Raw genomic sequence first — 49,227 nt, 5'->3', positions numbered from 1 at the left:
CTCAAATTGATTGACGCGCTCTACTCCGGTGCGACAACCCCCGGCGAGCGATTCGCGGCCGAGAATGCACGACAACGAATCAAGGAAAAATTAGAGCAATACCAGGAGACAGATCCCCCGATCGAGTACCAATTTACCCTGCAAAATATGTGGTCTCGAAAATTGTTTGTCGCCTTGCTGCGGCGCTACGATATCAAGCCCTACCGGTATTACCGCCAACGATACACGACCGTAATGGCCAAAGTCTCCAAAACGTTTGTGGACAAGACCTTGTGGCCCGAATTTGTTGAACTCGACAAGGAACTCACCACCCACCTCAATGATACCGCCGAGAGAATAATCAGGGAAGCCGTCTTCGGTGACAGCTCGGAGGCCGAGGAGGTCAAGGCAATTGCCCACTCGGGGTAGCCCAAGCCGAATCGAACCTGCACGACCATCTCCAATTTTTGATTTCCGGTTGGAACAAGCGGAATCGAAGGGGTGAACGATCCCTTGATGCCCGAAAATCCTCTCGATCACCATACTCATTCGAAAAAATTGAAAGCTTTGCAATGAATGGCGATATGCCGCTGCCGATCATCAGGTTGCCTGGACAAAAAACTGGTTTCGATATCGGTGTTGAAGTGACCCGTCGCTCCGGGGTCGATTTCAATTCCTGCCTCCACTGCCGGTGCTGCGCCAGCGGCTGCCCGTTTGTCGAGGCGATGGATTATCACCCGCACGGTGTCATTCGCCTGTTGCAATTCAAACAGACGGAGCAGGCGCTGAGCTGCGCCACCATCTGGTTGTGTGTGGGGTGCCACACCTGCTCGATGGCCTGCCCCATGGCCATCGACATCGCGGCCATCATGGACGCCCTGCGGCAGATCGCGCTGGAGAGGCAGGTGCCGGTGGCGGAACCCGGCATCCTGGGGTTTCACCGGGAGGTTTTAAACACGGTGGCGCGCTACGGGCGGACGCACAAACTGGAAATCATGCTGCGCTACAAGGTCAGAACCCGCGATTGGTTTTCCGACATGGATGTGGGGCTTAAGATGCTCGCCAAACGAAAACTGGATTTGATGCCCTCCAGGGTGAAAAACATCGCCAAAATCAAGCATCTCTTCAATGGCCTATGGGAAGGGCGAAGCCATGCCGACTGATGCCACGCCTTCGGGTGTAAAACAAACCGATATCTGTTATTTCCCGGGATGCTCTCTGGCCACCTCGGCCAAGGAAAACAACCAGTCCCTGATCAATGTATTTCACCGCATGGGATACAATCTGGTCGAGTTGCCGGACTGGAACTGCTGCGGGACCTCCTCGGCCCACAGCATCCACTCCGATCTGGCCTTTGATCTGGCCTCCCGCAACCTGTCCCTGGTTCCTCCCGGAAAAATGCTGCTGGCGGCCTGCCCCAGTTGTCTGTTGCGTTTGCGGCACGCCCAACTGCTCCTGAAAAAAAGTCAATCCGCACGCAAACATTATCAGAATATGTGGGATCGGCCTTTTGACCAGGCTCTGAGCATCATCCACTTTTTCGAGTTTCTGGTGAGCCGGGACTTGAAGCCTTATCTCAACGGGCGCCAAAAACCCCTGACGGGCATCCGGTTTGTTCCATACTACGGCTGCATGTTGAATCGCCCGCCGGACATGCGGCATGAAAAAAACTACCACGGGCTCATGGAAAAAACCTTGGCAGCCCTTGGTGCCGAACCCCTGCGCTGGGCGTTTGCATCCCAATGCTGCGGGACCTTCCTTTCCGCCGCCCGCCCGGATGTGGTCACCCCGATCGTCAACGACATCATGAGGGGCGCAGTGGACATCGGCGCGGACTGCATTGTCACCGCCTGCGCCATGTGCCACTTGAACCTGGAGCTGCGCTGCAACCGCAAAGATAAAATCCCGACGCTGCATTTTTCGGAGCTTTTGTCGCTGGCGATGGGAGAAAAAAACTATTGCGGATGGTTTGCCCGGCAACTGGTCGATCCGCTGCCCATGCTGAAATCAAAAGGGCTGATTGAATAGCGGGTGGGTTGCTATGCCGCAGCCTTTTCCCTCCCGCTACGCCCCGCGATAGTCCTTGAACCCCACCCGGAAGAGCAGCGCGTATAAGACGGGCACCACCACCAGGCTCAGAAAGGTGGCGAAGATCAGGCCGCTCATGATGGCGACCGTCAGCGGCGCCCACATCGCACCCCCCCAGAGGTAGAGGGGCAGCAGGCCGAAAACCGTGGTGGCGCTGGTCAGAATGATGGGCCGCAGCCGCCGCTGGCCGGCCGCCACGACGGCCTGCTGGGGCGTCAGGCGGTTGACCTCCTCCTCCAGCCGGATGCGCTCCAGCAGCACGATGGCGTTGTTGACCACGATGCCCGCCAGGGAAATGATCCCCAGCAGGGTCATGAAGCCGAAATAGAGACGGGCGGCGAAAAGGCCGATGATCACGCCGATGAACCCCAGCGGGATGGTCACCATGATGATCAGGGTGCGGCGCAGGGAATTGAACTGGGCCACCAGCAGCAGCAGGATGATGAAGACCGCCGCCGGCACCTGGTCCCGGATGGAGGCGTTGGCCTTCTCGGAGGTTTCCGCCTCGCCGCCCAGCTCGAAGCGGTAGCCGACGGGCCAGGTGGGCGCCTGGGCCTCCAGCCAGGGTACGATCTGGCGGGTGATCTCGCTGGCCGTCACCCCCGGCAGGAGGTCCGCACTGACCGTCACGGTTTTCAGCCGGTCGCGGCGCACGATCTCGGCGTACTGCCAGGCGAGGCTGATTTCCGCCACCTGCTTGAGGGGCACCGAGCGGCCGGTTGCCTGGGCGTAGACGTTGAGGCTCTCCAGCTTGCCGATGTCCTGGCGCTCGGCGGCCACCGAGCGCAGAACGATGGGGATCACCTGGTCTTCCTCACGGTAGGCGCTCAATTCGAATCCGCTCAAATCGGTCTGAAGCGACAGTGCGATGTCCCGGCTGGTCACCCCGGCGCGCCGGGCCCGCGGCTGGTTGACCTGAACCACGAGCTTCTTGCTGCGCTGCCCCCAGTCGTCCTTGATGTTGCGGGCGCCGTCCAGGCGGCGCAGGCGCTGCTTGACCCCGTCGGCGATTTCGAAGAGCACATGCGGGTCCTTGCCCGATATCCGGAATTCCACCGGGTGGCGGATGGGTGGGCCGTTTTCGATGCGGTCCATTTTCAGCTCGGCATCGGGGAAATTCTGCGAAACGTAGGCGTCCAGGGCATCCATCACCGGGCCGATGGCAGCCGGGCCGGGGGTGGTGATCACCATCAGGGCGTGTTCGGGGGTGCCGGGGTTGGGCTGGTGCTGGAGCACGAAGCGCGGTCCGTCGGAGGCGATGTGACTCGCCCAGCTGACGACCCCCTGGCCGCGCCCCGAAGGGGGCATCAGCCGGGCGCGGATGAAGGCCTCGACCGCGTTCAACACGCTTTCGGTGGTCTCGATGGCGCTGCCCGCCGGCAGGGTCAGTTCGGCCTTGAAATAGGCCCGCTCGGAGGGGGGGAAAAAGATCACCGGCAGGAAACGGGCGCCATAGACCGCGGCGGCGAACATCAGCGCCACCAGCGTCAGGGTCAGGCCGCGGTGCTTGAGGCCGGTGACCAGAAAGAAGCGGTAGAACCGGTAGGCCCGGGAGTCCAAGCGCTCCGTGCGCGGCGCGACCCGGAGGAAGCGGACACACAGCATGGGGATCATGGTCAGCGCCAGCAGCCACGAGGAGAGCAGGGTCAGGGAGACCACCTTGAAAAGCGGGGCGGTGTATTCGCCGGTGCTGGATTTGGCCAGAAAAATCGGCAGAAAGGCCGCGGCCGTGGTCAGCGAGGAGGTCAGGAGGGGCACGATCAGCTCGCGGGCCGAATCCACCGCTGCGGCCACGCGCGCCTTGCCCTCGGCCATCTGGACCATGATCGATTCGGTCATCACGATGGCGTTGTCCACCAGCATGCCGAGAGAGATGATCAGGGCCGCCAGCGACACTTGGTCCAGCCCGATCCCCAGCAGGTACATGAGGCCCAAGGCCATCAGGATCGTCATGGGGATCAGGGAGGCCACCAGCAGCCCCGTGCGCAGGCCCAGGGTGACCACCATCACGGCGACCACCACCCCCATGGACTGCAGCAGGTTGTCCCGAAAGCTGAGAATCTTGCGGTCCACCTCCTCGGGCTGAAAGCTGAGGGTTTCGATTTCGATGCCCAGCGGGTAGCGTCCCTCCAGACGCTCCAGGGTGGCCCTGACGGCCCTGCCCAATTCGATCAGGTTGCCGCCGGCGCGCATGGAGACCGCCAGCCCCAGGGAGGGCGCGCCGCTGGTGTGCATCAGGGTTCGGGGCGGGTCGACGGTGCCGCGCCGGATGTCGACGATGTCCTCCAGGAACAGCAGTTCCCGCTGTCCGGGAATGCTGATGACCGTCCGGCGCAGGTCCTCCAACGATTCGAAATTGCCCGAAGGCTCCAGCACGATCCGCTCGGGTCCGACCACCAGGTCGCCGCCGGGGATGATGATGTTGCGGCCTTCCAGGATGCCCATCAGCTGGTGGGGCGAGAGCCCCAGCCGGGACAGGCGGGCGTTGTTGAACTCCACGAAGATGCGCTCTTCCTGGGCGCCGTAAATTTCCACCTTGGCGACATCCTCGATGCGCAGCAGCTCGTCCCGAATCTGGTCGGCGACCTCCTTGAGCTCCGGGTAGGAGAAACCCTCGCCGGTCAGACCGAGGACGATGCCGAAGACGTCTCCGAATTCATCGTTGACAAACGGGCCGACGATCCCTTCGGGCAGCCCCGGGGTGGCCGCGGCGACCTTGCGCCGCAGGTTGTCCCAGATGGGGCGCATGGCCGTGTAGCGCTCCCGGATCTCCACGCGAATGATGGAAAGGCCGGTTTTGGACTGGCTTTTGATGTAATCCAGTTCCGGGATTTCCTGGATGGCCTTTTCCAGCTTGTCGGTGACCAGCAGCTCCACCCGCTCGGGGCTGGCGCCGGGAAAATAGGTCACCACCTGGGCCGCGCGGATGATGAAGCCCGGATCGTAATCCCGTGGCGAGCGCTGGTAGGCCATGATCCCGCCGAGGAGGACGATCAGCAGGGAAACGGTGGTGATCCGGTTTTTTTCGATCGCAAAGCGGGTGATGTTCACGGCAAGCGGTCCTTGGGATGCCCGCTGGCGGCGCTGCGCCGGGGAAAAACGGGTCTTTACGGCAGTTTGACCTTGAGCCCTTCCTGGATCCGGCTGACCCCCGCGGTCACCACCAGCTCGTCGGGGCTGAGCCCCGCGACGATCTCCAGCCCCGCGGCCCCGATCGGGCCCACCTCCACCGCCCGGCGGTGGGCGATGCCGAAACCGCCTGCCAGGCGCTCCAGCGTAAAGACGAACCGCCCCTTTTCGTCTTCGCCCACGGCGGCGGGCGGCAGGAAGATCCGCCCGGCGGCGCCTTCCAGGTAGAAGCTGACCGCGGCCGCCATCCCGGGCCGGATGCGGCTGTCGGCGGTCTCCAGACGGACGGTGACCGGAAAGGTGGTGTCGCCTCCCACCGCCGCGACCCCCACCTCGGTGACCACCGTCGCAAAGGCTTCATCCGGGATGATGTCGAAGGTTGCCGTGGCCCGCCCCTTTTCCCGGATGCGGCCGATGACGCCCTCCGGGACGGCCACCTTGACCTCTGGCTGACTGCCGCAGGCGATCACGGCCACGGCCTGACCGGGGGTCACGTTCTCGTTGACCTCCACCGGCACCTGGGCCACGGCGCAGGCCGCGGCCGGTGCGTTCAGGCGGGTGTAGTCCAGCTGGCGGCGAGCCAGCGCGGCCTGCTGGTGAAGCGCGCGGACACTGGCCTGGCTGGATTCGTAGGCCGCGCGGGCGGCGTCCAGATCGTTGCGGGAGGCATTGCGGTTTTCGTAGAGGGCCCGCATGCGCTCGAAATTGGCGGCGGCGTTGCGGGTCTCGGCCTCGGCGCTGGCCAGGGCGGCCTCGGCTTTGCGGAGGTTCAGCTGGTAATCGGTGGGGTCCAGGCGGGCGATCGGCTGACCCGCCTGCAGGTGGTCGCCGACGGCGACCCCGATGAACGCGATGGTGCCGCCGACGCGGAAACTGAGGCTGAATTCGCGGGCCGCCTTGCTGATGCCGGCAAAGGTGCGGACTTCCGCGGCCGGTGTGGGCGCCACGCGCACACAGCGGACCGGTCGCACCGGCTCCCGGCGGGGGGGCTCATCGCCCCTGCCGCAGCCCTGCAGGGCGGCCACCATCAGGCAGACCAGTGTAAACGACAGCGGTTTCGGTATCATCTTATCGACTATCCTCGGCGGCTGGAACAGACGTCCGTGGGGCGGCCCGTCAGGGGGTTTGCGGGGCCGCCCGCGGAGCGCGGTAAAGGCTGTCGAGCTCCTGGAGCCAGGCTTCACGCTCCTCGGCGGCCATCAGCAGCGAAAACCGACCGGCGGCCCGCTGGACGCGCATCAGGTCGATCAGGAAGTTGTAGACGGCGTTGGCTGCCACCTGCTCGGCCACCCGGCTGTTGTTCTGGGCGTCCAGCAGGGTGACGATGGGGACGGCCCCGCGGGTGTAGGCGTCGGTGACCAGGTTGAGGTTCTGGCGCGCCGCTTGGGCGGCGTCGCGCGACAGTCGGATGTTTGGATAGGAAACGCTGGTCTGGAAAAGGGCGCTGCGGATTTTCTGCTCGACGCGCTCGGCCGCCGCCCGCCGCTCCAGCTGCAGGCGGGCCTTCTCCTCGCTGATCCGGCGGACCTTGGCCGACTGACCGCCGCTGGTGAAAAGCGGCAGGCGCGCCTGGAGGGCAACGCGCCAGTCGGTGTCGTCGGCCTCGGGCAGGGTCAGGGGCGGCAGCTCCGGCAGCACTTGGAACTCGGGGCTTTGCGAACCGGCGCCGGATGTCGCAAAGGCCTCGCTGACGCTGCCCTGCAGGAGGACGGTGGGCAGCCAGTGGGCGCGTTTGGCGGCCACCAAGGCGCGCTGCTGGGCGGCGATGACGAAATCCAGGCGGTTGAGGTCCGGGGAAAGCCTCAGGCCGTCGCGCACCAACAGGTCCCGCAAACGATCGAAGTCTCGGGGGCTGTCCATCCAGTGCAGCATTCGCGGGTCGGCGATCATCAGCAGGGGGTCGTCCAGGTCGGTTTCGGCGGCGCTGATGACATCCTCCTGCGGCCGGTGCAGCAGGCGGTTGAGCTGCAGCATCGCCTGGCGGACGGTTGCCTGGGCCTCCAGGACGTTTCTGCGGCTGGTGGCGATGGCGCTTTCCCAGCGGAAAACCTCGGAGCGGTCGGACATCCCGGTGGAGAGCCGCACCCGGGCGCGTTCGAGGTTGGCGCGCGTCAAGCGCAGGTTGTCCTGCTGAATGCGGGCGAAGTTCTCGGCCCGCAGCAGGTTGAGGTAGGCCTCGGCGGTTTCCAGGACGACGTCCAGCAGGCGGGCGTCGCGTTCCTTGACCCGGGCCGCCTGCAAATGCTGCTGGATGGCGTAGTCGGCCCAGGCCTCCTCGGAGTAAAGCAGCTGGCTGAGGCTGGCCGTGCCCTGCCAGACGCGCTCGGGCTGTAGGCCCAAACTGGCCTCGGCGCGGTCCTCGTCGATCACGACTCCCTGGCTGGCGACGTCCAGTTGCGGCAGCAGGGAGCTGCGGGCCTCATCGACGCTGGCTTCGCCGGCGCTGACCGCTCGGCCTGCGGCAGCCAGCTCCAGGTTGGCGCTGAGGGCTTCGTCGATGGCGCTTTTCAAGGTCAGCCGATGGCCTCCCTCCTGGGGGTCGTCGTGGATGAGATCGGCCTCGGTGCGCAGGTACCACCCGGGACTGCGGTCAATCGCCCGCGCCGTCGCCATGTTGATGCTCAGCCGGCGGCCGGCGGCAAAGGAGACCGGCAGGTCTTCCGGGGCCTCGCCCAACAGGATGCGCTGGATGTTGAGAGCGATCCGGCGCGCTAGGCGCTCGAAATCCGTGGACGGCGCCAGGCTGGCAAAAATCCCGAGGGCGACCTCGTCCCGGCCCCACATGGAAAAGCTCGGCAGCCGGCGGCATTTGAGTTCCGCGGTCAGCAGCTGAAAGGCCTCCGGCGGGAAACGCAGCAGCGGGGTGATATAAACCGCGTCGACGTCCCGGGGCAGGAGGGCCAGGGCGGCCTCGGGGTCGGCCGTCACCGGTTGGAGGGTGATCCGGGCCCCCAACTGCCGGCCAAGGTCTTCGGCGGCGGACTGCAGCCGGGGGAATTCGGCCAGCAGCAGGTGGTCCACCAGGACGCCGAGGTGCCGCAGTCCCGTGAGCTCATGAAACGCCCGGATGTCGCGTTCGAAGCTTTTGAAGGCATCGATGTAGGCGAGGTTGCGCACGCCGCTGCCCTCGTTGCGCCGTGGCAGGTTTTGAAGCTTGGCGTCGATTACGGCCGCGGCGATAACCGGTTTGGGCAGTGGGCCGCGGCGGAAGGCTTCATTGGAGGCGATGGCCCCCAGGGTGACCACGATATCGACCTGCGGGTCGGCCAGGAGACCGTCCAGGGCAGCGCGGATGCGGGCCGGCTCCCAGTTGCCGTCGCGGTCCGCGGCGGGCGGAAAGCGCACGTCAAACTCGGCGGTGGTCAACGCCAGAATCTCCTCCTGCAGGATCGCGCGGGTTTCCGGAAAGCGCACGGCCGGGCCGTCCCGCAGGATGCCGATACGGATCACCGGCAGCTCCCGGGCGCCCGCGTTCATGGGCGAAAGTCCCCAGAGGGCCAGCGCGATGAGGAAAACCACCCAGCGGCTCGGCTGTTTCATGGCCCTGATTCCGCGCGGCGGCCCGCCAAAAGGCCGCCGCGGTTTTGAGTTGACCTGAAGGTTATTAGCCGCCCATTTCCAGGTGGCCGTAAAATTGGAAAGGGGGCATCTTAATACAGGCGATATCTCAAAACAAGAGGGTCGCGGAACGGCGCGGAAAAAACCTTCACAAGGGGGATGGGATCTGGCCGGTGGGAAACAACCAAAAAAGGGTGGCTCCGAAGAGCCACCCCTTAAGGAGGAGTGAATGAAAAAGCCGATGGCTTTCACATGACTCAAGCGCACTCACGCGCGCTTTCACCTATTTTAATGCGGCACAGGCGGTCGTCAAGGTATGGGGCGGAAAAAACCAACGGTTTGCGCTCAAAAAGACTTCGGGTTGATAGGGAGCGCCCGCCGCAACCGGGGGTTGCATTGAATTCTGGCAGTGGTTAGAATCAAATTTGCCCTTAAACCTTCAAATACGCCGCCGATGTGGCCGAACTGCAAAGGAGACGCCGACCATGGAACGCAAAGATGTCATCGCCATCGCCGAAGGCTTGAGATTGATCGAGGAGGGGGTCGAGAAGATCCAGGCGGTCATGAAGGAAAAGAAAATCAAGTCCATCAAGGACATTGCCGCGGAATTGATCCCGGTCTTTCAAGCCCATGACGACACCCTTTCCGAGGATGTGATCAAACACCTGGGGTAAGGGTTCCGGCCAGAAACAATTTCACATCCTGTTCCTCCGTTGGCCCGTCTGCCGGGTTACGCCCATCGACCCACACCCCGATGGGGGTCGACGGCCGTGCCATTTGGACGAACCAAAATCCAGCGCCGTCTTTGCGGGCCGCCAGTCTTTGGGATTGGCCCCGAAGGATCGAAGAGTGGGATCCGGGATGGCACCTCTAGATCCGAACCATTGCAGAGGGTCCGGTTCGTTTCTCCTGTTAAACCCAGGCCTGTTTTGGATTCGCACCGTTATAAAGTGCTTGACAAAATTTTCGCCTATCCGTATTCAGTTGGCTCTGCCAAAAATTGACGGGCCGCTCAAGAGCCATAATTTGAGATGGTGGTGAGAAAATTTTTAGCCGGGGCGCGGGCGGTGACGCCAGCGGCAAGGGGCCAAACAGGGTCGCTGTTGATGGGCCCGGTATGCCGCCCTGGGCCGGCACCGGTGGAGATCAGGGGAGCGGATTGCGCCATGCGTCAACTGCATCAACAGGAAAAACAGCAGTTCATCAAGCTTTTCGAGCAGGAGAAAATCGACCGCTTCGATGAACGGCTGCGGGTGGTGGAAACGTTCCTGCAGACCGAGCAGCATGTCACCGCCAGCGAACTGGCGGCCTTGGTATCCGAAAACGGCGACACGACCGACGCCGCCTTCGTGCGGGAGACCCTCAACCTGATGTGCCATTTCGGCTTCGCCCGCAAACACCGGTTCGACAACGGCGTCATCCGCTTTGAACACCGGCATCTCGGCCAGCACCACGACCACATGGTCTGCACCAAATGCCGCCGGATTATCGAGTTCACCGACGACCGGCTGGAAAGGCTGCAAGGGCAGATAGCGGCGGCCCACGGGTTTCATATGCTGCAGCACAAGATGGAGATCTACGGCATCTGTTCGGAGTGCATGCAGTCCCGGCAGGTGGAGATGCCGCTGGCAATGGCGCGGCCCGGCGAGAAAATGGTGATCAGCGGCTTTCGCGGCGGCTCGGCCGCCCGCCTGCGCCTCATGGCCATGGGGATGCGGGTGGGCGACGCGATCGAGGTGGTGACCAACACCGGAAACGGGCAGGTGGTCGTGGCACTGGCCTTCAACCGCCTGGTGATCGGCCGCGGCCTGTCCCTAAAAATTTTGGTGCAAAGTCCCGAAAGTGAACAGCATGCGTTTGAGTGAAATGCGGGAAGGACAGCAGGCGACGATCGTCCGCATCGGCGGCAACGGGGCCCTGCGGCGGCGCATCCTGGAGATGGGGATGATCAAGGGGACGGAGATCCGGGTGGAGAAATACGCGCCATTGAAGGACCCCATCGAAATCGTGGTCAAGGGCGCGCACCTCTCCCTGCGGGTGGAGGAGGCGGCCCAGATAACCGTTGAAAGCCTTCGCTGACATGACCCCTCCCGCCAAACGCCTCACCATCGCCCTGGCCGGCAACCCCAATTCCGGCAAAACCACGATTTTCAACAACCTCACCGGCACCCGCCAGAAGGTCGGCAACTGGCCGGGGGTAACCGTCGAGAAGAAGGAAGGCATCATCCAGCGCGACGGCTACGCGCTCAAGATCGTCGATTTGCCGGGGACCTACAGCTTGACGCCGTTTTCCATCGAAGAAATCGTCGCCCGCGATTTCGTGCTGGAGGCGCATCCCGACGTCGTCATCGACATCATCGACGCCTCCAACCTGGAGCGCAGCCTCTATCTGGCCACCCAGGTCCGGGAGCTGGACTGCAAGGTGCTCTTTGCCCTCAACATGGCCGACCTGGCCCGTTCGCGGGGCATCAAGATCGACGCCGGAAAGCTTTCGGAGCTGCTCGAGGTGCCGGTGGTCTTCACCGTCGGCAACAAGAACGAGGGCATCGACGCGCTGGTCGGCCAGGCCATCGCGCTCTCGGAGCGCGGGGCGGCGGCCGCGCCCAGTCGCAAGGTCAAGTACAGCAAGGATATCGAAGCGGCGATCGGCGCCCTGCGGGATTTCATGACCGCCCGCAGCGACTTTTCGCCGCCCTACGAACCGCGCTGGACGGCGATCAAGCTGCTCGAGGACGACAAGATCGTCAAAGCGCGTGTGCTGGAAAAGGCCGGCGCCTTCGGTTCCGAGATTCTGGCCGAAACCGCGCGGCTGCGCAGCCGCCTGAGGGACCGCTTCGACGAGGACCCCGAAATCCTGATGACCGATGAGCGCTACGGGTTCATCGCCGGGATCGTCAAGGAGGTGATGACCACCTCCACGCGGCAGCGGGTGGACATCTCCCGCAACATCGACCTGGTGCTCACCAACCGCTTTCTCGGTTTCCCGATCTTCTTTTTTTTCATCTGGGCCATGTTCCAGCTGACCTTCACCCTGGGGGCCTATCCCATGGATTGGATCGATGCCGGTGTCGGCTGGGTCGCCCAGGGGTTCAGGGCCCTGCTGCCCGAGGGGTTGCTGAAGGACCTGGTGCTCGACGGCATCATCGCCGGGGTGGGCAGCATCATCGTTTTTTTGCCCAACATTCTGATCCTCTTCTTTTTCATCGCCCTTTTCGAAGACACCGGCTACATGGCCCGGGCCGCCTTCCTGATGGACCGGATCATGCACCTCATCGGGCTGCACGGCAAGTCCTTCATTCCCATGCTGATGGGGTTCGGCTGCAACGTGCCGGCGGTCATGGCCGCCCGTGCCCTGGAGAGCGAGAAGGACCGCAAACTCACCATCCTGATCACGCCCTTCATGTCCTGTTCGGCCAAACTGCCGGTCTACATCATTCTGGCCGGGGCCTTTTTCGGCCCGCGGGCCGGGACGGTGATCTTTGCGATCTATCTGACCGGAATTCTGGTTTCGATCGTCACCGGACGGTTGATGCGCTCCACCCTCCTGCGCGGGGCCGATGCCCCCTTCGTGATGGAACTGCCGCCTTACCGGGTGCCGATGCTCAAAAGCCTGATGATTCACATGTGGGACCGCAGCAAAATCTTTCTGCGCAAGATGGGCGGGATCATTCTGGCGGGAGCGGTGATCGTCTGGTTTCTGACCGCATTCCCGCGCCAGATCGAATACGCCACCGACCACGCGGCGCAAGCCAAGCGGATCGACGCGGCCTTCAGCGAGCGCCTTCTCAACGCCCCACCCGAGGCGCGCGCGGCCATCGCGGCGGAACACCGCGCGGCGCTCGCCGCAGTTGAAAGCGCCCGGGAGGCCGAGCGCATCGAAAAGTCCTATATCGGGCGGATCGGCCGGGCGCTGGAACCCGTTTTCGCCCCCATCGGCATCAGCTGGCGCGGCGGTGTGGCCCTGCTGACGGGGTTTGTGGCCAAGGAGATCGTCATCAGCACCCTGGGGGTGCTGCACGCCGTGGACTCGGCCGACGAGGGCGACGCCCTCCAACGCGCCCTCCACAGGGCCGGCATGACGCCCCTTTCGGCCTTGGCGATGATGGTTTTCGTGCTCCTCTATCTGCCGTGCCTGGCCACCATCGCGGCCATCCGGCGGGAAACCGGCTCGCTGCGCTGGATGGCCTTCAGCATCGTCTACAGCACTTCTCTGGCCTGGCTGGCGGCTTTCGGGGTGTGGCAGGGGGGGCGGCTGCTGGGATTCAGCTGACCGTTTGCCAGCGCGGGGGGGCTCAGCCCAGGGGTTCCACCACGATTTTGGCGGTTTCGTCCTGGCGCAGGGAGATGTGATAGCCCTTGACCTTGACGTCCATCACCCGGTCCGGGCTGTTGACGTTTTCGACTTCGAAAATGCTGCCCCGGGCTGCGCCGATGGCCTTGAGTTTGCGGTTGACATCGCCGCGGCCCCTGATTTTCAGCAGTTTGCAGCGCTGGCCGCGGGTGAGGTCGCGCAGGACCGTCTCGCCCTCGCTGGCGTCGATCTGGGCCTTTTTGGCATCGAACTCCGCCAGGCAGTCCTGGATGCAGCGCTGACAGTCTTCGTAAGGCTCCATCCGGTCGCAGCCCTTCTCCACGTTTTCCCAGAAATTGTCGATCCAGCTCACCCCGCCCCGGGGGCAGATCTCCATAAATTCGGTGAAGCGCATCAGCCGGTCGAGGATGTTGGGCGAAACCGTGTGCTCCATGCCACAGGCGGCCTTCTCGGCCTCCTCCTCACTGATGTGCAGAATCGTGGTGAAAAAATCCTTCAACGCCTCATGTTTGCGAACGATCTCTTCGGCCAGCTGCTTTCCCTCGGAGGTGAGGGTGATGACGTCGTAGGGGGCGTAGTTGATGAGCCCCTTTTCCGAGAGGGCCCGCAAGGCGCCGGTGACCGAGGAATTGTTGACCTTCAGGCGCTGGGCGATGTCCTTGGCCCGGGCGGCCTGCTTCTCGGCCACGATGTGGTAGATCGCTTCGAGGTAGTCTTCCATGCTGGCGCTGAGGGGGGCACTGCAGCTCATGGGGGTTCCTTTGCATTTGGCGGTCAATGCCTAACGCGCTCAAGTTAGGAATATCGGGAAATTATGTCAAGGATTTTCCATGGCTGCGGTTAGCCTCTGAAGAGCTAAAAATAAAAAGAAATCAAATTTTTATCTGACTGTTGGGGGCGGACGGGAATGTTTTCAACCATCGAACAGTTTTTGGCTGGTGAAAAAAATTGGCATCATTTGAAAGTGCTTTGGACCCTCCGTGCCGACCCCTTCCGGCAACCTTGAACTCCCCTGGTTCGGGTTTACTTTAAGTTTGTATTTTCAAGACAAGCGCCCACGGTTTTCCCCCGGCTTCTTTTCCCGGCGGGTTGCCGCTTGGCGCAACCTGCCGGAAACCGCAATCTGAGGAGGCAACCGCCATGGAAACCCACACCTTTTCAATCCCCAATATTTCCTGCGGGCACTGTACGCGCACCATTGAAAACGAGCTGGCCGAGATCGCCGGGGTCCTTTCAGTGGCCGGCGACCCCCAGGCCAAGGCCGTCACGGTTGCCTGGGAGGCGCCGGCCAGCCGCGCCAAGATCCTGCAGATACTGCGGGAGATCAACTACCCGGCGGCGGAGTGAGGGCGGAGCCGATGCCAGCCACCAGCATCAATATTCCCGTTGCCGGGATGACCTGTGCCAACTGCGCACTCAACATCGAGCGCACCGTTCGGAAGCTTGCCGGGGTCGAAGCGGTCAGCGTGAATTTTGCCGCCGAGCGGGCGAGCGTCACCTTTGACTCCAAGGCGGTTGCCGTCAAGGAGATTCTGGCGCAGATCCAACAGGCCGGCTTCAAGGTGCCCACCGCGACGGTCGCCTTCCCGGTGCGGGGCATGACCTGCGCCAATTGCGCCCGAAACATCGAACGCAGCCTGGATGCCAAGGTCCCGGGGGTGCTCTCGGCGGCGGTTAATTTCGCCTCGGAGCAGGCCGTCGTCGAATACCTGCCCGATCTGGCGAGCCCGGCGGATATGGCCGCCGCGCTCTCAGCGGCCGGGTTTGAGGCGCTTTTGCCCGAGGCCGGGGAAAGTGTGGAAGATGCGGAGGCGGCCGCCCGGCGGGCCGAAATCCGTGACCAGACCCGCAAGTTTGTGGTGGGGCTGGTGCTGACCACACCCCTTATCCTCCTCAGCATGGCGCGGGATTTCGCTTTGATCGGCGCCTGGAGCCACGCCCCGTGGGTCAACTGGCTCTTCTGGGCACTGGCGACCCCCGTGCAGTTCTACACCGGCTGGGATTACTATGTCGGTAGCTGGAAAAACCTGCGCAACCGCACCGCCAACATGGACGTGCTGGTGGCCATGGGCGCTTCGGCGGCCTACTTCTATTCCATGGCCGTCCTGCTGCTGCCCGCACTGGGCGCGCATGTCTATTTTGAGACCGCCGCGGTGATCATCACCCTGATCAAGCTGGGCAAGATGCTGGAGTCCCGCACCAAGGGGCGCACCGGGGCGGCCATTCGCAAGCTGATGGACCTGAGCCCCAAGACCGCGGTGGTGCTGACCGCGGCGGGCGAACGGGAAGTGTCGCTGGCCGAAGTCGCGGTGGGCGACCGGCTGGTGGTGCGCCCCGGTCAGAGCATTCCGGTGGACGGCGAGGTGTTGGCGGGACGCTCGGCGGTGGACGAGTCCATGTTGAGCGGCGAGCCCCTGCCGGTGGACAAAAAGCCGGAGGATCGGGTGACCGGCGGGACTCTCAACCAGGAGGGCGTGCTCACCATGCGGGCGACCCGGGTGGGCAAGGAGACCGCGCTGGCCCAGATCATCCGCCTGGTGCAGGAGGCCCAGGGCAGCAAGGCCCCTATTCAGGCCCTGGCCGACCGAGTCGCCGGGGTGTTCGTGCCCACCGTGATCGGTGTCGCCCTGGTGGTCTTTGCGCTGTGGTGGGCCATCGGCGGGGCTTTTGTGCCGGCCATGATCCGGCTGGTGGCCGTGCTGGTGATCGCCTGCCCCTGCGCTTTAGGGCTGGCCACGCCGACGGCCATCATGGCCGGGACCGGCAAGGGGGCTGAAAAGGGGATCCTCTTCAAGAGCGGTACGGCCTTGGAGACCGCGGCGCACCTGGACACGATCGTGCTGGACAAGACCGGCACGATCACCGCCGGCCGGCCGGCGGTGACGGACCTGGCGCCGCTGGGCGAGGTCTTGGAATCGGATCAGAGCCTGCTGCAAATCGCCGCCGCGGCTGAAAAGGGTTCGGAACACCCCATCGGCAAGGCCATCGTGGCCGAGGCCGACCGGCGCGGGCTGAGCCTGCCGCCGGCGGAGGATTTCAAGGCCGCCGGCGGCTTGGGGGTGAGCGCCCGGGTTGACGGCCGCCAGGTGCGCATCGGCAAACCCGGCTGGTTTGAAGCCCCCGGAGGTGAGGCGGCCGCTGTCGCGAAAATAGTGGGCGAACTCCAAGCCCAGGGCAAAACCGTCATGGTGGTCGTGCTGGATGAAGAGCCGGCCGGGCTGATCGCCGTTTCCGACACTCTCAAGCCCGATTCCCAGACGGCGATTGCGGCCCTGCATCGCCAGGGGCTGCGGGTGGTGATGCTGACCGGGGACAACGCCCAGACCGCCCACGCCATCGCCGACCAGGTGGGCATCGATGCGGTATTTGCCGAGGTGCGGCCCGATGAGAAATCCCGCCAGATCCGAGAGCTGCGGGAAAAGGGGGCCAAGGTGGGGATGGTGGGGGACGGCATCAACGACGCGCCGGCGCTCGCCCAGGCGGATGTCGGCCTGGCGATCGGCACCGGCACCGATGTGGCCATCGAAGCCGCCGACGTGATCCTCTCCAGCGGCAGTCTGGACGGGATTCCCAAGGCCATCAGTCTCAGCCGGGCGACCCTGCGGACCATCCGGCAGAACCTTTTCTGGGCCTTCGTCTACAACATCATCCTGATTCCGGTCGCCGCCGGCGCCCTCCACCCGTTGACCTTCGTGCCGGATTTCCTGCGCAATCTGCACCCCATCATGGCCGCGCTGGCGATGTCGCTGAGCAGCCTGACGGTGGTCTCCAACAGCCTGCGGCTTTACCGCTCCGCTTGAGGCCCGCCGGGCACGCCATCGCCGCCCGCTCTTACTGAGCCGCTTTTTTTGGGGCGGCTTCGGCCAGCAGCCGGTCGATCACGCGCTGGAATTCAGGCAGCGGCTGGGCACCGGTGACCACCACCCCGTTGATCACGAAGGTGGGGGTGCTGCCGATGTTATGGGCGGCGGCCTGTTTGCGGTCGGCCTCGACTTCGGCTGCGATCTCATCCGATTGCCGGTCGCGGTCGAAGCGCGCCACGTCAAGCCCCAGCTCCCCGGCCAGCGCAACCAGGCGCTCGTCGCTCAACTGGCCGCTGTTCTGGAACAGCAGGTCGTGGTATCCCCAGAACTTCCCCTGCCGGTGGGCCGCCAGCGCCGCGCGGGCTGCGGGGAGGGCGTTTTCGTGGGAGTTGAGCGGCAGGTTTTTAAACACCAGGCGGGTTGTTTCGGGGTAGAGCGCCAGTATCTCTTCGACCGTCTGAGCCCCGCGGGCGCAGTAGGGGCACTCGAAATCGGTGTAGGTGATGATGGTCACGACGGCGTTCTCAGGGCCCTTGACCGGGTTGTGGGGCGCCGCCTGGTCGGCGATCCGGTTGTTGAAGCTGCTTTCCAACTGCTGCTGCCGCTGCCGGACCTGAAGCTCCCGGTGGTACTGGGTGATGGTGTCGTAGAGCAGCTTGGGGTTTTCGCGGATCACCCGCTTGACGATTTCCTCCAGCTGCTGTGTTCCCGGGGCGGGGTCGGCGGCCAGTGCGACGGCCGGGACGGCCAGCAGCAGGGCCAGACCCAGCGCGGTTCTGATCAGGGGTGACATGATGGGGTGCTCCTTGGTTGAGAGTGTGGTAAGGCGAGTCAATGTACAATTTGGAGCCACAATAATCAATGGCCTATGAAAGGATTTCTAAAAAACCAGCGGGTTAGAAAATTATTGTAATTTGCCTCGACAATCGCCTCATATGCCATGGCTCTTGCTTGGGTAAAAAGATCAAGCAGGGCGATTCCGGTCTCATTGACGGCTCTCTCCAGTGCCAAGAAAAAATTTTCCTGATCCAATTGAAATTGAGGTTTTTCGATCAACGGAACCGCAAAAGTCAGGGGGAAAAGAAACGGATTCAAGCTGGAAAATGGGTATCTTGACAACCGCAGCGGATTCATTTCCCTGACCAATCCTGCAATGCCCTTATTGGTCAGTGATCTCGCAATGGGACTCACAAAGGTTTCATAAAGCCCCAGATTAAATTTTGAAACCGCGGAGATTGTTTCAAACATCGGCTCCAATTCTTTCCCCGAGCAGTCGTCCAGTTTTTGGATATCCTTGAAAGTTCGCGCCTCAATTATCAGTGAGCCATCATTCCGAGGGATTGCCTCATAAAGGCCTGGCGCCAGGCTTTCCAGTTGCCCGATGTGGGCTACTACCGGTCCGAGATGTTTTCGGGCAACGATTCCTGAAAGAAAAATGGCCAAATGACCCGCTTTGGGGTGGATCACATAAACGATCCGTCTACCGAGTCGCTTGAGCGTATCCAAGCTGTCGTAGACCTTGGGAATCCACTTAAGGCACTGGGACGGAGGCGCAATATCATCACCCTGGGAAGAAAAAACGACCAGCAGGTCATCAAAATTTTGCATGTCGATTTTTTCGCCATCAATTTCCAGCTCTCCGCGCTCTGGCTTGTTGCCGATGAAAAGATTCATGAGCACCCATAGAATCTCCTCCTTGTTGAGCCGCGCGTACCAATTCCACCATTTTTCCATTTGCAGGAATTTGATTCTTTCAACATCAACCTTCATCAGCGCGCGCATGATTTTCGCAAACGCCGTGTTGGTCAACGAATGGGTTTCAAAATTCCCAGCCAGCAAAGCGCCGTCAAATTCTCCGTTTCCCAAATCGCTCAAAAAAGCGGGAATAAGCGCCCCGCCCGATAATCCGCCATAGGGCCTCATGGACACCCCCCACCGATTGCCCGCCCAATAGGATAGTGGTGAAGCAATTGGAATGAGGGTGAACTTCAATTCACGATACTTGAGTTTTGTAAAAAACGTTGCCCAGCCAGCCTGGCAATTGGCCACAAGGATGGGCCCGCTGGGGTGCGGGTGGCGCTCCGAAACCAGCTCAATGAAAGCCTTGATGGCTTCGAAAGTGTCGGGAATCGTTTGTCCGGGTTCCGGTTCTCTGGTGAAAATCACCCAATAAACCTCATAGCCCAGTTCAAGCAGGACGGTTGCCTGCGAAACATCCATGGTCCCTGCGATACCCGCCCTTCTGCCCGCCCGGGGAGAAATTCCCATCACCGCCCGGGTGTGCTTTTTGACAAAACCGTCGGGTGGGTTGAGCTTGACCAGCGTGTAATTAACCGGTTTGTCAAATGTCCTGCCGTCCAGGACCATTTTATAGGGTGCAGCCAAAACATGCTCTCGTTCCGTGTTTCTGAGGGCCTGGTTGCTTCGCTTGTGCAAAGCGTCAATCACCAGCACCCATCTCCTGGCGAAATCCGAGGTGTAGTCAACCCCTTCTGCAAAAAGTGTCTCGGTGTTTTTCAAAACGGTTTTCCTTTTCAGATTGAAGCTCGCAAAAAAAAGACGCCAATTTCTAAAATCGGCGTCGGGTGCAAACCGGTAGAGGAAAAAAAGACAAGTCAGCTGTGGAATTACTTTTTTGCCGGGGCCATAGCCGGGAGGCGGCCGCACGGTCTTATTTTTTGATCGCCGCGCGGGCCTCTTTGGCGGTTTCGTACATGTGCGGCGCCAGGTGGCGTTTTTTGAGCTCCTCCCCGAGCTTCATGCGCAAAAATGCGCTGGTGGTATAGCGGTGGACCTGCTCGTAGAACGCTTCCACCACGTATTTGACCATTTGGGTGTATTCATCGATCAGCTCGGGCCTGATGTTGAAATTGTCGTAGTTGACGACGGTGACGACCCGCTTGCCGGCTTCCCGGCAGAGGGCTTCCACACGCGCCTTGATCATCTCGATCTTTTCGGTTGAATCCACCGTCAGCCCTTCGAAGTTGATGAAGAGCATGTTTTCGTCGGAATTGTAGAGGATGCGATCGGCAATCGGAACGTCCAGCAGGTCGGTTTGAATCCCCATCTTGTCCGGCATGAAAATGCGGGGATCCATGGTTCGGGGCGCCTCCCGCATGATGGGGGTGAAGTTCATATTGGATAGGATGTCCTTTTCAAGATCGATCCCCGGTGCGATCTCGACCAGCTCCAGGCCCTCGGGGCCCAGCCGGAAGACGCAACGCTCGGTGATGTAAAGTACGGGCTGATTTTTCGCCGCCGCATAGCGGCCGCTGAAGGTGACATGCTCCACGTCGGCCATCAGCTTTCTTTGACCGCCCTCCTGCTGGATGGCCAGCTTCCCGTCGGCGACGGCGGTTTTGAGGCCGCCGGCGGTGAAGGTCCCCAAAAAACAGACCCGCTTGGCGTTTTGACTGATATTGATGAAGCCGCCGGCGCCGGCGAGCTTGGGACCGAATTTGCTGACGTTGACGTTGCCGTGGCGGTCCGCTTCGGCCAGGCCCAGAAAGGCGATGTCCAGACCGCCGCCGTCGTAAAAGTCAAACTGGGCCGGTTGATCCACAAGGACCTCGACATTGGTGGCGGACCCGAAATTCAGACCGCCGGAGGGGATGCCGCCGATAATTCCCGGCTCGGCGGTCAGGGTGAGGAGATCCAGGATCCCCTCCTCGCAGGATACCGCAGCCACCCCCTCGGGCATGCCGATACCCAGATTGACGATGGCGTTGGGTTTGAGTTCAAACGCCGCCCGGCGGGCGATGATCTTGCGCGCGTCCAGGGGCAGCGGCGCGATTTCCGTCAGCGGCACCTTCAACTCCGCGGTGAACGCGGGGTTGTAGTCCACCGCGAAGGTCTGCTGATGGTGCGCCGGCTTTTCCGCCACGACCACGCAGTCCACCAGGATGCCGGGGATCTTGATCTCCCGGGATCTGAGAAACCCGCGGTCGGCCAGGCGCTCCACCTGGGCGATGACCAGCCCGCCGCTGTTTTTGGCGGCCATCGCCATGGGCAGGGCCTCCAGGAAGAGGGCTTCCTTCTCCATGGAGATGTTGCCGTCCATGTCGCCAGTGGTGCCCCGGATGACGGCGATGTCGATGGGCAGCGTTTTGTACGCCAGGTATTCCTGCCCGTCGAATGTGATCAGCTCGACGAGCTCCTCGGTGGTCAGGGCATTGATCTTGCCGCCGCCGTTGCGCGGGTCCACGAAAGTCCCCAGACCGACGGTGGTGATGGTCCGCGGACGCTTGGCGGCGATGTCCCGGAACATGACCGAAATCACCCCCTGGGGCAGGTTGTAGGCCACGATCCGGTTGTTCAGCGCCAGCTTTTGCAGCTTGGGTGCCAGGCCCCAGTGGCCGCCGATCACCCGCTGCACCAGATGCTCGTGGGCCAGATGGTTGAGGCCCCGTTCCTTTCCGTCCCCCTGGCCGGCGGCATAGATCAGGGTCAGGCCGCGGGGATGGCCGGTGGCGAGAAACCGTTCCTCCAGCGCCCTGGCGACCCCTTCGGCAAAGCCGATCCCCACAAACCCCTCGGTGGCGAGGGTGTCCCCGTCCTGAATGATCTCGACCGCCTCCCGCATGCTGACGATTTTGCCTTTTTTCATGCGCGCTTTCAAATCGGCGCGGAACGGGTGGATGCTGGGCATGGCAGACCTCCTGGGGGTTTTCCTGCATGTCATGGTGTTGAGTGAAGATCCATCCGTCAGGGCTTCCAGATGAATCGGCCGGAGGCGAAGGCCGGTCGATTCGGGTTGGCCGGCAAACCCGTGGTGCTTAATAGGTCAGCACCATGCCGCCGTCGAAGAGCAGATCGCCGCCCACGAGGTATTTTGAGAAGCGCGAAAAGCCGAACAGAAATAGGTTGGCGACCTCGATCGGGGCCATCATCTCCTTGACCCGCGAGGCGCCCATCATCACGTCGCGCACCACGGCTTCCGGGCTGATGCCCCGCTGCTCGGCCTGGGCGGGGATCTGCTTGAGGGCCAGGGGGGTTTTGACGAACCCGGTGCTGACGGTAAAAGACCGGATTTTACCCCCGCCCTCCGCCGCGATCGATTGGCTCAGGGCCCGCAGGCCGAATTTGGTGATGTTGTATACCGGCTTGTTGACCGTGCAGATGTGGCCGTGGACCGAGGCCATGTTGCCGATGGCGCCGATCCCGTCGCTGCTCTTTTTGATGTGCGGAATGACCAGTTTGGAGAGCAGAAAGGGGGCCCGCAGCATGATGCGCTGCATCAGGTCGTATTTTTCCATGGGGAAATTTTCAACCGAATCGATGTGCTGCAGCCCTGCGATATTGGCCAGGAATTTCACCGTGCCCAGTTTGGCCGCCTCGGCCACCGCCCGCTCGACTTCCTCGTCGCGGGCCAGGTCGGTTTCGATGAAAACCATCTGCCCGCCCATGTCGCGCGCCATCTGCTGGGTCTTCCGGCCTTCCTCGGCATTGATGTCCAGTCCCGCGGCCGTCAGCCCGTTGGCGGCGGCGGCCACCGCGGTGGCCCGGCCGATGCCGGTGCCGCAGCCGGTGACGATGCAGACGTGGCCTTTGTTGAACGCCGGGTCCGGCAGTTTCAGGATATCTGCTTGGTTTATGACCGGCTCCTTGATTTCCATCGCCTTCCTCCCTCTGGTGGGTTCACGGCACAGATCGAGGGTATCTTAGATGTTAAACCCACATCTTGACAAGTGGAATGTGGGCGCGAGAGGTGCAGTCAAAACGGCGCGCACCTCTCCTGGGTTTCCGCTCCGCGGTCCCTCTCGCTTGGCGGCGGCCCTTTTTTCAGGGTGGAAACTGCTTATTTTAATTTTTCAAGTATGGCGCCCCCGTTGGGTGGCGGCCGATCGCCCATCCAAAATATCAGCGCAAGGAGTGGTCATGAAAATGCCGACCTTAACCCGATTGGGCTTGATGGCGGGGTTGCTGGTTGCCCTTGCCGGCTGTACCGCGGCCATCTCCAAACCCCTGCGGGACCAAGCGGACGAAACCATCGGCGTGCGGGCGGTGCGGGAGAACCCCCCGCCGTATGTGGGCGAAACTCTGATCTGGGGCGGCGATATCATCGAGATCACGCCCTTTGCGGAGGTCACCCGCCTGAAGGTGCTGCAGAAGCCGCTGGACTACCGGCTGGAGCCCAGAAGTGTCGACGTGTCGGAGGGGCGGTTTCTATCGGTCTACGAGGGCTTCCTGGATCCGGAGATATTCAGTCCCGGGCGCAGGGTGACGGTGGCCGGAGAACTCACGGGGATCGAGAGCCTGCCGCTGGGCGAGACCCAATACACCTATCCGGTTCTCAAGGTCCGGGAGATTCACCTCTGGCCGCCACGGCCGGATCCCGCCGTTGACGACTACTACCGGTGGTATCCTTACCATTATCCCTTTCGCCCCTGGGGCTATCATCCCTACTGGTGGTGAGCGTCCCGGGGGCCACAAGCGCCGCCGCCTGTTTGAGTGTTGACATCGGCGCGGGGCTTTGGCTAAAAGGTGGGTTAATGCAGAAACAGGTCGAATTTCAGAACGCTGCGGGTGAGACCCTGGCAGCAACGCTTCATCTGCCCGAAAAGCCATCCCGCCGCGGGGTGGTGATCGGGCATTGTTTTACCTGCTCGCGTCATATCAACATCCTGCGGCTTCTCGGAAGCGGTTTGGCCGAGGCCGGTTTCAGCGCCCTGCGCTTTGATTTCTCCGGCAACGGCCAGAGTCAAGGGGAATTCGCGGGCTCCACCTACACCAAGCAGATCGGCGAGGTGAAGACCGCGATGGCCTACCTCGGCCGTCAGGGGGTGGACTGGATCGGGCTGCTCGGCCACAGCATGGGGGCCGTGGTGGCCATGCTGACCGCGGCCGCGGCGCCCGAGGTGCGGGGGGTCTGCGCCCTGGCCGGCCGGCTGGCGGGAACCGCCCCCGCCCACTTTCTGACGTCGAACCTGCGCGCCGAGCTGGAAAGCAAGGGGCGGGTGACCTTTGTCAGCCGGGGCCGCACCCTGGAGTTGACCGAGGGCTTTTTCGGGGATGCCGAGCGCTACGATCTGCCGGCCGCCGTCGCCGGATTGAAGGTGCCGCTGCTGGTCGTGCACGGCGATCAGGACGAGATCGTGCCGGTGGCCGAAGCTTACCGGGCCCGCGAGCTCAACCCGCGCGGGGCCGAACTGGCGGTCATCCCCGGTGCCGACCACATGTTCAGCCAGGAGGCCCACCGTCAAAAAATCGCCGAGCTGGTGGTGGACTGGTTCGCCCGGCTGGCGGGGGGGGTGGCCCCCTGAACCGGCCGCCGTTTCCGCTCCCCCCAAACCTTTCAAAAATTCATGGAGGTCTCACCCGCATGGCGCTTTCCGAAACGATGAACATCGATGTCATCGACCGCCACTATGCCCTCTGGCGTCAGGACCCGGACGCAGTCGCGGCAGATTGGCGCCGTTTTTTCGAAGGCTTCGAACTGGGGGTCACCCGGGTGGGCCCCGCCGCGCTCGGCGCGGAAACCTGCAGCGAGGAGCAGGTGCGCAAGCAAAGCCGGGTGGATGCCCTGATCTATGCCTACCGCGATCTCGGCCACCTGCTGGCCTGTCTGGACCCCCTGGTGGCCTGCCCCACCGAACACCCGCTGCTCAGCCTGGAGGCCTTCGGGCTATCCACCGCCGATCTGGATACCCTCTTCTATACCGGCCGCCTGGGCGGCGAGGAGCGGCAGGCGCCCCTGCGGGAGATCGTCCAGGCGCTGCGCACGACTTACTGCCGCTCCATCGGCGTGGAGTACATGCACCTCCAGGACCCCGCAGAACGCACCTGGCTGCAGGCGCGCATGGAACCCGACCGCAACAACCCGCAGCTGTCCAGCGCGACCCGGCTCAAGATCCTCCGCAAACTCTTCCAGGCCGGCCTTTTCGAGGCCTTTTTGCACAAGAAGTACCTGGGGCAGACCCGCTTTTCGCTGGAAGGCGCCGAAGGCGTCATCCCGCTTTTTGACAGCCTCGTTTCCCGGGCTGTGGCGGGCGGCTGCCGCGAAATCATCCTGGGCACCGCCCACCGCGGGCGCCTGAACATCCAGGCGCACATCCTGGGCAAACCGTATTTCGAAATCTTCAACGAGTTCGAGAACTGCTACAATCCCGACGAGATTGTCGGCGCCGGCGACGTGAAGTACCACAACGGCTATCTGGCCGATCTGGAAACCGCCGACGGCGGCTCCCTGCGCATGGTGTTGATCAACAACCCCAGCCATCTGGAGTCGGTCGACCCTGTGGTGGAAGGCTTCGCACGTGCCCGGCAGGACCTGGCCGGCGCGGATGCCGGCGCCCGGGTGCTGCCGGTGCTGGTCCACGGGGACTCGGCCTTTGCCGGCCAGGGGGTTGTGATGGAGACCCTCAACCTCTCCCAGCTGGAGGGCTACCGCACCGGCGGGACGGTTCATTTGGTGATCAACAACCAGATCGGGTATACGACCCTGCCCGAAGACGCCCGCTCCACGCGCTATTCCACCGACATCGCCAAGATGCTGATGGTGCCGGTCTTTCACGTCCACGGCGAGAATCCCGAGGCCCTGGCGCATGTGGCGCGCCTGGCCTGCGACTACCGGCGCACCTTCCGCAAGGATGTCGTGCTGGACCTGGTCTGTTTCCGGCGCTATGGTCACAACGAAGGCGACGAGCCCTACTTCACCCAGCCCCAGATGTACGACCGCATCCGCGAGAGGCCGCCGCTCTACCAGCTCTACGCCGACCAGCTGCAGGAGGCGGGGCTGGTGGACGCCGAAACCCTGACCCGCTTTGAAACCGAGATCAACGGCGAGCTGGCGGAGGCCTACGAGGAAGCCCACGGGCAGTCCTGCGCGCTGCCCGAGCAGCGCTTCTACGAAAACTGGAAAGGCTATCACGGGCGCTGGGATCCCGCCCCCTTTAAAAGCGGGGTTGCCCGCAAGACCCTGGAGCAGCTGGCCCGGGGGCTGCAGGCGCTGCCCGAGGGCTTTCATATCAATCCCAAGCTGGAGCGCCTGCTGAAAAAGCGGCTGGAAGCGGTGGAAAATGGCTCCGGGATCGACTGGGCCAACGCCGAAAGCCTGGCCTTCGCCTCCCTGGTGGTCCAGGGCCACCCAGTGCGCCTCAGCGGCCAGGATAGCCGGCGCGGCACCTTCAGCCAGCGCCACTGCTCCCTGGTGGACATTCAGAATGGCCGGCGCCATGTGCCCCTGGCGCGCCTCGCAGCCGATCAAGCGCCCTTCGAGGCCTTCGACAGCATGCTCTCAGAGGTCGGGGTGCTGGGCTTCGAATACGGTTACGCCATCGCCCGTCCCGAGGGGTTGGTGATCTGGGAGGCCCAGTTCGGGGATTTCGCCAACAACGCCCAGTCGGTGATCGATCTTTACATCGCCAGCGGCGAAGCCAAGTGGCAGCGCCTGAGCGGGCTGGTGCTGCTGCTGCCCCACGGGCTCGAAGGGCTCGGCCCGGAGCACTCCAGCGCGCGGCCGGAGCGTTTTCTGCAACTGTGTGCGGGGGACAATCTCCAGGTCTGCAATCCCACCACCCCGGCCCAGTACTTTCACCTGCTGCGCCGGCAGGCCCTGCGGCCGGTTCGCAAGCCCCTGGTGGTCATGGCCCCCAAGAGCCTGCTGCGGCACCCGCTGGCGGTTTCCGGCCTGGGCGAGCTGAGCGGCGGCGGCTTTCAGGAGGTGCTGGGGGACCCGGAGAGCCCCAAGGCGCCTCGCAAAACCCTCTTTTGCAGCGGCAAGCTCTACTACGAACTGGCCCAGCGGCGCGGCGATCTTGAGAAAACCGACATCGCCCTGATTCGCCTGGAACAGCTTCACCCCTACCCCGAGGCGCAGCTGGCGGCGCTGATCAAAAAGTACCGGCGCTGCCAGGAATGGTGCTGGGTCCAGGAGGAACCGGCCAACATGGGCGCCTGGAGCTTCGTCCGGCCGCGGTTGGAGGCGGCGATCGGCGGCGCGCTGCGCTATATCGGGCGGGATGCGGCGGCCAGCCCTGCCACCGGCTACCCCCACATCTATCGGCGCGACCAGGCCGCCATCGTCAGCAGCGCCGTGGGGCCGGCGCCGACCAACGGGCGCGCCACCGTAAGTTGAGCGCTGCACCGCGGCGGGCAACGGCGGAGGTCAGCGGCCCCCCGGCGAGTGCCCCCCGTTTTTCACCACCCAACCACAGGAGTCACCATGAAGTTAGAGATCAAAGTGCCCAGCGTCGGCGAGTCGGTGAAAGAAGCCGTCCTGGCCCAATGGTTCAAGCAGGATGGCGCGCAGGTTAGCAAGGACGAGGTCCTGTTCGTGCTGGAAACCGACAAGGTGACCCTGGAGGTGGTCGCCGAGGCCGACGGTGTGCTGGCCATCGCCGTCAAGGAGGGCGAAACCGTCGCCATCGGTGCCGTCGTGGGCACCATCGACACGGCCGGGGAGCCCGCCGCGGCGGCTGAGGAACCGTCGCCGGCGAAGGTCGCGGCACCCGCCGAAACCCCGCCTGCGGCTGAAGTGCCAGCGGCAAAAGCCGCCGCGCGGCCCGAATCGAAAGAGAGCGACACCCCGGCCGCGCCGGCCCCGGAAACCCTGCCGCCCTCGGTGCGGCGTTTGGCCGCGGACAAAAAGGTCGACCTCAGTCAGGTCTCCGGCACCGGCCCCGGGGGGCGCATCACCAAGGGGGATGTGCTGCTTTTTCTGGAGGCGGCCGAAGCCGCCCCAGCGGCCCCGGCCTCCGCGGTGCTCCCCGCCGCAACCGGGAAAGCAGACGAGGCGTCGGTCGAAGGGGACGGGACCCGGCGCAAACCCATGAGCCCCATCCGCCAGCGGATCGCCGCACGTCTGCTGGAAGCCAAGCAGAATACGGCCATGCTGACCACTTTCAACGAGATCGACATGAGCCGGGCCATGGCGCTGCGCAAGCGCTACAAGGACGATTTTCAAAAAATGCATGGCGTCGGGCTGGGGTTCATGTCCTTTTTCGTCAAGGCCTCGGTGGACGCCCTCAAATCCCACCCCGAAATCAACGCCTACATCGACGGCAAGGACACCCTCTATCACGACTACTGCCACATCGGCATCGCCGTCGGCTCCGAGCGCGGGCTGGTGGTCCCGGTGATCCGCCACGCCGATCGGATGGGCTTTGCCGAGATCGAGCAGGCCATCGTCGATTACGTGGCCAAGATCCGTGAAAACCGCCTTGAACTGGCCGATCTGGAGGGTGGCACCTTCACCATCAGCAACGGCGGGGTCTACGGGTCGCTGCTCAGCACCCCGATTCTCAATCCGCCCCAGAGCGGCATTCTGGGGATGCACAAGATTGAAAAGCGCCCGGTGGTGGTGGACGACCAGATCGTCATCCGGCCGATGATGTACGTCGCCCTGAGCTACGACCACCGCGTCGTCGATGGCAAGGGGGCCGTCGGCTGCCTCAAGCGAATCAAGGAATGCCTTGAAAACCCGGAACGCATGATGTTGGAGGTGTAGCGATGGCGGACAAGAACCGGCTCGACCTGGTGGTGGTCGGCAGCGGACCCGGAGGCTATGTGGCCGCCGTGCATGCGGCCCGCTTGGGATTGAAGGTGGCCTGCGTCGAAAAAAACCCGCGCCTGGGAGGGGTCTGTCTGAATGTGGGCTGCATTCCCAGCAAAGCCCTGCTGGACAGCAGCGAGTTCTACCATCTGGCCAAGGACAAGCTGGGCGCTCACGGCGTCCAGACCGGCCGGGTGGGGCTGGATCTGGCCGCCATGATGGCCCGCAAGGACAAGGTTGTCGGCGAGCTGACCGAGAGTGTGCAAAAGCTGCTGGAAAACCACAAGGTCCGGATTGTTGCCGGTGAAGCGCGCTTGAGCGGACCAGACCAGGTGACGGTGGCGCCCGCTGGCGGCGGCAAGCCGCAGACCCTCTCGGCCGGGGCCATTCTGCTGGCTACCGGCAGCGAACCGCTGGCGCTTCCGGGCCTTGACTTCGACGGCAAGCGGGTGGTCAGCTCCACCGAGGCGCTGGCCTTCGATGTCGTCCCCAAGCACCTCGTCATTGTCGGCGGGGGGTACATCGGCTTGGAGCTGGGCTCGGTCTGGCAGCGACTGGGCGCAAAGGTCACCGTCATTGAAATGTTGCCGCAGATCGCCGCCGGACTGGACGGTCAGATCGGCCGCAAGCTCAAACAGGTGCTCACCCGGCAGGGGTTCACTTTCCGGCTGGAGACCCGGGTGAGCGCGGCCCGTGTTAAGGGCAAGACGGTTCAGGTCAGTCTCGAAGCCGGCGACAAGACCGAAACCCTCTCCTGCGACCGGCTGCTGGTGGCTGTCGGCCGTCGGCCCCTGACCCGCGGCCTGGGGCTCGAGGACGCAGGGGTGGAGATCGATCCCAAGACCGGCCGGGTGCTGGTGGATGCGGCCTACCGCACCAATGTGTCCAGCGTTTATGCCATCGGCGATCTGGTGGCGGGGCCGATGCTGGCCCACAAGGCCTCGGCCGAGGGCATGGCCGCCGCTGAAATCATCGCCGGCGGGACTGCCGAGGTCAACTACGACGCCATTCCTTCGATCGTCTACACCTGGCCCGAGGTCGCGGCGGTGGGGCTTACCCAGGAGCAGGTCAAGGAGCGCGGCATTCCCCACCGCATCGGGACCTACCCGTTTGCCGGCAGCGGGCGTGCGCGCTGCATGGGTGACACCGAGGGGATGGTCAAGCTGATCGCCCACGAAAGGACCGATCGCATCCTGGGGGTGCATATCATCGGGCCGCGGGCCTCCGACATGATCGCCGAGGCCGTGCTGGCGCTGGAGCTGGGGGCGGCCGCCGAGGACCTCGCGCGCACCGTGCACGGGCATCCGACCTTCGCCGAAGCCTTGATGGAGGCCGCCCTGGCGGTTCAAAAATGACGGTTCCGCAAAAAGCCCAATCTCTGCGTTGCGCTGCATCTCGAAGTCGCTGCGGCGTACATCAGTACGCCTCACTCCCCGAGATTTGCGCGCCTTGAGCTTGAACTTTTTTCGAAACCGTCTGGTTTTCGACTTTTTACCGGTTCATCAAAGATGATGCCGGCATAGCGCCGCTTGATGCGTCAATACGCTGTGACGGGTGGAAAATCCGGCCGCAGGTCAGGCCATTTCAAGCAGAATCTCGATTTTGGCCTGGTGTTCGCTGAAGCCCATGATGATCTCCTGGATGTCCTGACTCGTGATCTGCAGCCGTTTGAGGGTTTCGTCGTAGAAATGGTAGGCCAGGCCGTCCGACCCGCCGCCCAAACCCAGCATCATGCCCACCGTATCGCCCAGGTAGACCAGGTTGGTTTCCAGATCATCGCGCGCCTCCGGACAATCCAGGTGGTGGTGCTGGATGATGGCCACCAGCTTGCCGCTGAACTGCCATTTTTTGGCCACGATGGCCCCCAGCTCGGCGTGATCCACGCCGATGACCTTTTTTTCAGCGGTTTTAAAGCTTATCCCCTGGGTCTGGACCAGGTTGTCGATCATCCCGAAGGCCTGTGCGACGAAGCGGTCCAGGATCACTTTGCCGATATCCTTCAACAGCGCCCCGGTGAAGACCCGCGGTCTGGCCTCGGCTGCCAGCCTTTCGGCCAGGTCCCCCGCGATCAGCGCGGTGGATACCGCGTGGCGCCACAGTTCGCCCTCCTGGTGGCCGTAGCCCTGCTGGGCCCGGCCGAGATTGGCGCGGCAGCACTTGATCAGCACCAGATTGACGACTTTCTCCAGGCCCAGCAGGGTGATGGCCTCCTGGACCGAGTCGATTTTACGCGGCATCCCGAAATAAGCCGAATTGCACATCCTGAGCAGATCGGCCGTGATGAGGGGGTCGTGGGTGATGATATCGGCAACCTCGCGCAGCGAGGCCTGGGGGTCATCGGCAATTTTCACCAGGCGGCTGACAACCTGGGGCAGTGGTTTGAGCTGGTCGATTGCCTGAACCAGTTTTTGGACCGATATCATAGAGTCATCTCCCCGTGGCCCGGGATCGAAATTTGGCACCGGCCGCTGTGGAGGTCCAGCCGCAGGCCGCGGTAGAATTGGCCCCCGACCTCTTCATGCTGGATTGGGATCTGGTTTGCTTGCAGAATTCTGCGCAGGGCCAGCAGGTTGCGCTGGCCGATGTCGAAGGGCCCCTTCTGATCCAGGCCGCAAGCGCCCCCGGCCACCGTCACCTGCAGCCGAGAGGTTTCCCCCCCGGCGCCCATGAGCGCCTGCAGCAGGGCCGGGATGCCGGTGTCGGCAAACAGCGCGGGCGTCTTTTGTGCTCTGGAGCGGTTCAGGCTGGCGTCCGGCAGCAGAAAGTGCAGGATCCCGCCGGTGTGTGCAACCGGATCGAAAGCCGCCAGGCCCACGGCGGTACCCAGCGCCTCGGTTGCCAGAACATCCTGCGGGTTGGCGGACACCTTCAGGTCCGCGGGTGCGACCAAGATTTCCATACAGGCTATTATCGGAAAAACCCCGCCGAGCTTGACCCCGTTTTGACCGCTGCCCGAGGCGTCGGGTGCTGCGCGTTGCTTTGATTTTGCCGCTTCGTGCATATCATTACCTCAGCCTTTCTGACCGGCGAGGATCAAACGGCTTTGGTCCAGGCAGGGAACGGCGTTTGGCCCCGGGGAAAGGGGCTGTTGGAGGCGGATGGCCATGGCCGATTTTCGTTTTTTCAAAACGCTGCTCAAATTGCCCGAATCGCGCTTGTCGCGGCGGATCGTATTTTGGGTGTTTGCCAGCGTGATTCTAATCGAGGCCATCATCCTGGTGCCCTCGGCACACAAGCGCAAGGGGGAGCTGCTGGATCGATTAAAAGAGGTCTCCTCGGCAAAGGTCTCGATGGTGATGGCCTTCACCCCGCCCACAATCGCCGACGAGGCTCTGCTGCAGCGGCTGATGGTGATGCAAGCCCATCCCTTTGTGCTGGGGGGCACCCTTTACCGGGCCGACGGGTCGCGGGTGGGCAGTTTCGGGGAGCCCCCCGAGCTGAGCCTCGGGGCGTTGAAAACCGCAAGCCCCGCGGGCATCGAACAGCGCAATCCCCGGCGCTATGACGTGGTCTGCCCGCTGAATGGGCTGTCGCCCTCACGCATCCTGATCCTGCGGCATGATACGACCTGGGTGCAGCACGAGCTTTACGCCTTCATTCTTCGGATTGCCGGGCTGGTGGTCATCATCTCGCTTTTTGTGACCGTCGGTGCCTGGGTGGCACTGGATCCCATCGTGGTGACCCCGATTCTCAACCTGCGCCGGGACCTGGTCACGGCCGGCGAGGCCATCGTGCGGGATTCCCCGGCGCCTGCTTTCTATGCCGCCACGGTTCGGCGCCAGGATGAACTGGGAGAGGTGATCACGGCCTTCAACCGCATGTACCGACAGATTTCCGAGGCCATCGAGAAACGCAAGCATGCCGAAGCCGCCCTCAAGGAGAGCTTGCAGCAGGTGGAAGCCTATTCGGCAACCCTGGGCAAGGAGCTGGACCAGGGGCGCCAGATGCAGCGGAATTTTTTGCCCCGGCGGCTGCCGCAAAACCCCGGCTGGGAGATTGCCGTCTTTTTCGAGCCGGCCCGCCAGGTGGCGGGGGATTTTTACGATGTCTTCGAGCTGCCCGGAAGCCGCATCGGCGTGGTGATCGCCGATGTCTGCGACAAGGGGGTCGGTGCCGCCCTGTTCATGGCGCTCTTCCGCAGCCTGATCCGCATTTTTTCCGGCCAGAGCGCCCTGGAGGGTGTGGGGCTGCCCAGGCCCGACGTTCCGCTGCCGGGCCAGGCGCCGAACCCGTGTCAGAACCAGATGCTTCGCGCGGTGAGTCTCACCAATGACTATATCGCCCAGAACCACAGCGATCTGGGGATGTTCGCCACCCTTTTTTTCGGAGTGTTGGAGACTCCCACCGGAAAACTGACCTACATCAACGGCGGCCACGAGCCGCCCCTGATCGTCTCCGGGGGCGCCGTCAAGCGGGTTCTCTCGCCCACCGGGCCGGCGGTGGGGATGTGGCCGCAGGTGGTTTTTCAGCGGGGCGAGGCGACCCTGGCACCCGGCGACGCGCTGGTGGGCTTCACTGACGGCGTGACCGAGGCCCTCTCGCCAGTGGGCGAGATGTTCGGCAAGCAGCGGCTGCTGGACCTGATGGCCGGCCGCAACGGCTCGGCCGCCGAATTGGTTGAGCGCCTGCGCGCCCAGCTCTTCGCGCACATCGGCGACGCCCAGCCGTTTGACGACATCTCGCTGATTGTGGTTCGGCGCGGTCCTGAAAAAAAACGGCCTGACGCCACTGGGGCGGCAGGCCGACTGGACGCCTGACAGACAGCGATCGGGCGCGCTATCCGTTCTTTTTTTCGAAGGCGCGCATGAAATCCGCCAGGGCTTCCACCGCCGCCAGCGGGGTGGGGTTGTAGATCGATGCGCGACAGCCGCCCACCGAGCGGTGTCCCTTGAGCCCCCCGAGACCGTTTTCGAGGGCCTTGGCCACGAAGCGTTTTTCAAGCTCCTCGCTGGGCAGCCGGAACGTGACGTTCATCAGAGAGCGGCTGTCCGGCTCGGCGGTCCCGCGGTAAAATTCGCTGGCATCGATGACCCCGTAGAGGACTTCGGCCTTGCGGCGGTTGAGGGCCTCCATTGGTGCCAGGCCCCCGACGGTCTCCTCGATCCATTTGAGCACCAGCTGAACGGTGTGGATCGCAAAGCACGGCGGGGTGTTGTAAAGCGAATTTTTTTCCGCAAAGGTGGTATAGGAGAGCATCGTGGGCAGGGTTGCGGGGACCCGGGAGAGCATGTCGTCGCGGATGATGACCATGCAGACCCCTGCCGGGCCGATGTTTTTTTGGGCCCCGGCGTAGATCAGGCCGAATTTGGTGGCGTCGAATTGCCGGCTCAGGATGTCCGAGGACATGTCGGCCACCAGCGGAATTTTGCCGGTATCGGGAAACGCGCCCCACTGGGTGCCCTTGATGGTGTTGTTGGAGGTGATGTGGACATAGGCCGCATCGGGGGTGAAGGCCATCTCGCGCGGGATGTAGCTGAAGTTGCGGTCCTCGGAGGAGGCCACCACCTGGATCCTCTTGTTCAGAATGCGGGCTTCCTTGATCGCCTTGGTGGACCAGGTGCCGGTGTTGACATAATCGGCGCAATCGCCGTCCCGCAGGAAATTCATCGGGATCATGCAGAACTGCAGACTGGCTCCGCCCTGCAGAAAGAGCACTTTGTAGCGCTCGTCCAGCTGCAGCAGGCGCCGGGTGCGCTGGACAGCGTCGTTGAGCAGGGCCTCGAACTGCTTTGAGCGGTGGCTGATCTCGGTGATGGACATCCCGGTGCCTTCGAAATTCAGGAAGGACGCCTGGATTTCCTCCAGGACGGGCAGGGGCAGGGCGGCGGGGCCCGGGTTGAAATTGTGGATGCGGTTTGCCTTCATTCATCTCCTCCAGTTGCATTGCCATTGCCTAATTGATAGCGCTTTATGGGCCTTTCGGGCTGCCATTTGTACAGATTGACCGTCAGAAGTCAATCTCAATTTTGAGCATGGGTTCACAACCGTCGCGCCGAGGACCCTCTGAAGGGAGTTGACAGTGGCCCCCGCTTATCTTATCCAACCCCCGCGCGGTCTTTGCCGATGACAGCCGCTGGTGCCCCATGAAGCGCTATCCAAGGGGGTCACCCCGGCCGAAAAAAAGGGTTCTGCCATGAAAATTCTTTCCTATCCCTCGGCCGCGGCCGAGAAACGACTGGCCGCGATTGTCAACCGCGATCTGGCCGTCCGTAAAAAAGACCTCCAGGCGGTGGGCCGGATCATCGCCGCCGTTCGCCGCCGCGGCGACAGCGCCCTGGTGGAATACAGCCAGCGCTTTGACGCCCCGGATCTGACCGCGGCCGATATCCAGGTCCGCCCTGAGGAGATCGCCGCCGCCCACAGCCAAGTGGACCGGGACTTCATCCAGGCGCTTGACCGGGCCGCGGATCAAATCGCCGATTTTCACCGGCAGCAGGTCGGCCACTCCTGGATCCGCACCCAGCGGCCGGGCACGCTCCTGGGGCAGCTGGTCAACCCGGTGGATGCCGCCGGCATCTACGTGCCGGGCGGCAAGGAGGGCAAAACCCCGCTGGTATCCTCGGTTCTGATGGGCGCCATTCCCGCCCGGATCGCCGGTGTGCGGCGGCTGGCCATGGCGACGCCGCCCACCCGCGGCGGCAAGGTCGACCCCCACCTGCTGGTGGCGGCGGACAAGGCGAGGGTCGATGCCATCTACCGCGTTGGCAGCGCCTGGGCCATCGCGGCCCTGGCCTACGGCACCGAAACCATCCCGGCCGTGGAGGTGATCGTGGGGCCGGGCAATGTCTACGTCACCCTGGCCAAAAAGCTGGTGGCGGGCACGGTGGGCATCGACATGATCGCCGGGCCCAGCGAAATCCTGGTGATTGCCGATCGCTCGGCGCAGCCGGCCTTCGCGGCCGCCGACCTGCTTTCCCAGGCCGAACACGACCCCCTGGCATCGGCCGTGCTGCTGACCGACTCGGCCGAAGTGGCCAAGGCCGTCGTGGCGGCCGTCCAGGATCAGCTGCCGCGTTTGGCGCGCCGCGAAATCGCCGCGGCCTCGCTGGCCCGCTACGGCGCGGCCCTGGTGGTGCCGGATATCGAAACGGCGGTGGCGCTGGCCAACCGGATCGCTCCCGAACATCTGGAACTCCAGCTCGCGGCGCCCTTCGACTGGGTGGGCCGGATCCGCAATGCCGGCGCCGTCTTCCTCGGCCATTTCACGCCGGAGCCGGTGGGAGACTACGTCGCCGGCCCCAACCACGTCCTGCCCACGGCGGGCACGGCGCGCTTTTCCTCGGCCCTCAGCGTCGAGCACTTCACCAAGAAGACCAGCCTGATCCACTATTCGCGGGCCGCCCTGGAGGATGAAGCCGGGGATGTCATGCGGCTTGCCGAAACCGAGGGGCTGGGCGCCCATGCCAATGCCGTGCGCGTCCGGCTCGAAACCGAGGCTGCCCACCCGCCAAGGCTCTGACGGTCACCCTGGCATACCGGGCCTCAGGCTCGACGCCGCAGGTGGCTACTCGGGATATTCGAAGACCTCCCCGCGATAGTTGGACACCCGCAGCCGGTTCGGGCCCTCGCCCTGAACATAGTCGGGCAGCAGGGGCACCTTGCCACCCCCGCCCGGCAGGTCGATCATGTACTGGGGGACGGCCATGCCCGAGACAGCGCCGCGCAGGCGCCGCATCAACTCGAGGCCCCTGCGCACCGGGAGCCTGAAGTGGGCGGTGCCCCGGATGGGGTCGGGGTGATGCAGGTAGTAGGGTTTGACCCGCATCTTGAGCAGCCCCCGCAGCAGGATTTGCATCACGCCCGGGTCATCGTTGACCCCCCTGAGCAGCACGCTCTGGCAGCCCAGCGGGATGCCGGCGTCGGCCAGTGCGGCGCAGGCGCGGGCGGCTGCGGGGGTCAACTCGGCCGGGTGGTTGAAGTGGGTGTTGAAAAACAGCGGGTGAAAGCGCCCCAGGATGCCCACCAGGCTCGGGGTGATGCGCTGGGGCAGGGTGCAGGGGATGCGGGAGTGGATGCGGATGGTTTCCACATGGGGGATCGCCCGCAGCGCCGCCAGCAGGTCCCCGATGACGTCGTCGGCCAGCATCAAGGGGTCGCCCCCGGAGAGAATCACCTCCCGTACCTGGCGCTGGTCCCGGATATAGGCGAGGCCCTCGCGCCGGGTTGCGGTGGTGATGCCGGCCGCGCGGCCCACCTTGCGTTTGCGCATGCAGTGCCGGCAGTACATGGCGCACTGGCCCGAGACGGCGAACAGCACCCGGTCCGGGTAGCGGTGGGTGAGGTGGGCAACCGGGGACTGGGACTCTTCGCCCAGGCCGTCGGCAGCGAGCGGCGAATCGGCGATCTCGGCCGGGTCCGGGACCGCCTGGCGCCAGATGGGGTCCCCTTCCCGGCGGATGAGCCCCAGGTAGTAGGGGGTGATCCGCATGGGGTAGCGCCGGATGACCGGTCGGATGTGCGCCGGGTCGACGGGCAGGCGGGCCGCCAGGTCTTCGGCGGTGACGATGCTCTCCGCTATCAGCCGCTGCCAGCTGTCGCTTGCGGGGTCTTGGGTGGATGGCGTGCCGGGGGTGTCGGGGGCCATTTGGCGAATTTCCTCTCAAAAACCTGGTCATCTGGATCGAAAACCCCACCATACAGCGCCTGGCCGCAAAAGTCGAAAACTATACCGTGAGCGGTCCCAATCTTGGATTTTTGGTTAATGGCCGTTCAAGATATAGATCGGCAATTTTTGGTGCACGCCCCTGCCGCAGGGTGTGGGGGCCGCCAAGAGTTGCCGTGATTTGACGGACCGGCCGAATCGGTTTATCTTCTCCTGCCCTGTATTTTACAGAACCGCTGGCAACCGGCCAGGGCTGCAGACCCCGGCCCCGCCGGTTCAACAGGATGACTTTCAGATCGCCTCCGGAAGGGTGCCATCAGGTGCAGGATTCCGACGACGCAGCGGGCCTGGCCCGCCTCTTTGACTTTCTGCGGCGGCTCTATGAAGAACAGCTGCCCTTCAACCGGGTGCTGGGACTGACGGTGCGCGCCCTGGGAGAAAAGGAAGTCCAGGTGGCCTTTCCCATGCAGGCCAGCCTGGTGGGCAACCCCCACTACGGAATCCTCCACGGCGGGGTCATCTCGTCGGTGGTGGATGTCGCCGGGGGGCTTGCGGCCACCGCCGGGGTCTTGAGACAGCTTGTCGGCCAGCCCATGGATCTGATTGTCCAGAGGGTTGCCCGGATCGGCACCATCGATCTGCGGGTGGATTACCTGCGGCCAGGCAAGGGCCGGGAGTTTGTGATCACCGGCGCCATCATGCGCGCCGGCAGCAAAGTGGCCGTCACCCGGATGGAGATGCACAGCGAGGCCGGGGTGCTCATTGCGGTAGGCACTGGGACCTATATCGTGGGCTGACAATGGCGCCCAGCGAAATCTTGCCGGGGGTGCCGCCCCGGACCTTGGGGGCGGCGCCGCCGGCGGCCAACCAGGAAGGGATCGTCATGTTTTCCAAGGAAGCCATTCAGACCATCGTGGATCTCTTCAGCCGGCGCGGCGTGATGCTCTACCATGCCTGCCAGTTGACGCAATTTGAAGCCTATCTGCGAGCCGGCGCTCTGGGTTCGAACGTGGCCCGGGAACAGACCGGCGCCGAGGCCGAAGACGACGGCAGCGCTCCGGCGGGGGAGCCCGCCGCCCGCCCGCTGGGGGTTTACTTGGCGGATCCGGGCGCATCTTTCGCCCGGGACCTGCAGGCGCTGCCCGCCCTGGAGGGGCCGATCGTGTTTCAGCTCAAACCGGCGGCGCTGGAAAGTGCCGCCGAACTCGCCGTTTGCCTGAAGCCCCGCGATGCGGCGGACTTCGATCCCGGGCGCCACACCCTTGCCGCCCCGGGGGATGTGGCGAACCTGTTCAAGTACACCCAGGAGGCCCCGCTGCCGGAAAAGTCGTTTCTCAAATCCGCAGCCGAGATCCGGGCCGCTTTCCACTGTGAGGATGTCGCCGAGCCCCGCCTCTACCTTACCCCGGCGGCGGGCGGGGTGCCCTTCGGCCAGATCGCCTCGGTATGGGTTGACAACTATCTCATCGCAAAACGGCAGTTGCGGGATTGGGTGCATGCCATTCTGGTTTATTTCGACCATCGCTTTTCCGTCCAGCGCCGTTACAGCCCGGCGGATATCGGCGGTCTTCTGGCAAACCGGCTCGCCGCCTGCCTGCAGACGGGTGTGCCCAGTTTGGCGGATTTGGCGCGCGAGGCCGACCCCGCCCTGCGGCAATGGGCCACGGCGCTTGCACAAAAGGGCCTGGAGCGGGATTTCGAAATCTTCGCCCGCGGCTTCCGGGAGGGGACCCTGCTGCCGATCATCACCGGCCGCGAAACCCTGGCTGCCGACGCCGCTATTTCCCAGGGAGGCGCGCCGCAGCTGTCGCTTCCCCGGGCAAAACGGGAACTGCTGGAGCGGCTGCTGCAGGAGAAAATTCCCCTGGCCAGCATAGCCCGGATCATGGACCTGGAAGAGAAACTGATTCGGGCCTACGCCGCCCGCAAGTGACGCTGCCGGCGGTCGCCCGCTGTTGGAAGGGGTGCGCCGGAAATTGCGGCAGGCGGCCCGGCCCGTCTGCCCCGTCGGCGCCAACCCGCGCCCTGCGGCCCGAGACCGCGCGCGGCACGCACCCCGCAATCCGGCCCGGCGGACCCATAAGGAGGCCCCATCGTCGCATCGCCCTTTGCCATAACCAACATTCGGCTCTTCATCGCCTTCAGGATTTTTTTCAACGCCCGCTTCTACTACCCGGTTTTCACGATCCTCTTCCTTGATTTCGGCCTCTCGCTGGAGCAGTTTGCCCTTCTCAACGTGGTCTGGGCGGTGACGATCGTGCTGCTGGAGGTCCCCTCGGGGGCTTTGGCCGATGTCATCGGGCGGCGCAACCTGCTGGTCGGCAGCGGCATGTTGATGGTCGTTGAGATGGCCATCCTGTGCTTCGCCCCGCTGGGCAAGCCGAACCTGTTGTTCACCCTTTTCCTGGTCAACCGGATTCTCAGCGGCACCGCCGAGGCGGCCGCCAGCGGCGCTGACGAGGCGATTGCCTACGATTCGCTCAAAAAAGAGGGCGATACCCGGGACTGGGGCAAGGTGCTGGAATTTCAGATGCGGGCCCAATCCCTGGCCTTCATCGGCGTCATGAGCGTGGGCGCGGCGGTCTACGACCCACTGCTGGTGCAAAAGTTGGCCGACTGGCTGGGGATGCCGGTTCAACTTTCGCAATCGGTGACGCTGCGCTTTCCCCTCTACCTCTCGCTGCTCATGGCCCTCGGCGCGCTTTTTACGGTGCTGCGGATCAAGGAGGTTGCGTCGCCCGCGAATGCCTGCAGCGGCGACCCGGCGGCCTGCGGCAATGCCATCCAGCAGGCGTTCCGGCTGACCTTCGGTGCCGGCCGCTGGCTTCTGAAAACCCCCTTTGCCCTGGTGATCATTCTGGCCGGCCTGCTTTTTGACCACATCGTGCGGATGATCGTCACGCTGAACAGCCAGTACTATCGGCTGATCGAAATTCCGGAGGCGCTTTTCGGGTTGATCGCCTCGGCAATGGCCCTGCTGGGGCTTTTTCTTCCCCGAATTGCCCGCTGGCTGGCCGAAAATCGGACACCAGTCGCCAACCTTGCCATTCTCTCCCTGGTCACCCTTACCGGCCTTGTGGGGGTGACCTTCTTCTGGCCGCGGTGGGGGCTACTGCCCATGTTACTGCTGCGAACGGCGATGCTTTTCACCGCCTTTTTCGTCAGCCACTACCTCAACCGGGTCGCCAGCTCCGAACAGCGGGCCACAGTCCTGAGCTTCAAGGGGCTGGCCTTCAACCTGGGCTACGGCCTGATCGGGCTGATGTACGCGGCGCTGCTGGCGGTGCTGCGCTCCGGCAATCATCGCGAGGCCGCGCTTGGGTCCCCCGAGGCCGCTGAAGCGGCGATTTTCCGCGAGGCGATGCAATTTTTCCCGCCCTATTTCCTGATCGCGCTGCTTCTCCTGGGCGTTTTCGCATGGTGGCGCTTGCACGGCGGCAACCGGCACCGCGAAATTGGGTAAAAAAATTCCCATCCTGCGCGTTTTTCCTTCCGTCTCCAAGGTCATAAACCCCAAACCCGGTTTTTTTGATTCCCCTTACATTGAAAAAAGTATTTAAAATAATTTAGCTTTTTCGGATTTTAAGCCTGATGGCATGATCTTTGATTGCACCTGGGCAGTCGCTTCGTGCACGCTTGTTTTTTTGTGCCTCGGCCGGCAGACACGGCTTCACACTCACGGAGGAGCGGTAATGAATCACGCCCAGCAGCCCAACCGTCAGCAGCAGTCCCTTTTACGGCACTATGAAAACTCCGAGTTTCGCCAGCAGCGGCGCAGCAAGCCGCGGAAATCCTGCCGTATTCCGGTCACCTTCTCCTTCGGCAGCGAGGAGCACTGCGCCGAGCTGATGGAAAACATCAGTCTTGAAGGGGCCTTTATCAGGACGGATGTGTATTTTTTTCCCGGTGAAGAAGTGACCGTCTCGATTCCTTTTGCCAGCCGCAAAAAGCAGGTGCGGGTTCGGGGAAAAGTGGTGCGGCACAACGCCCAGGGCATCGGGATCAAATTCGAAAAGCGCCCCAGCTCCCCGACCAAAGCCAGATAGCGCCCCATTGCGGCCGGTAAAGTTTCGGGCGTTCAAACCGATCGTTTAGGCAGGTGATCTTTTTGAAGGCTCTTCAGGCGAACGCTTTCAGGCCGCGTGATCTATGACGGGGAAAATGACCATTGCGCTGCTGAAGCGGGAAGCGGAACTTTATCGCTCCCAGGGGCTTCACCGCGAGGCGATCGGCGTCTACCAAAAAATTCTGGAAATCGGCAGCCCGCTCGATCCGGAGGTTCGGCACGCAGTGCAGGGCCGGATGCAGGTCTTGTCCCAAGAACTGGCGGCAATCGAGACCGGGCCCTGCGACGCCATTTCAGCAACGGAGGTCGAACTCATCCGGAGCGCCTGGGATACGGGCGGCGATCCCTGCAACCTGCACAACTGCGCCCGTGCATTCCGGGAGATGGGGCTTTTCGAAGAGGCCCTGGCGGCATATGCCAAACTCTATCAGCCGCTTTGCCCGGCGCCGGATGTGCTCGCGGGGCTATGTGAATGCCTTACCCGTTGCTGCCCCACGGCAAAACGCCCGGAGCGCTTTGTCCATCTGCTGTTGCCCCATCGTCTGGACAGCCGTCAAACCGCCGACGCCCAATTTCATCTGGCGGAGGTGGCCGAGAAAACAGGGTTCGGGGAGACAGCTCTTGCGCTGTACCGCGCCGTCCACCAGATCGACCCCGGCTACCCAGAGCTTCGCCGGCGCCTGAATGGGCTCTCCGGCCGGGGGCAATTGCGCTTTGCGGGCGCCGCCCGGAGGTTCGGGTCCTCTTTTGGGCGGGTGCTGGAAAACGGTGCTCTCGGGAGACTTGCCCGCCGCCTGGGGCTGCTGCCTGCGGCGCTGGCGAGTCGGTTGCGGGCCAAGGGGTATCCGGCAGCCCGCAATTGAGGGCGGCGGTCAGGTTGCTGCCGGCCGCCGGTGGCACCGGAACCGCACCATTCGTGCACCCCCGCACGACCCCTGGAAAGCGCAGGCGACGGCCCGGCGCGAATTTTTCCATCTTGACATTCAGCCCCGAGAATACATATACCTTACCTTTCCGAACCCTTCACGGCTTGTTGAAGGATGCCCCCTGTCGCGCGCTACCCTGCGCCACGATGGTCCGGCCAGCGTCACGCCGAGGCCGAAATTGTCGCGGCAGCATCCCGGACCGCACCGCCCAACCGCCTTTTTTGTCAGCAGGCTCCGCACTCGGTATGGGGCGCGACCTTCGGGTCCGTGCGGGGTGATGGCCCGGCCCGCCGTCTGAAAAATGCCGCCTTGCTCAAGTGATCCCTGAGGAATCGTCGAATGGATCTTGTCGCAGAATTCAAAAGGCCGGTCGCCCGGCTCGGCGCTGCCGCCATCGCGATTGTCCGGGAGTTGGGGGTCTTCACGCTTTTCACCCTCAAGGGCCTTTGGCACATCGTCACCTTGCCGCTCCAGATCGCCAAGATCCTTCATCAGGTTTATTTCATCGGCATGAAATCGGTGCTGGTGATATGTCTGACCGGCGCCTTCACCGGCATGGTGCTCGGCTTTCAGGGTTATTACAGCCTGGTGAAATTTGGTTCCGAAGGGTTTTTGGGCGCAGCCGTGGCACTTTCGCTTGTGCGTGAATTGGGGCCGGTGCTGACGGCGATCATGGTGGTCGGCCGCGCCGGGTCGGCGATGGCGGCGGAAATCGGGATTATGCGGATTTCCGAACAAATCGATGCCCTTGAAACCATGGACATCGATCCCGTGCGGTTTTTGGTCAGCCCCAAACTGGCCGCCTGCCTGATCAGCTTTCCGCTGCTCACGGCTGTTTTCGACGTGGTCGGCATTTTCGGCGGCTATCTGACCGGTTCGGTCCTGCTGGGGATCAACCCGCACATCTACTATGCGCGGGTGGAGTCGGGGGTTTTGCTGGAGGACGTCACCGGCGGTTTCATAAAATCGGTGGTGTTTGCCCTGGTGGTGGCGTCGATCTGTTGTTATCAGGGGTTCTTTACCCACAAGCGGGCCGACGGGTTCGGGGCCAAAGGGGTCAGCCTTTCGACCACCTCGGCGGTGGTCCAGTCCTGCGTGATGATCCTGGTTGTGGACTATGTGCTGACCTCTTTTCTGATGTAGGCCGTGATGAAGCAGCCCCTGATCGAATTCAAAGATGTCTGCAAGAGTTTCGGCACCAACCACGTATTGCAGGGCGCCAGTTTCCGGATTTTCCCCGGTGAAGTGACCACCCTGATCGGCAAGAGCGGGGTGGGCAAAAGCGTCCTGCTGAAGCTGATCATCGGGCTGCTGGCGCCCGATTCGGGGGAAATCCTCTTCGAGGGCCGGCCGCTTGCGGGGATGAACAAACAGGAGCGCAAGGCCTTCAAACGCAAGTTCAGCTACATGTTTCAGGGCGCGGCGCTGTTCGATTCCATGACGGTGTTTGAAAACATCGCCCTGCCCCTGATGGAGCGCACCACGCTGCCCAAGGCCGAGATTCAGCGGCGCGTGCGCGACAAGATGCGCCAGTTGGACCTGCATCATATCGAGGACAAGAATCCCGCGGTGCTTTCCGGGGGCATGAAAAAACGGGTGGCCCTGGCCCGCGCCCTGGTCACCGATCCGGAAATCGTGCTCTTTGACGAACCCACCACCGGCCTGGATCCCATTCGCAAGAACGCCGTGCACAGCCTGATTTCGGATTATCAGAAGCGCTACCGCTTCACCGGTGTGGTGGTCAGCCATGAAATCCCGGATGTTTTTTACATCTCCCAGCACATCGCCATGATCGACAAGGGGCGGATCCTGTTTGAAGGCTCGCCGGAGGAAATCCAGAACGTCAAGGATTCCGACATCCAGTCTTTCATCCGCGGCATGGAAAGCCGACGCGACGAATTAACCGGTTTGTCGCACCGACGCCAGGGTGAGAGGCGATTCAGCCAGGAAATCGCCCGGCTCAAACGGCACCAGAGCGCCTTTTCGCTGGTCCTGCTGGTCTTTGAAAATCTTCCGGAGATCAACGAAAAATTGGGCCACGAAGCCGGCCAGGCGATATTGAAGGATTTTGCCCGGGGACTTCAGAAACACCTGCGCATCACCGATACCTGCTCGCGCTACGGGATGGACAAGATTCTGATGCTGCTGCCGGACACCACCCGGGATCAGGCCCACATGGTGTGCTCAAAACTTACCCAAGAGATCACGCGCACCGAAATCAGCCCATCCCCGAGTCTTGAGAAAATCTGTTTTGTCGTCAGGGCCGGATTTGCGGAGGCCATGCAGGACAATCGCATCGAAGATGTCCTGGAGAGAGCGGAAACAACACCCGATACCATTTTTGAATTCCGGATCTGTTAGCCTGCGCGGTTTCGTCAAAGGCCAATCCCTGCGCTGGGCTGCCACGGGAAATCGCTGCAGGCTGTCTTTGACGGGGCCCCACGTCGAAAGATGTGCGCTCCGCCATCTGGCGCCTTTTGCGAAACCGTCTGATTCGGGATTTTTACCGGTGCATCAGCTTGTGGAGGATGGAAAATGAAAGCGTCCGTCGAAACGGCGGTGGGAATCTTCGTTCTGATCGGAATTCTGAGCGTCGGCTATCTCACGGTCAAACTGGGCAAACTGGAGCTGCTGGCGGACAATTACTACGTGCTCAACGCCCGCTTTCAGTCGGTTTCGGGGCTCAAGAAAGGCGCCCAGGTCGAGATCGCCGGGGTGCCGGTGGGCAAGGTGGACCTCATCAGCCTGGACCACGAGCGCCAGGTGGCCCTGGTGAAGCTTAAAATCGAACACGGTGTGGTGTTGACCGATGACGTGATCGCTTCGGTCAAAACCTCCGGCCTGATCGGCGACAAGTACATTAAACTTTCCCCCGGCGGCTCCGATACGGTCCTGAAAGCGGGGGACACGATCATCGAAACCGAATCGGCCCTCGATATCGAGGAGTTGATCAGCAAATACGCCTTTGGCAAGGTCTAAACCCGGTGGCGCGCGCGGTGGCCGTCTTTTGGTCAAAGCCGGCGCAACCGGTACCCGGGAAAGGGCAATCATCCAAATGAAACTGACACTCACGGGAATCCTGGCCGTCATGGTGCTGGCCGCCGTGGCCGGTGCGCAGGAGGTCTCCGCCGGGCCCATGGAGGCTCTCAAGGGGCCGGTCAACACGGTGCTGCAGATCCTGCAAGACCCGCAATATGACCCGCCGGAACAGCGCCAGCTTCAGCGGGATCGCATCTGGGATGTGACCCGCGGCATCTTCGACTTTACCGAAATGGCCAAACGGTCCCTGGCCTTGAACTGGCGCGCCTTCACCCCCCGCCAGCGCAAGGAATTCACCGAGCTTTTCTCCGAATTGACCGCCCACAGCTACCTCGAACAGATCAAGGGGACCTATACGGGGCTGGCGGTGGAGTTTTTGGGTGAGGAGATGCTGGCGGGGGACAAGGCGATGGTCAAGACCAAGGTTCGCCGGGAGGAGGTTGAAACCCCGGTGGACTATCGCATGCTGCAGGAAGGCGGCCGCTGGTTGGTCTATGATGTCAATATCGAAGGGGTCAGCCTGGTGCAGAATTACCGGACCCAGTTTCGGGAGATCCTAGCCAAGGAAACCCCCGAGCAGTTGATCCAGAAACTCAAGGACAAACTCCAGGAACAAAAAGAGGAGCTCGCCGAGGTTGCCTCCTGAGCGGTCCTCCCGCCTGGGTACGAGAGAAGAAGCGCGCAATGGACTCCGGATTCACAAAAACCGCCGTGATGCTGAGCCTGCTGATGTTTTTGGGGGCCGGCCCGGTGCCCTGGGGCTGCGGCCCGGCCGGGGCTGCGCAAGCCGAAGAGGCCGCACCCGAGGAGATCGGGGATGAATATCTAGATGATGATCTCGACTTCCTGGATGAGGAGGAGGAGCAGGATATCCGTCGTGTCGCCGACCCCCTGGCGCCCTGGAACCGCCTCATGTATCACTTCAACGACAAATTCTACTTCTGGCTGCTCAAGCCCGTCGCCCAAGGGTACAAGGCCGTCACGCCCACCCCGGTGCGCACCGGGGTCAAGAACTTCTTCCACAACCTGATCTACCCGATCCGCCTGGTCAACTGCCTGGCCCAGGGGAAGATGGGCGCTGCCGGAACGGAAACCGAACGCTTTTTGACCAACACCTTCGTGGGCATTCTGGGCTTTGGCGACCCGGCCCGTGACCGGCTCAACATGCTGCCGCACGATGAGGACCTCGGGCAAACCCTGGCCCATTACGGGGTTGGCAACGGGTTTTACATCGTCTGGCCGATTCTGGGACCCTCGACCCTCAGGGACTCGGTCGGGTTCGTGGGGGACCTCTTTCTCAACCCGGTGACTTACGTGGACCCCACCGCCCTGTCCGTCGGGATTAAGGCCTACGATACCGTCAACGACACCTCCTTGCGGATCGGCGACTACGAGTCGCTCAAGGAGGCGGCCGTCGAACCATACAACGCCCTGCGCAACGCCTACATCCAATATCGCCAGACGAAGGTGGCCCAGTAGGTTGTGCCGGCCTTTGGCGCATCCCTGGTTTCCCCGGCCGGCGAGGCCGAGCGCAAAAAGGGGTGGACAAATCGGCCTGCGGGCTCTAAAATAGTCTCTCACCAGTATTCCCGACTCGTTTTCCCTTGATCACCCAGGATTTTCAGCGCTGCCAGTGCCGGCGCTGTTTGCAGCCACCCCAAGCGCAGCCCAGACGACCCGCACCCAGGATGCTCTGGCGGTTGACTGCCCAACCCGGATCGCGTCAGCGAGGTGAGCCATGAACGACAGGACAGAAGCGGTCGCCGGACCGGAATCGATGCTTTCCGCGTGGATGAAGATGGCCACCGATTTCTGGGGGCCGGTGATGAAGCAGTGGACCGAGACGCTGGCGCCCGGGGAGGGCCAGCCGGAAGGCCCGCTCACCCGCGGCAAGGCCTCCTGGTCGTCTTACCTCAAATCGCTGACGGCGCTCTCGGCCAGCATGGGCGAGAGCGGCAGCGCCGACGCCCTCTTGAAGGGCATCGGCGTCATGCCCGACATCCTCATGAGGCTGCTGGAAGGCGCCTGGAACAGCACCTTCACCCTTCAGCGGCAGATGATCGAGAAAGCCGGCCGGATGGGGGAGTCGGTTGAGGCTTACCATTTCGAGGGGCTTGACCAGGAGACCTTCAAGGCCTGGGCCGAAATCTACAAGGAGGAGTTCCAGCAATTTCTTCAGGTCCCGCAACTGGGGCTGACCCGCTTCTACCAGGAAAAAGCGCACCGCACACTGGACAAGTTCGTGCTGCTGCAAAACGGTATGGCCGAGTTTGTCAACATTCTCTACCTCCCCATGGAGCAGTCCGTCAAGGTCCTGCAAGAGAAGGTGGCCGAACTCGCCGAAAAAGGGGCGCTGCCGGAAAATCCTAAAGACTACTACAATATGTGGGTCAAAATCCTCGAGGGGCATTATATGACGCTTTTCAAAACGTCCGAATATGCCCAGACGCTGTCACGGGTGTTGGACGCCTTCGAGGATTACCAGGCCACCCGGGACGACCTGCTGCAGGATGTGCTCAAAAGCCTGCCGGTTCCCACCAACCGCGATATGGACGCGCTCTACAAGGAAATCTACGAGCTGAAGAAAAAAATCCGAACCCTCGAGCAAAAAGCCGCCAAATAGGCGGCGGTACCCCCCACCCGGTCGAATGGCGGCAACCAACCAGAAAGAGGTGCAGCGATGGCTCAGCCAGGAATTCCCGTCGACCTGATAATCACCAAGCTTGCCCAAGATGCCGAAAAGGTCGGCAAGCGGGCCCAGAAAGCCGCGGATGTCATGCTCGGCGCATTGAACACCGAGCTGGGTCCAACCCCTTACCGTATTGTCTATGAGGAGGACCGCGTCAGGCTGAAGCATTATTCGCCGGCCGGCGGTGCGCAGCTCAACCACCCGCTCTTGGTGGTCTACGCCCAGATCAACCGGGAAACCATGCTGGACCTGCAGCCGGGCCGCAGCGTGGTTCAGAACTTTCTCGAGGGTGGGGTCGAGGTGTACATGATCGACTGGGGCTATCCCACCCAAATGGACAAATTCCTGACCATCGACGACCATGTCAACGGCTACATGAACAACATCGTCGATTTCATCCTCGACCGGCACCAGATCTCCCAGCTGCACCTGATGGGCATCTGCATGGGCGGGACCTTCAGCGTGATCTATTCGGCCCTTCACCCGCAGAAGGTCAAAAATCTGGTGACCACCGTCACGCCCACCAACTTCGACACCGACCAGGGGCTGCTGCACATCTGGATGAAAGCCATCGACGTGGACCGCATGGTGGATTCCTTCGGCAATATTCCGGCGGACCTGATGAACTTCGCCTTTCTGCTGCTAAACCCGGCCCGCCTGATGATCGACAAGTACGTGGGGTTTTTCGAGAACATGGACAACCGGGACTTCGTCGAAAATTTCATTCGAATGGAGAAATGGATTTTCGACAGCCCGGACATCACCGGCGAAACCTTCCGCCAGTTCGTCAAGGATTGCTACCAGAAGAATCTCTTGATCAACAGCCAGATGGAGGTCGGCGGCCAGCGGGTGGAGCTTAAAAAGATCACCATGCCGCTGCTGAACTTCTACGGCAAGTTCGACCACCTGGTGCCTCCTGCGGCCTGCGAGCTGCTCAGCCAACGGGTGGGCAGCAAGGACACCGAGGATATCTGCTTGGATACCGGGCACATCGGCATCTATGTGAGTTCGAAGTGCCAGCGCGCCTTTTCACCAAAAATCATCGAGTGGCTCAAGGCCCGCGACCAGCTTGCAGGCCGGCCGAGGCGCGTCGCGGCCCGGTCCACCGCCCGCACGGCAGCCGCATCCGGGGGTAAACGCAAGGCCGCGGCGGCTGTAAAGACAAAAAAAGTGTAAGAGGCTGTCAAACCGAAACCGGATTGGATCAACAGGCGGTGTGAGGAGAGCAGACCATGACCCCAAAAACCGATTATTTTCGAACCTTTTGCAATGTCAGCAGCGCTTTCGCATCCTCCCTGAAAAAGGACGAGCTGTTGGACATGATCGTCCAAAACGCCGTTCAAACCATGGACGGCAAAGCGGCCTGTCTCTTTTTGACTGAAAAAGACGAAGATCTCTTTGTGCCGGTGGCCCAGCATGGCCTCTCGGACAACTACCTGCACGCCAACCCCATGAGCGCCCGCAAACTGATCCAGGGATTGAGCAAGGAGGGGCATTTTGTCTTCCGCGACGCCACCACCGACCCGCGCCTGGAAAACCACGAGG

At 62.8% G+C, this 49,227-nt stretch carries 41 protein-coding genes; 29 read left to right on the top strand and 12 right to left on the bottom strand.

The features are described from left to right. The 3 genes from LJE63_05410 to LJE63_05400 form a co-directional block, all read left to right on the top strand. Positions 1–408: hypothetical protein (locus tag LJE63_05410; GenBank protein MCG6906044.1), on the top strand; the 408-nt coding region annotated here is incomplete at its 5' end. Positions 409–563: 155 nt separating this feature from the next. Continuing rightward, positions 564–1,142 carry a 4Fe-4S dicluster domain-containing protein gene (locus LJE63_05405; protein MCG6906043.1) on the top strand — a complete coding sequence of 193 codons (579 nt, stop codon included), beginning with the start codon at positions 564–566 and terminating at the stop codon, positions 1,140–1,142. Beyond that, positions 1,132–2,007 carry a hypothetical protein gene (locus LJE63_05400; protein ID MCG6906042.1) on the top strand — a complete coding sequence of 292 codons (876 nt, stop codon included), beginning with the start codon at positions 1,132–1,134 and terminating at the stop codon, positions 2,005–2,007. Before LJE63_05405 ends, LJE63_05400 begins: the two co-directional genes overlap by 11 nt. A gap of 36 nt (positions 2,008–2,043) precedes the next feature. Here LJE63_05400 and LJE63_05395 read toward each other — a convergent pair whose 3' ends face one another. From LJE63_05395 to LJE63_05385, 3 genes are read right to left on the bottom strand one after another with little or no spacing between them, the layout of a single operon-like run. After that, positions 2,044–5,118: an efflux RND transporter permease subunit gene (locus LJE63_05395; GenBank protein MCG6906041.1), complete on the bottom strand. Its 3,075-nt coding sequence runs from the start codon at positions 5,116–5,118 to the stop codon at positions 2,044–2,046. 56 nt (positions 5,119–5,174) lie between these two features. Next, positions 5,175–6,263, bottom strand: a complete 1,089-nt coding sequence (locus LJE63_05390; GenBank protein ID MCG6906040.1) for an efflux RND transporter periplasmic adaptor subunit — start codon at positions 6,261–6,263, stop codon at positions 5,175–5,177. A 49-nt stretch (positions 6,264–6,312) separates the two neighbouring features. Beyond that, positions 6,313–8,736, bottom strand: coding sequence for a TolC family protein (locus tag LJE63_05385; GenBank protein MCG6906039.1), 2,424 nt, complete (start codon positions 8,734–8,736; stop codon positions 6,313–6,315). A 503-nt stretch (positions 8,737–9,239) separates the two neighbouring features. On the opposite strand from LJE63_05385, the gene LJE63_05380 reads away from it, so the two are divergent. The 4 genes from LJE63_05380 to feoB all read left to right on the top strand — a co-directional run bounded on the left by LJE63_05380 (position 9,240) and on the right by feoB (position 13,024). Further along, positions 9,240–9,428 carry a hypothetical protein gene (locus tag LJE63_05380; GenBank protein MCG6906038.1) on the top strand — a complete coding sequence of 63 codons (189 nt, stop codon included), beginning with the start codon at positions 9,240–9,242 and terminating at the stop codon, positions 9,426–9,428. Positions 9,429–9,920: 492 nt separating this feature from the next. Then, entirely contained in the window at positions 9,921–10,619 is a 699-nt protein-coding gene (locus LJE63_05375) for a transcriptional repressor (protein MCG6906037.1), read from the top strand. Then, positions 10,606–10,833: a ferrous iron transport protein A gene (locus LJE63_05370; protein MCG6906036.1), complete on the top strand. Its 228-nt coding sequence runs from the start codon at positions 10,606–10,608 to the stop codon at positions 10,831–10,833. Before LJE63_05375 ends, LJE63_05370 begins: the two co-directional genes overlap by 14 nt. Further along, a complete protein-coding gene (gene feoB, locus LJE63_05365) occupies positions 10,817–13,024 on the top strand; it encodes a ferrous iron transport protein B (protein MCG6906035.1) in 2,208 nt (735 codons plus the stop codon). Before LJE63_05370 ends, feoB begins: the two co-directional genes overlap by 17 nt. A 22-nt stretch (positions 13,025–13,046) precedes the next feature. On the opposite strand, the gene LJE63_05360 is transcribed toward feoB, so the two are convergent. Next, positions 13,047–13,817, bottom strand: a complete 771-nt coding sequence (locus LJE63_05360; protein MCG6906034.1) for a metal-dependent transcriptional regulator — start codon at positions 13,815–13,817, stop codon at positions 13,047–13,049. Between the two features lie 389 nt (positions 13,818–14,206). On the opposite strand from LJE63_05360, the gene LJE63_05355 reads away from it, so the two are divergent. Both LJE63_05355 and LJE63_05350 read left to right on the top strand, forming a co-directional pair. Further along, positions 14,207–14,413: a heavy-metal-associated domain-containing protein gene (locus tag LJE63_05355; GenBank protein ID MCG6906033.1), complete on the top strand. Its 207-nt coding sequence runs from the start codon at positions 14,207–14,209 to the stop codon at positions 14,411–14,413. Between the two features lie 11 nt (positions 14,414–14,424). Next, positions 14,425–16,866: a heavy metal translocating P-type ATPase gene (locus LJE63_05350; protein MCG6906032.1), complete on the top strand. Its 2,442-nt coding sequence runs from the start codon at positions 14,425–14,427 to the stop codon at positions 16,864–16,866. 31 nt (positions 16,867–16,897) lie between these two features. On the opposite strand, the gene LJE63_05345 is transcribed toward LJE63_05350, so the two are convergent. The 4 genes from LJE63_05345 to LJE63_05330 form a co-directional block, all read right to left on the bottom strand. After that, the gene (locus tag LJE63_05345) at positions 16,898–17,662 is read right to left on the bottom strand and encodes a thioredoxin domain-containing protein (GenBank protein MCG6906031.1); all 765 of its coding nucleotides are present in this window, start codon (positions 17,660–17,662) and stop codon (positions 16,898–16,900) included. 65 nt (positions 17,663–17,727) lie between these two features. Beyond that, positions 17,728–19,389, bottom strand: coding sequence for a DUF3141 domain-containing protein (locus LJE63_05340; GenBank protein ID MCG6906030.1), 1,662 nt, complete (start codon positions 19,387–19,389; stop codon positions 17,728–17,730). 151 nt (positions 19,390–19,540) lie between these two features. Continuing rightward, positions 19,541–21,517 carry an acyl CoA:acetate/3-ketoacid CoA transferase gene (locus LJE63_05335; protein MCG6906029.1) on the bottom strand — a complete coding sequence of 659 codons (1,977 nt, stop codon included), beginning with the start codon at positions 21,515–21,517 and terminating at the stop codon, positions 19,541–19,543. A 127-nt stretch (positions 21,518–21,644) separates the two neighbouring features. Then, on the bottom strand, positions 21,645–22,484 hold the full coding sequence (locus tag LJE63_05330) for an SDR family oxidoreductase (protein MCG6906028.1): 840 nt from the start codon (positions 22,482–22,484) through the stop codon (positions 21,645–21,647). Between the two features lie 262 nt (positions 22,485–22,746). On the opposite strand from LJE63_05330, the gene LJE63_05325 reads away from it, so the two are divergent. The 5 genes from LJE63_05325 to lpdA all read left to right on the top strand — a co-directional run bounded on the left by LJE63_05325 (position 22,747) and on the right by lpdA (position 29,715). Next, the gene (locus LJE63_05325) at positions 22,747–23,283 is read left to right on the top strand and encodes a Slp family lipoprotein (protein ID MCG6906027.1); all 537 of its coding nucleotides are present in this window, start codon (positions 22,747–22,749) and stop codon (positions 23,281–23,283) included. Between the two features lie 77 nt (positions 23,284–23,360). Further along, positions 23,361–24,131, top strand: a complete 771-nt coding sequence (locus tag LJE63_05320) for an alpha/beta fold hydrolase (protein MCG6906026.1) — start codon at positions 23,361–23,363, stop codon at positions 24,129–24,131. A 59-nt stretch (positions 24,132–24,190) separates the two neighbouring features. Beyond that, positions 24,191–26,944, top strand: coding sequence for a 2-oxoglutarate dehydrogenase E1 component (locus LJE63_05315; GenBank protein ID MCG6906025.1), 2,754 nt, complete (start codon positions 24,191–24,193; stop codon positions 26,942–26,944). Between the two features lie 87 nt (positions 26,945–27,031). Then, on the top strand, positions 27,032–28,315 hold the full coding sequence (gene odhB / locus LJE63_05310; protein ID MCG6906024.1) for a 2-oxoglutarate dehydrogenase complex dihydrolipoyllysine-residue succinyltransferase: 1,284 nt from the start codon (positions 27,032–27,034) through the stop codon (positions 28,313–28,315). A 2-nt stretch (positions 28,316–28,317) separates the two neighbouring features. Continuing rightward, on the top strand, positions 28,318–29,715 hold the full coding sequence (lpdA, locus tag LJE63_05305; GenBank protein ID MCG6906023.1) for a dihydrolipoyl dehydrogenase: 1,398 nt from the start codon (positions 28,318–28,320) through the stop codon (positions 29,713–29,715). A gap of 219 nt (positions 29,716–29,934) precedes the next feature. Here lpdA and LJE63_05300 read toward each other — a convergent pair whose 3' ends face one another. Continuing rightward, a complete protein-coding gene (locus tag LJE63_05300; GenBank protein ID MCG6906022.1) occupies positions 29,935–30,783 on the bottom strand; it encodes an HDOD domain-containing protein in 849 nt (282 codons plus the stop codon). Beyond that, on the bottom strand, positions 30,780–31,259 hold the full coding sequence (locus tag LJE63_05295; protein MCG6906021.1) for a chemotaxis protein CheD: 480 nt from the start codon (positions 31,257–31,259) through the stop codon (positions 30,780–30,782). Before LJE63_05295 ends, LJE63_05300 begins: the two co-directional genes overlap by 4 nt. 205 nt (positions 31,260–31,464) lie before the next feature. Here LJE63_05295 and LJE63_05290 point away from each other — a divergent pair, with 205 nt between their 5' ends. Then, positions 31,465–33,117 carry a SpoIIE family protein phosphatase gene (locus LJE63_05290; GenBank protein ID MCG6906020.1) on the top strand — a complete coding sequence of 551 codons (1,653 nt, stop codon included), beginning with the start codon at positions 31,465–31,467 and terminating at the stop codon, positions 33,115–33,117. Between the two features lie 19 nt (positions 33,118–33,136). On the opposite strand, the gene serC is transcribed toward LJE63_05290, so the two are convergent. Then, complete coding sequence (gene serC / locus LJE63_05285) at positions 33,137–34,225, bottom strand: 3-phosphoserine/phosphohydroxythreonine transaminase (protein ID MCG6906019.1); 1,089 nt, start codon at positions 34,223–34,225, stop codon at positions 33,137–33,139. A 268-nt stretch (positions 34,226–34,493) separates the two neighbouring features. On the opposite strand from serC, the gene hisD reads away from it, so the two are divergent. Beyond that, positions 34,494–35,819 (top strand): histidinol dehydrogenase, encoded by a 1,326-nt coding sequence (gene hisD / locus LJE63_05280; GenBank protein ID MCG6906018.1) that lies wholly within the window; start codon positions 34,494–34,496, stop codon positions 35,817–35,819. A gap of 45 nt (positions 35,820–35,864) precedes the next feature. On the opposite strand, the gene LJE63_05275 is transcribed toward hisD, so the two are convergent. Continuing rightward, complete coding sequence (locus tag LJE63_05275; GenBank protein ID MCG6906017.1) at positions 35,865–36,944, bottom strand: KamA family radical SAM protein; 1,080 nt, start codon at positions 36,942–36,944, stop codon at positions 35,865–35,867. Between the two features lie 338 nt (positions 36,945–37,282). Here LJE63_05275 and LJE63_05270 point away from each other — a divergent pair, with 338 nt between their 5' ends. The 13 genes from LJE63_05270 to LJE63_05210 all read left to right on the top strand — a co-directional run. Next, positions 37,283–37,759, top strand: coding sequence for a thioesterase family protein (locus LJE63_05270; GenBank protein MCG6906016.1), 477 nt, complete (start codon positions 37,283–37,285; stop codon positions 37,757–37,759). Positions 37,760–37,761: 2 nt separating this feature from the next. Further along, complete coding sequence (locus LJE63_05265; GenBank protein ID MCG6906015.1) at positions 37,762–38,895, top strand: hypothetical protein; 1,134 nt, start codon at positions 37,762–37,764, stop codon at positions 38,893–38,895. A 159-nt stretch (positions 38,896–39,054) separates the two neighbouring features. Then, complete coding sequence (locus tag LJE63_05260) at positions 39,055–40,425, top strand: MFS transporter (GenBank protein MCG6906014.1); 1,371 nt, start codon at positions 39,055–39,057, stop codon at positions 40,423–40,425. Positions 40,426–40,654: 229 nt separating this feature from the next. Continuing rightward, entirely contained in the window at positions 40,655–41,008 is a 354-nt protein-coding gene (locus LJE63_05255; protein MCG6906013.1) for a PilZ domain-containing protein, read from the top strand. A gap of 115 nt (positions 41,009–41,123) precedes the next feature. Continuing rightward, on the top strand, positions 41,124–41,891 hold the full coding sequence (locus tag LJE63_05250; GenBank protein MCG6906012.1) for a hypothetical protein: 768 nt from the start codon (positions 41,124–41,126) through the stop codon (positions 41,889–41,891). A 402-nt stretch (positions 41,892–42,293) separates the two neighbouring features. Continuing rightward, complete coding sequence (locus LJE63_05245; protein MCG6906011.1) at positions 42,294–43,097, top strand: ABC transporter permease; 804 nt, start codon at positions 42,294–42,296, stop codon at positions 43,095–43,097. Positions 43,098–43,103: 6 nt separating this feature from the next. Continuing rightward, complete coding sequence (locus LJE63_05240) at positions 43,104–44,315, top strand: ATP-binding cassette domain-containing protein (GenBank protein MCG6906010.1); 1,212 nt, start codon at positions 43,104–43,106, stop codon at positions 44,313–44,315. Between the two features lie 174 nt (positions 44,316–44,489). Continuing rightward, positions 44,490–44,933 (top strand): outer membrane lipid asymmetry maintenance protein MlaD, encoded by a 444-nt coding sequence (gene mlaD / locus LJE63_05235; protein ID MCG6906009.1) that lies wholly within the window; start codon positions 44,490–44,492, stop codon positions 44,931–44,933. Positions 44,934–45,009: 76 nt separating this feature from the next. Continuing rightward, on the top strand, positions 45,010–45,639 hold the full coding sequence (locus LJE63_05230) for an ABC transporter substrate-binding protein (GenBank protein ID MCG6906008.1): 630 nt from the start codon (positions 45,010–45,012) through the stop codon (positions 45,637–45,639). Between the two features lie 38 nt (positions 45,640–45,677). Continuing rightward, on the top strand, positions 45,678–46,472 hold the full coding sequence (locus tag LJE63_05225; GenBank protein MCG6906007.1) for a VacJ family lipoprotein: 795 nt from the start codon (positions 45,678–45,680) through the stop codon (positions 46,470–46,472). A gap of 259 nt (positions 46,473–46,731) precedes the next feature. After that, complete coding sequence (locus LJE63_05220; GenBank protein MCG6906006.1) at positions 46,732–47,616, top strand: hypothetical protein; 885 nt, start codon at positions 46,732–46,734, stop codon at positions 47,614–47,616. A 57-nt stretch (positions 47,617–47,673) separates the two neighbouring features. After that, the gene (gene phaC, locus LJE63_05215) at positions 47,674–48,858 is read left to right on the top strand and encodes a class III poly(R)-hydroxyalkanoic acid synthase subunit PhaC (GenBank protein ID MCG6906005.1); all 1,185 of its coding nucleotides are present in this window, start codon (positions 47,674–47,676) and stop codon (positions 48,856–48,858) included. A gap of 56 nt (positions 48,859–48,914) precedes the next feature. Further along, on the top strand, positions 48,915–49,227 hold a 313-nt coding region (locus tag LJE63_05210), incomplete at its 3' end, for a GAF domain-containing protein (protein ID MCG6906004.1).

This window comes from Desulfobacteraceae bacterium, assembly GCA_022340425.1.
Classification (GTDB): Bacteria; Desulfobacterota; Desulfobacteria; order Desulfobacterales; family JAABRJ01; genus JAABRJ01.
The sequence above is the reverse complement of the archived record's forward strand: the minus strand, read 5'-3'. Positions and strand labels throughout refer to the sequence as shown.

Bases quoted from the DNA above. Each gene is read 5' to 3' on its own strand.
- LJE63_05405 (MCG6906043.1), top strand. From the start codon at position 564: ATGCCGCTGCCGATCATCAGGTTGCCTGGACAAAAAACTGGTTTCGAT.
- LJE63_05400 (MCG6906042.1), top strand. From the start codon at position 1,132: ATGCCGACTGATGCCACGCCTTCGGGTGTAAAACAAACCGATATCTGT.
- LJE63_05390 (MCG6906040.1), bottom strand. From the start codon at position 6,263: ATGATACCGAAACCGCTGTCGTTTACACTGGTCTGCCTGATGGTGGCC.
- LJE63_05385 (MCG6906039.1), bottom strand. From the start codon at position 8,736: ATGAAACAGCCGAGCCGCTGGGTGGTTTTCCTCATCGCGCTGGCCCTC.
- LJE63_05380 (MCG6906038.1), top strand. From the start codon at position 9,240: ATGGAACGCAAAGATGTCATCGCCATCGCCGAAGGCTTGAGATTGATC.
- LJE63_05375 (MCG6906037.1), top strand. From the start codon at position 9,921: ATGCGTCAACTGCATCAACAGGAAAAACAGCAGTTCATCAAGCTTTTC.
- LJE63_05370 (MCG6906036.1), top strand. From the start codon at position 10,606: ATGCGTTTGAGTGAAATGCGGGAAGGACAGCAGGCGACGATCGTCCGC.
- LJE63_05360 (MCG6906034.1), bottom strand. From the start codon at position 13,817: ATGAGCTGCAGTGCCCCCCTCAGCGCCAGCATGGAAGACTACCTCGAA.
- LJE63_05355 (MCG6906033.1), top strand. From the start codon at position 14,207: ATGGAAACCCACACCTTTTCAATCCCCAATATTTCCTGCGGGCACTGT.
- LJE63_05350 (MCG6906032.1), top strand. From the start codon at position 14,425: ATGCCAGCCACCAGCATCAATATTCCCGTTGCCGGGATGACCTGTGCC.
- LJE63_05345 (MCG6906031.1), bottom strand. From the start codon at position 17,662: ATGTCACCCCTGATCAGAACCGCGCTGGGTCTGGCCCTGCTGCTGGCC.
- LJE63_05335 (MCG6906029.1), bottom strand. From the start codon at position 21,517: ATGCCCAGCATCCACCCGTTCCGCGCCGATTTGAAAGCGCGCATGAAA.
- LJE63_05330 (MCG6906028.1), bottom strand. From the start codon at position 22,484: ATGGAAATCAAGGAGCCGGTCATAAACCAAGCAGATATCCTGAAACTG.
- LJE63_05325 (MCG6906027.1), top strand. From the start codon at position 22,747: ATGAAAATGCCGACCTTAACCCGATTGGGCTTGATGGCGGGGTTGCTG.
- LJE63_05320 (MCG6906026.1), top strand. From the start codon at position 23,361: ATGCAGAAACAGGTCGAATTTCAGAACGCTGCGGGTGAGACCCTGGCA.
- LJE63_05315 (MCG6906025.1), top strand. From the start codon at position 24,191: ATGGCGCTTTCCGAAACGATGAACATCGATGTCATCGACCGCCACTAT.
- odhB (MCG6906024.1), top strand. From the start codon at position 27,032: ATGAAGTTAGAGATCAAAGTGCCCAGCGTCGGCGAGTCGGTGAAAGAA.
- lpdA (MCG6906023.1), top strand. From the start codon at position 28,318: ATGGCGGACAAGAACCGGCTCGACCTGGTGGTGGTCGGCAGCGGACCC.
- LJE63_05300 (MCG6906022.1), bottom strand. From the start codon at position 30,783: ATGATATCGGTCCAAAAACTGGTTCAGGCAATCGACCAGCTCAAACCA.
- LJE63_05295 (MCG6906021.1), bottom strand. From the start codon at position 31,259: ATGGAAATCTTGGTCGCACCCGCGGACCTGAAGGTGTCCGCCAACCCG.
- LJE63_05290 (MCG6906020.1), top strand. From the start codon at position 31,465: ATGGCCGATTTTCGTTTTTTCAAAACGCTGCTCAAATTGCCCGAATCG.
- serC (MCG6906019.1), bottom strand. From the start codon at position 34,225: ATGAAGGCAAACCGCATCCACAATTTCAACCCGGGCCCCGCCGCCCTG.
- hisD (MCG6906018.1), top strand. From the start codon at position 34,494: ATGAAAATTCTTTCCTATCCCTCGGCCGCGGCCGAGAAACGACTGGCC.
- LJE63_05275 (MCG6906017.1), bottom strand. From the start codon at position 36,944: ATGGCCCCCGACACCCCCGGCACGCCATCCACCCAAGACCCCGCAAGC.
- LJE63_05265 (MCG6906015.1), top strand. From the start codon at position 37,762: ATGGCGCCCAGCGAAATCTTGCCGGGGGTGCCGCCCCGGACCTTGGGG.
- LJE63_05255 (MCG6906013.1), top strand. From the start codon at position 40,655: ATGAATCACGCCCAGCAGCCCAACCGTCAGCAGCAGTCCCTTTTACGG.
- LJE63_05250 (MCG6906012.1), top strand. From the start codon at position 41,124: ATGACCATTGCGCTGCTGAAGCGGGAAGCGGAACTTTATCGCTCCCAG.
- LJE63_05245 (MCG6906011.1), top strand. From the start codon at position 42,294: ATGGATCTTGTCGCAGAATTCAAAAGGCCGGTCGCCCGGCTCGGCGCT.
- LJE63_05240 (MCG6906010.1), top strand. From the start codon at position 43,104: ATGAAGCAGCCCCTGATCGAATTCAAAGATGTCTGCAAGAGTTTCGGC.
- mlaD (MCG6906009.1), top strand. From the start codon at position 44,490: ATGAAAGCGTCCGTCGAAACGGCGGTGGGAATCTTCGTTCTGATCGGA.
- LJE63_05230 (MCG6906008.1), top strand. From the start codon at position 45,010: ATGAAACTGACACTCACGGGAATCCTGGCCGTCATGGTGCTGGCCGCC.
- LJE63_05225 (MCG6906007.1), top strand. From the start codon at position 45,678: ATGGACTCCGGATTCACAAAAACCGCCGTGATGCTGAGCCTGCTGATG.
- LJE63_05220 (MCG6906006.1), top strand. From the start codon at position 46,732: ATGAACGACAGGACAGAAGCGGTCGCCGGACCGGAATCGATGCTTTCC.
- phaC (MCG6906005.1), top strand. From the start codon at position 47,674: ATGGCTCAGCCAGGAATTCCCGTCGACCTGATAATCACCAAGCTTGCC.